This window comes from Microbacterium sp. AK031 (genome assembly GCF_024807145.1).
In the GTDB taxonomy this organism is placed as follows: Bacteria; Actinomycetota; Actinomycetes; order Actinomycetales; family Microbacteriaceae; genus Microbacterium.
In genome coordinates this window covers 1-56,115 of record NZ_JANUCA010000002.1, presented here as the reverse complement: position 1 = coordinate 56,115, position 56,115 = coordinate 1, and the positions used below count along the sequence as shown (strand labels likewise).

The 56,115-nt window shown below is 66.4% G+C and carries 60 protein-coding genes, 1 tRNA gene and 1 pseudogene (1 of these 62 only partly in view); 56 read left to right on the top strand and 6 right to left on the bottom strand.

The genetic code is table 11. The annotated features are described in order from the left end of the window. The 28 genes from rpsC to HDC95_RS05455 form a co-directional block, all read left to right on the top strand. Positions 1-218, top strand: the 3' portion of a protein-coding gene (gene rpsC, locus HDC95_RS05590) for a 30S ribosomal protein S3 (RefSeq protein ID WP_259062288.1). Its footprint begins 532 nt before the window's first position; the window shows 218 of its 750 coding nt (coding positions 533-750); the start codon falls outside the window, past its left edge; its stop codon occupies positions 216-218. After that, positions 218-637 carry a 50S ribosomal protein L16 gene (gene rplP / locus HDC95_RS05585; protein ID WP_033106059.1) on the top strand — a complete coding sequence of 140 codons (420 nt, stop codon included), beginning with the start codon at positions 218-220 and terminating at the stop codon, positions 635-637. The genes rpsC and rplP overlap by 1 nt, the downstream gene beginning before the upstream one ends. Next, positions 637-954, top strand: a complete 318-nt coding sequence (rpmC, locus tag HDC95_RS05580; RefSeq protein ID WP_033106060.1) for a 50S ribosomal protein L29 — start codon at positions 637-639, stop codon at positions 952-954. Before rplP ends, rpmC begins: the two co-directional genes overlap by 1 nt. After that, complete coding sequence (gene rpsQ, locus HDC95_RS05575) at positions 954-1,262, top strand: 30S ribosomal protein S17 (RefSeq protein ID WP_036324786.1); 309 nt, start codon at positions 954-956, stop codon at positions 1,260-1,262. Before rpmC ends, rpsQ begins: the two co-directional genes overlap by 1 nt. A gap of 26 nt (positions 1,263-1,288) precedes the next feature. Further along, on the top strand, positions 1,289-1,657 hold the full coding sequence (gene rplN, locus HDC95_RS05570) for a 50S ribosomal protein L14 (RefSeq protein ID WP_033106061.1): 369 nt from the start codon (positions 1,289-1,291) through the stop codon (positions 1,655-1,657). 2 nt (positions 1,658-1,659) lie between these two features. Then, a complete protein-coding gene (rplX, locus tag HDC95_RS05565; protein WP_259062285.1) occupies positions 1,660-2,019 on the top strand; it encodes a 50S ribosomal protein L24 in 360 nt (119 codons plus the stop codon). Then, positions 2,019-2,609: a 50S ribosomal protein L5 gene (gene rplE, locus HDC95_RS05560; protein WP_259062284.1), complete on the top strand. Its 591-nt coding sequence runs from the start codon at positions 2,019-2,021 to the stop codon at positions 2,607-2,609. The genes rplX and rplE overlap by 1 nt, the downstream gene beginning before the upstream one ends. 124 nt (positions 2,610-2,733) lie before the next feature. Continuing rightward, positions 2,734-3,132, top strand: coding sequence for a 30S ribosomal protein S8 (rpsH, locus tag HDC95_RS05555; RefSeq protein ID WP_259062283.1), 399 nt, complete (start codon positions 2,734-2,736; stop codon positions 3,130-3,132). A gap of 6 nt (positions 3,133-3,138) precedes the next feature. Beyond that, positions 3,139-3,675 carry a 50S ribosomal protein L6 gene (rplF, locus tag HDC95_RS05550; protein WP_259062282.1) on the top strand — a complete coding sequence of 179 codons (537 nt, stop codon included), beginning with the start codon at positions 3,139-3,141 and terminating at the stop codon, positions 3,673-3,675. A 2-nt stretch (positions 3,676-3,677) separates the two neighbouring features. Further along, entirely contained in the window at positions 3,678-4,037 is a 360-nt protein-coding gene (rplR, locus tag HDC95_RS05545) for a 50S ribosomal protein L18 (RefSeq protein WP_033106066.1), read from the top strand. A gap of 20 nt (positions 4,038-4,057) precedes the next feature. After that, positions 4,058-4,750, top strand: a complete 693-nt coding sequence (rpsE, locus tag HDC95_RS05540; protein ID WP_305687107.1) for a 30S ribosomal protein S5 — start codon at positions 4,058-4,060, stop codon at positions 4,748-4,750. After that, a complete protein-coding gene (gene rpmD, locus HDC95_RS05535) occupies positions 4,750-4,935 on the top strand; it encodes a 50S ribosomal protein L30 (protein WP_259062281.1) in 186 nt (61 codons plus the stop codon). Before rpsE ends, rpmD begins: the two co-directional genes overlap by 1 nt. After that, positions 4,935-5,576 (top strand): 50S ribosomal protein L15, encoded by a 642-nt coding sequence (rplO, locus tag HDC95_RS05530; RefSeq protein WP_259062280.1) that lies wholly within the window; start codon positions 4,935-4,937, stop codon positions 5,574-5,576. The genes rpmD and rplO overlap by 1 nt, the downstream gene beginning before the upstream one ends. Positions 5,577-5,679: 103 nt before the next feature. Then, complete coding sequence (gene secY / locus HDC95_RS05525; RefSeq protein WP_259062278.1) at positions 5,680-7,002, top strand: preprotein translocase subunit SecY; 1,323 nt, start codon at positions 5,680-5,682, stop codon at positions 7,000-7,002. After that, a complete protein-coding gene (locus tag HDC95_RS05520) occupies positions 6,999-7,595 on the top strand; it encodes an adenylate kinase (protein WP_259062276.1) in 597 nt (198 codons plus the stop codon). The genes secY and HDC95_RS05520 overlap by 4 nt, the downstream gene beginning before the upstream one ends. A gap of 14 nt (positions 7,596-7,609) precedes the next feature. Continuing rightward, complete coding sequence (map, locus tag HDC95_RS05515) at positions 7,610-8,458, top strand: type I methionyl aminopeptidase (RefSeq protein WP_259062275.1); 849 nt, start codon at positions 7,610-7,612, stop codon at positions 8,456-8,458. A 905-nt stretch (positions 8,459-9,363) separates the two neighbouring features. Further along, complete coding sequence (locus tag HDC95_RS05510; RefSeq protein ID WP_259062274.1) at positions 9,364-10,023, top strand: DsbA family protein; 660 nt, start codon at positions 9,364-9,366, stop codon at positions 10,021-10,023. Between the two features lie 171 nt (positions 10,024-10,194). Beyond that, complete coding sequence (gene infA / locus HDC95_RS05505) at positions 10,195-10,416, top strand: translation initiation factor IF-1 (protein WP_017201569.1); 222 nt, start codon at positions 10,195-10,197, stop codon at positions 10,414-10,416. Between the two features lie 59 nt (positions 10,417-10,475). Further along, the gene (gene rpmJ / locus HDC95_RS05500; RefSeq protein ID WP_033106073.1) at positions 10,476-10,592 is read left to right on the top strand and encodes a 50S ribosomal protein L36; all 117 of its coding nucleotides are present in this window, start codon (positions 10,476-10,478) and stop codon (positions 10,590-10,592) included. Positions 10,593-10,723: 131 nt separating this feature from the next. After that, positions 10,724-11,098, top strand: coding sequence for a 30S ribosomal protein S13 (gene rpsM, locus HDC95_RS05495; RefSeq protein ID WP_259062272.1), 375 nt, complete (start codon positions 10,724-10,726; stop codon positions 11,096-11,098). A 30-nt stretch (positions 11,099-11,128) separates the two neighbouring features. Beyond that, complete coding sequence (gene rpsK, locus HDC95_RS05490; protein ID WP_033106075.1) at positions 11,129-11,527, top strand: 30S ribosomal protein S11; 399 nt, start codon at positions 11,129-11,131, stop codon at positions 11,525-11,527. A gap of 145 nt (positions 11,528-11,672) precedes the next feature. Further along, positions 11,673-12,662, top strand: coding sequence for a DNA-directed RNA polymerase subunit alpha (locus HDC95_RS05485; protein WP_033106076.1), 990 nt, complete (start codon positions 11,673-11,675; stop codon positions 12,660-12,662). Positions 12,663-12,696: 34 nt separating this feature from the next. Continuing rightward, positions 12,697-13,410: a 50S ribosomal protein L17 gene (gene rplQ / locus HDC95_RS05480; protein ID WP_259062270.1), complete on the top strand. Its 714-nt coding sequence runs from the start codon at positions 12,697-12,699 to the stop codon at positions 13,408-13,410. A gap of 146 nt (positions 13,411-13,556) precedes the next feature. Then, positions 13,557-14,369, top strand: a complete 813-nt coding sequence (locus HDC95_RS05475; protein ID WP_396652672.1) for a sulfite exporter TauE/SafE family protein — start codon at positions 13,557-13,559, stop codon at positions 14,367-14,369. Positions 14,370-14,429: 60 nt separating this feature from the next. Next, positions 14,430-14,897 carry a MaoC family dehydratase N-terminal domain-containing protein gene (locus HDC95_RS05470; protein ID WP_259062269.1) on the top strand — a complete coding sequence of 156 codons (468 nt, stop codon included), beginning with the start codon at positions 14,430-14,432 and terminating at the stop codon, positions 14,895-14,897. Beyond that, positions 14,894-15,301: a MaoC/PaaZ C-terminal domain-containing protein gene (locus HDC95_RS05465; RefSeq protein ID WP_259062268.1), complete on the top strand. Its 408-nt coding sequence runs from the start codon at positions 14,894-14,896 to the stop codon at positions 15,299-15,301. The genes HDC95_RS05470 and HDC95_RS05465 overlap by 4 nt, the downstream gene beginning before the upstream one ends. Before the next feature lie 15 nt (positions 15,302-15,316). Then, on the top strand, positions 15,317-16,462 hold the full coding sequence (locus HDC95_RS05460; protein WP_259062267.1) for a UDP-N-acetylmuramate dehydrogenase: 1,146 nt from the start codon (positions 15,317-15,319) through the stop codon (positions 16,460-16,462). Between the two features lie 24 nt (positions 16,463-16,486). Beyond that, a complete protein-coding gene (locus HDC95_RS05455; protein ID WP_259062266.1) occupies positions 16,487-16,882 on the top strand; it encodes a VOC family protein in 396 nt (131 codons plus the stop codon). 21 nt (positions 16,883-16,903) lie between these two features. Here the strand turns inward: HDC95_RS05455 and HDC95_RS05450 are convergent, their stop codons facing one another. Together HDC95_RS05450 and HDC95_RS05445 are read right to left on the bottom strand one after the other, a co-directional pair. After that, entirely contained in the window at positions 16,904-18,103 is a 1,200-nt protein-coding gene (locus tag HDC95_RS05450; protein ID WP_259062265.1) for a pyridoxal phosphate-dependent aminotransferase, read from the bottom strand. Between the two features lie 67 nt (positions 18,104-18,170). After that, the gene (locus tag HDC95_RS05445) at positions 18,171-18,572 is read right to left on the bottom strand and encodes a hypothetical protein (RefSeq protein WP_259062264.1); all 402 of its coding nucleotides are present in this window, start codon (positions 18,570-18,572) and stop codon (positions 18,171-18,173) included. A gap of 128 nt (positions 18,573-18,700) precedes the next feature. Here HDC95_RS05445 and HDC95_RS05440 point away from each other — a divergent pair, with 128 nt between their 5' ends. Continuing rightward, positions 18,701-20,410, top strand: a complete 1,710-nt coding sequence (locus HDC95_RS05440) for an acyl-CoA dehydrogenase (protein ID WP_259062263.1) — start codon at positions 18,701-18,703, stop codon at positions 20,408-20,410. 51 nt (positions 20,411-20,461) lie between these two features. Here the strand turns inward: HDC95_RS05440 and aceB are convergent, their stop codons facing one another. After that, on the bottom strand, positions 20,462-22,117 hold the full coding sequence (aceB, locus tag HDC95_RS05435; RefSeq protein WP_259062262.1) for a malate synthase A: 1,656 nt from the start codon (positions 22,115-22,117) through the stop codon (positions 20,462-20,464). Between the two features lie 34 nt (positions 22,118-22,151). Then, positions 22,152-23,465 carry an isocitrate lyase gene (gene aceA, locus HDC95_RS05430; RefSeq protein WP_259062261.1) on the bottom strand — a complete coding sequence of 438 codons (1,314 nt, stop codon included), beginning with the start codon at positions 23,463-23,465 and terminating at the stop codon, positions 22,152-22,154. Positions 23,466-23,601: 136 nt separating this feature from the next. Here aceA and HDC95_RS05425 point away from each other — a divergent pair, with 136 nt between their 5' ends. Together HDC95_RS05425 and HDC95_RS05420 are read left to right on the top strand one after the other, a co-directional pair. After that, entirely contained in the window at positions 23,602-25,053 is a 1,452-nt protein-coding gene (locus tag HDC95_RS05425) for a helix-turn-helix domain-containing protein (RefSeq protein WP_259062260.1), read from the top strand. A 32-nt stretch (positions 25,054-25,085) separates the two neighbouring features. Next, positions 25,086-25,919: a hypothetical protein gene (locus HDC95_RS05420; protein WP_259062259.1), complete on the top strand. Its 834-nt coding sequence runs from the start codon at positions 25,086-25,088 to the stop codon at positions 25,917-25,919. Between the two features lie 4 nt (positions 25,920-25,923). Here the strand turns inward: HDC95_RS05420 and HDC95_RS05415 are convergent, their stop codons facing one another. Beyond that, complete coding sequence (locus HDC95_RS05415; RefSeq protein ID WP_259062258.1) at positions 25,924-27,432, bottom strand: PucR family transcriptional regulator; 1,509 nt, start codon at positions 27,430-27,432, stop codon at positions 25,924-25,926. 94 nt (positions 27,433-27,526) lie between these two features. Between HDC95_RS05415 and gabT the strand changes: the two genes are divergently transcribed. From gabT to poxB, 11 genes and pseudogenes are all read left to right on the top strand, one after another. Next, positions 27,527-28,888: a 4-aminobutyrate--2-oxoglutarate transaminase gene (gabT, locus tag HDC95_RS05410; RefSeq protein ID WP_259062257.1), complete on the top strand. Its 1,362-nt coding sequence runs from the start codon at positions 27,527-27,529 to the stop codon at positions 28,886-28,888. A 78-nt stretch (positions 28,889-28,966) separates the two neighbouring features. Beyond that, positions 28,967-30,334: pseudogene (locus HDC95_RS05405) on the top strand (flavin monoamine oxidase family protein); the annotation flags it as partial. Next, positions 30,331-31,227 carry a universal stress protein gene (locus HDC95_RS05400; protein ID WP_259062256.1) on the top strand — a complete coding sequence of 299 codons (897 nt, stop codon included), beginning with the start codon at positions 30,331-30,333 and terminating at the stop codon, positions 31,225-31,227. The pseudogene HDC95_RS05405 and the gene HDC95_RS05400, both read left to right, overlap by 4 nt. Beyond that, the gene (locus HDC95_RS05395) at positions 31,224-32,780 is read left to right on the top strand and encodes an APC family permease (protein WP_259062255.1); all 1,557 of its coding nucleotides are present in this window, start codon (positions 31,224-31,226) and stop codon (positions 32,778-32,780) included. Before HDC95_RS05400 ends, HDC95_RS05395 begins: the two co-directional genes overlap by 4 nt. A gap of 32 nt (positions 32,781-32,812) precedes the next feature. Beyond that, entirely contained in the window at positions 32,813-34,279 is a 1,467-nt protein-coding gene (locus tag HDC95_RS05390) for an NAD-dependent succinate-semialdehyde dehydrogenase (protein WP_259062253.1), read from the top strand. 11 nt (positions 34,280-34,290) lie between these two features. Next, complete coding sequence (locus tag HDC95_RS05385; RefSeq protein WP_259062252.1) at positions 34,291-35,655, top strand: NAD-dependent succinate-semialdehyde dehydrogenase; 1,365 nt, start codon at positions 34,291-34,293, stop codon at positions 35,653-35,655. Positions 35,656-35,699: 44 nt separating this feature from the next. After that, positions 35,700-36,407, top strand: coding sequence for a FadR/GntR family transcriptional regulator (locus HDC95_RS05380; protein ID WP_259062251.1), 708 nt, complete (start codon positions 35,700-35,702; stop codon positions 36,405-36,407). Positions 36,408-36,522: 115 nt separating this feature from the next. Further along, positions 36,523-37,926, top strand: a complete 1,404-nt coding sequence (locus HDC95_RS05375) for a four-carbon acid sugar kinase family protein (protein ID WP_259062250.1) — start codon at positions 36,523-36,525, stop codon at positions 37,924-37,926. Positions 37,927-37,955: 29 nt separating this feature from the next. Then, positions 37,956-38,846 carry an NAD(P)-dependent oxidoreductase gene (locus HDC95_RS05370; RefSeq protein ID WP_259062249.1) on the top strand — a complete coding sequence of 297 codons (891 nt, stop codon included), beginning with the start codon at positions 37,956-37,958 and terminating at the stop codon, positions 38,844-38,846. Positions 38,847-38,900: 54 nt separating this feature from the next. Next, entirely contained in the window at positions 38,901-40,325 is a 1,425-nt protein-coding gene (locus HDC95_RS05365) for a GntP family transporter (protein ID WP_259062248.1), read from the top strand. An 87-nt stretch (positions 40,326-40,412) separates the two neighbouring features. Beyond that, positions 40,413-42,137: a ubiquinone-dependent pyruvate dehydrogenase gene (gene poxB, locus HDC95_RS05360; RefSeq protein ID WP_259062247.1), complete on the top strand. Its 1,725-nt coding sequence runs from the start codon at positions 40,413-40,415 to the stop codon at positions 42,135-42,137. 21 nt (positions 42,138-42,158) lie between these two features. Here the strand turns inward: poxB and HDC95_RS05355 are convergent, their stop codons facing one another. After that, on the bottom strand, positions 42,159-43,196 hold the full coding sequence (locus HDC95_RS05355) for an NAD(P)-dependent alcohol dehydrogenase (RefSeq protein WP_259062246.1): 1,038 nt from the start codon (positions 43,194-43,196) through the stop codon (positions 42,159-42,161). 161 nt (positions 43,197-43,357) lie between these two features. On the opposite strand from HDC95_RS05355, the gene HDC95_RS05350 reads away from it, so the two are divergent. From HDC95_RS05350 to rplA, 14 genes are all read left to right on the top strand, one after another. Further along, a complete protein-coding gene (locus HDC95_RS05350) occupies positions 43,358-44,392 on the top strand; it encodes a zinc-dependent alcohol dehydrogenase family protein (protein WP_259062245.1) in 1,035 nt (344 codons plus the stop codon). After that, complete coding sequence (locus HDC95_RS05345; RefSeq protein WP_259062244.1) at positions 44,389-45,057, top strand: DUF2291 domain-containing protein; 669 nt, start codon at positions 44,389-44,391, stop codon at positions 45,055-45,057. Before HDC95_RS05350 ends, HDC95_RS05345 begins: the two co-directional genes overlap by 4 nt. Continuing rightward, positions 45,054-46,577, top strand: coding sequence for a sugar ABC transporter ATP-binding protein (locus HDC95_RS05340; RefSeq protein ID WP_259062243.1), 1,524 nt, complete (start codon positions 45,054-45,056; stop codon positions 46,575-46,577). Before HDC95_RS05345 ends, HDC95_RS05340 begins: the two co-directional genes overlap by 4 nt. 30 nt (positions 46,578-46,607) lie before the next feature. Continuing rightward, on the top strand, positions 46,608-47,729 hold the full coding sequence (locus HDC95_RS05335; RefSeq protein WP_259062242.1) for an ABC transporter permease: 1,122 nt from the start codon (positions 46,608-46,610) through the stop codon (positions 47,727-47,729). A gap of 55 nt (positions 47,730-47,784) precedes the next feature. Further along, positions 47,785-48,786, top strand: a complete 1,002-nt coding sequence (locus tag HDC95_RS05330) for a D-ribose ABC transporter substrate-binding protein (protein ID WP_259062241.1) — start codon at positions 47,785-47,787, stop codon at positions 48,784-48,786. 104 nt (positions 48,787-48,890) lie between these two features. Next, positions 48,891-50,651, top strand: a complete 1,761-nt coding sequence (locus HDC95_RS05325; protein ID WP_259062240.1) for a dihydroxyacetone kinase family protein — start codon at positions 48,891-48,893, stop codon at positions 50,649-50,651. Continuing rightward, a complete protein-coding gene (locus HDC95_RS05320) occupies positions 50,648-51,121 on the top strand; it encodes a ribose-5-phosphate isomerase (RefSeq protein WP_259062239.1) in 474 nt (157 codons plus the stop codon). Before HDC95_RS05325 ends, HDC95_RS05320 begins: the two co-directional genes overlap by 4 nt. Further along, positions 51,114-51,908, top strand: coding sequence for a triose-phosphate isomerase family protein (locus tag HDC95_RS05315; protein WP_259062238.1), 795 nt, complete (start codon positions 51,114-51,116; stop codon positions 51,906-51,908). Before HDC95_RS05320 ends, HDC95_RS05315 begins: the two co-directional genes overlap by 8 nt. Positions 51,909-51,924: 16 nt before the next feature. Beyond that, the gene (locus tag HDC95_RS05310) at positions 51,925-52,743 is read left to right on the top strand and encodes a DeoR/GlpR family DNA-binding transcription regulator (RefSeq protein ID WP_259062236.1); all 819 of its coding nucleotides are present in this window, start codon (positions 51,925-51,927) and stop codon (positions 52,741-52,743) included. A gap of 149 nt (positions 52,744-52,892) precedes the next feature. After that, positions 52,893-52,965, top strand: a tRNA-Trp gene (locus HDC95_RS05305). A gap of 40 nt (positions 52,966-53,005) precedes the next feature. Then, complete coding sequence (gene secE, locus HDC95_RS05300) at positions 53,006-53,269, top strand: preprotein translocase subunit SecE (protein WP_259062235.1); 264 nt, start codon at positions 53,006-53,008, stop codon at positions 53,267-53,269. 45 nt (positions 53,270-53,314) lie between these two features. Then, positions 53,315-54,352, top strand: coding sequence for a transcription termination/antitermination protein NusG (gene nusG, locus HDC95_RS05295; RefSeq protein ID WP_259062234.1), 1,038 nt, complete (start codon positions 53,315-53,317; stop codon positions 54,350-54,352). A gap of 184 nt (positions 54,353-54,536) precedes the next feature. Continuing rightward, on the top strand, positions 54,537-54,968 hold the full coding sequence (gene rplK, locus HDC95_RS05290) for a 50S ribosomal protein L11 (RefSeq protein WP_175985292.1): 432 nt from the start codon (positions 54,537-54,539) through the stop codon (positions 54,966-54,968). An 8-nt stretch (positions 54,969-54,976) separates the two neighbouring features. Then, a complete protein-coding gene (rplA, locus tag HDC95_RS05285) occupies positions 54,977-55,666 on the top strand; it encodes a 50S ribosomal protein L1 (RefSeq protein WP_259062826.1) in 690 nt (229 codons plus the stop codon). Positions 55,667-56,115 lie beyond the last annotated feature (449 nt).

Genomic DNA, 56,115 nt, shown 5'->3' with positions numbered 1-56,115 from the left:
CGCTGCACACGCTGCGCGCGAACATCGACTACGGCTTCTACGAGGCACGGACCACCTTCGGCCGCATCGGCGTGAAGGTCTGGATCTACAAGGGTGATCTCACCGCCAAGGAGCTTGCTCGCGAGCAGGCCAACCAGAAGCCTTCGCGTGACCGTGGCGGCGACCGTCGTCGTGGCCCGCGCAGCGAGGCACCTGTTGCAGAAGGAGCGTCGGCATAATGCTCATCCCCCGTAAGGTCAAGTTCCGCAAGCAGCACCACCCGGGTCGCACCGGGCACGCTACCGGCGGCACGAAGGTCTCCTTCGGCGAGTACGGCATCCAGGCCCTCACGCCCGCTTACGTGACCAACCGTCAGATCGAGGCAGCTCGTATCGCGATGACGCGTCACATCAAGCGCGGCGGAAAGGTGTGGATCAACATCTACCCGGACCGTCCGCTCACCAAGAAGCCTGCCGAGACCCGCATGGGTTCCGGTAAGGGTTCGCCTGAGTGGTGGGTCTCCAATGTCAAGCCGGGTCGCGTCCTCTTCGAGGTCGCAGGCGTCAGCGAGGAACTCGCTCGCGAAGCCCTGACCCGAGCCATTCACAAGCTGCCTCTCAAGGCACGCATCATCAAGCGCGAGGAGGGCGACGCGTAATGGCGATCGGCACCAAGGAGCTCGCTCCGGCAGAGCTCGACACGTTCGAAGACCAGCGCCTCGTCGAGGAGCTGCGTAAGGCCAAGGAGGAGCTGTTCAACCTCCGTTTCCAGTCGGCCACCGGCCAGCTGGAGAGCCACGGCCGCATCCGCGCCGTCAAGCGCGACATCGCGCGCCTGTACACCGTGATCCGTGAGCGAGAGCTGGGCATCCGTGCGACGCCTGCTCCCGTCGAGGCTCCGGCCAAGAAGGCGTCCAAGTCGAAGGCGAAGAAGTCCGAGGATGCCTCGGCTGACGCCGAAGGGAAGGCTGAGTAATGGCCACCAAGAAGGAAGCGGAAGCTCCCGTCTCGCACGATGTGCGCGACGAGAATGCTCGCGGTTACCGCAAGACGCAGCGTGGATACGTCGTCAGCGACAAGATGGACAAGACCATCGTCGTCGAGGTCGAAGACCGCGTGAAGCACCCTCTCTACGGCAAGGTCATCCGCCGTACCGAGAAGCGCAAGGTGCACGACGAGACCAACTCGGCGGGCATCGGCGACCTGGTAGTCATCAGCGAGACCCGTCCGCTCAGCGCCACCAAGCGCTGGCGTCTGGTCGAAATCGTCGAGAAGGCCAAGTAAGCCTCCGGCTTACTTAAGGAGTAATAGTGATTCAGCAGGAATCCCGCCTCAAGGTCGCCGACAACACCGGCGCGAAGGAGCTGCTCACGATCCGCGTTCTCGGTGGCTCACGCCGCCGTTACGCAGGTCTGGGTGACACCATCGTCGCCACGGTCAAGGACGCGATCCCGGGCGGCAACGTCAAGAAGGGTGATGTCGTCAAGGCGGTCATCGTCCGTACCAAGAAGGAAGTCCGTCGTCCGGACGGCTCCTACATCAAGTTCGACGAGAACGCCGCCGTCATCCTGAAGACCGACGGGGAGCCCCGCGGCACCCGTATCTTCGGACCGGTCGGTCGTGAGCTTCGCGACAAGAAGTTCATGAAGATCGTCTCGCTCGCGCCGGAGGTTATCTGATCATGGCGAAAATCAAGAAGGGCGACCTGGTTCAGGTCATCTCGGGCGCCAAGCCCGAGCGCGGCGGCGACCGCGGTAAGCAGGGCAAGGTCCTCGAGATCTTCGCCGAGCGCAACCGCGTCATCGTCGAAGGCGTGAACTACGTCACCAAGCACACCCGCGTCGGCCAGACGCAGCGTGGCACCAAGACGGGCGGTCTCGAGACCATCGAGGCGCCCATCCATATCTCGAACGTCGCGGTAGTCGATCCCGAGACCAAGAAGCCGACTCGCGTCGGTCACCGGGTCGAGGAGCAGACCAAGGACGGCGTCAAGCGCACCGTCCGCGTGCGTTACGCGAAGAAGAGCGGTAAGGACCTCTGATGAGCACCGACACTGCCGCGCAGGCTGGCAAGATCCAGCCGCGCCTGAAGCAGAAGTACAAGGCTGAGATCCAGCAGAAGCTGCAGGACGAGTTCGGCTACAAGAACGTGATGCAGATCCCCGGCCTCGTCAAGGTCGTCGTCAACACCGGCGTCGGTGAAGCGGCTCGCGACAGCAAGGTGATCGATGGTGCGGTCGAGGACCTCACCAAGATCACCGGCCAGAAGCCGATCGTCACGAAGGCCCGCAAGTCCATCGCGCAGTTCAAGCTGCGTGAAGGTCAGGCCATCGGCGCACACGTCACCCTCCGCGGTGACCGTGCGTGGGAGTTCATCGACCGCCTCGTCTCGCTGGCACTGCCCCGCATCCGCGACTTCCGCGGACTGTCGGGCAAGCAGTTCGACGGCAACGGCAACTACACGTTCGGTCTCCAGGAGCAGAGCGTGTTCCACGAGATCGATCAGGACAAGATCGACCGCGTCCGTGGCTTCGACATCACTGTCGTCACCACGGCGAAGACGGATGACGAGGGTCGTGCGCTGCTGCGTCACCTCGGATTCCCGTTCGCGGCCGACGACGCCAAGGCGTGATGCTCAGGACCCCTGCCCTGTCGGGCGGGGGTCCGGCATGCGCATACAATTGAAGATTGCGAATCATAGAAGGTCGTCTGTCGTGTAACGGCAGCCGAAACCTCATGAACAAAGGAAAACACCCATGACAATGACAGACCCGGTCGCAGACATGCTGACCCGTCTGCGCAACGCGAACTCGGCACACCACGACTCCGTGTCCCTGCCGTCGAGCAAGCTCAAGACGCACATCGCCGACATCCTTCAGCAGGAGGGCTACATCTCCGGCTGGGAGGTCACTGACGCACGCGTCGGCCAGAACCTCACTCTCACGCTGAAGTACGGCCCCAACCGGGAGCGTTCGATCGCGGGCATCAAGCGCGTGTCGAAGCCTGGCCTCCGCGTCTACGCGAAGTCCACGGAGCTCCCCACGGTCCTCGGCGGCCTCGGCGTGGCCATCCTGTCCACTTCCTCCGGTCTTCTCACTGACCGTCAGGCTGAGCAGAAGGGCGTGGGCGGAGAAGTTCTCGCCTACGTGTGGTAATTCGAAATGTCGCGTATTGGACGACTTCCCATCTCGATCCCCTCGGACGTCACCATTTCGGTCGACGGTCGTGCGGTCGCGGTGAAGGGCCCCAAGGGTGAACTCACCCTGAACGTGGCCAGCCCCATCGAGGTCGCGGTCGAGGACAACCAGGTGGTTGTCACCCGTCCCGACGACGAGCGCGAGTCCCGGTCGCTTCACGGCCTGACCCGCACGCTCATCAACAACAACATCATCGGCGTGACCCAGGGCTACACCAAGGGTCTTGAGGTCGTCGGCACCGGTTACCGCGTGCAGCAGAAGGGCAGCTCGGTCGAGTTCGCCCTCGGCTTCTCGCACCCCGTGCTGGTCGACCCGCCCGCCGGAATCACTTTCACGGTCGAAGGCAACAACAAAGTCACCGTGAGTGGTATCGACAAGCAGGCTGTCGGTGAGGCAGCTGCCAACATCCGCAAGATCCGCAAGCCCGAGCCGTACAAGGGCAAGGGCGTGCGCTACGCCGGCGAGATCGTGCGTCGCAAGGCCGGAAAGAGTGGTAAGTAACCATGGCTCTCAAGTCAAAGTCTGACGCCCGCGCGCGTCGTCACGCACGCCTTCGCAAGAAGGTCGTCGGCACCGAGGCGCGTCCGCGTCTGGTCGTCAACCGTTCGGCTCGCCACGTCTTCGTCCAGCTGGTCGATGACAGCAAGGGCATCACGGTTGCATCTGCATCCACGCTCGAGACCGAGCTGCGCTCGTTCGAGGGCGACAAGACCGCCAAGGCCCGCAAGGTCGGCGAGCTCCTCGCTGAGCGCGCGAAGGCCGCCGGCTTCTCCGAGGTCGTCTTCGACCGCGGCGGCAACCGTTACGCAGGCCGCGTCGCGGCCATCGCCGACGGCGCCCGTGAAGGGGGGCTGGCACTGTGAGTGACAACAAGGAGAACGAAGTGACCGAAACGGCTGCTGCCGCTCCCGAGACGGCTGCTGTCGTCTCCGAGACGGCTGCCGGCACGACTCAGGCAGAGCCCGCGCGCGAAGGTCGCCGCGGCGGCCGTGACCGCAACCAGGGTGGCCGTGACCGCAATTCGCGCGATCGTGGCGACAACCAGTTCCTGGAGCGCGTCGTCACCATCAACCGCGTCTCGAAGGTCGTGAAGGGTGGACGCCGGTTCAGCTTCACCGCTCTCGTGGTCGTCGGCGACGGCAACGGTCTGGTCGGTGTCGGCTACGGCAAGGCCCGCGAGGTGCCCCTGGCCATCTCCAAGGGCGTCGAAGAGGCCAAGCGCAACTTCTTCCGCGTGCCGCGCGTCGGAACCACGGTTCCGCACCCGGTGCAGGGCGAAGCCGCTGCCGGTGTCGTGCTGCTGCGTCCGGCTGCCGCCGGTACCGGTGTCATCGCAGGTGGACCGGTTCGCGCCGTCCTCGAGTGCGCCGGCATCCACGATGTCCTCTCGAAGTCGCTCGGCTCGTCGAACACGATCAACATCGTGCACGCGACCGTCGCAGCTCTCAAGAGCCTCGAAGAGCCTCGTGCAGTCGCGGCTCGCCGTGGCCTCGATTACGACGCGGTCGTTCCGGACATCATCATCCGCAACGAGGCAAAGGCCGCCGCTGCGGCCGCAGCGAAAGTAGGTTCCTGATGGCTGCTCGTCTGAAGGTGACCCAGATCAAGTCCAAGGTGAGCGAGAAGCAGTACCAGCGTGACACGCTGCGAAGCCTCGGTCTGAAGCGGATCGGCGACAGCACCGTCCGCCCTGACGACGCGCAGACGCGCGGCTACGTCAAGACCGTCGCACACCTCGTCAAGGTTGAGGAGATCGACTAATGGCTGAGAAGAACGACGCCGTCGAGGCTGAGAAGGCCCCGAAGAAGGCTGCCGCTCCCAAGGCTGCGGCTGAGAAGAAGCCCGCTGCGAAGAAGGCGCCTGCAAAGGCTGCTGCCGACGCGAAGGCGCCCAAGGCTGAGGCTTCTGCCAAGAAGCCTGCCGCAAAGAAGGCTGCGCCGAAGGCGGATGCTCCGGCATCCCGTCCCGGTGTGCTCAAGGTTCACCACCTGCGTCCCGTCCCCGGCGCCAACACCGCGAAGACTCGTGTCGGTCGCGGTGAAGGCTCCAAGGGCAAGACCGCCGGTCGAGGCACCAAGGGCACCAAGGCCCGCAACACCGTTCGCGTCGGATTCGAGGGTGGGCAGATGCCTCTGCACATGCGCACCCCGAAGCTGCGTGGGTTCAAGAACCCGTTCCGCGTCGAGTACCAGGTCGTGAACCTGGAGAAGCTCGCGGAACTGTATCCCTCCGGCGGCGATGTCACCGTGGGCGACCTGGTCGCCAAGGGCGCGGTTCGCAAGAACGAGAAGGTCAAGGTTCTCGGGAACGGCGACATCGCCGTGAAGCTCACCGTCTCGGTCGACAAGGTCTCGGGTTCTGCCGAGCAGAAGATCGTGGCTGCGGGCGGATCCGTCAAGTAACCACTGCGCAAGAGGGGTCGGAGATTCTCCGGCCCCTCTCGTGCGTTACCCTGGTCTTTCAGCCTTTCCTCCGCGGAACGGCAACCTTTCAGGAGGAACGCCCTTGTTTAGCGCTATCGCGCGGATCTTCCGCACGCCCGACCTGCGTCGGAAGATCGGTTTCACACTGGCGATCATCGCCATCTATCGGCTCGGATCCCATGTGCCGGCTCCGTTCGTGCATTTCCCGAACGTAGAGGAGTGTCTGCGTCTGAACGCGGGCACTGAGGGCCTGCTGAGCCTCGTCAACCTGTTCTCCGGCGGTGCTCTGCTGCAGCTGTCGATCTTCGCGCTCGGGGTCATGCCGTACATCACCGCGACGATCATCACCCAGCTCCTGCGCGTGGTCATCCCGCACTTCGAAGCGCTGCACAAGGAGGGGCAGGCCGGCCAGGCCCGACTGACCCAGTACACGCGTTACCTCACGATCGCCCTCGCTCTGCTGCAGTCGACGACTCTCGTCACCGTGGCACGCAGCGGCCAGCTGTTCGGTACCACCGACATCGCCGCATGCCAGCAGCTACTGACGAACGACGTCTGGTGGGCACAGCTGCTCATCGTCATCTCGATGACTGCGGGTTGCGGTCTGATCATGTGGTTCGCCGAGCTCGTCACAGAGCGCGGCATCGGCAACGGCATGTCACTGCTGATCTTCACCTCGATCGCTGCGACGTTCCCGTCGGCCATGTGGGCCATCTTCGAGTCCAACGGCCTCGAGGTGTTCCTGCTCGTCCTCGCCGTCGGCGTCGTGGTCACCGGACTCGTCGTCTTCGTCGAACAATCGCAGCGACGAATCCCGGTGCAGTACGCCAAGCGCATGGTCGGTCGACGCACCTACGGCGGAACGAACACCTACATTCCGATCAAGGTGAACATGGCGGGCGTGATCCCGATCATCTTCGCTTCTTCGCTGCTGTACATCCCGATGCTCATCGCGCAGTTCAACACCCCGCAGGACGGCTCAGAGCCTGCGGCCTGGGTCGTCTGGGTCTCGCAGAACTTCACCACGGGTGACCAGCCGCTCTACATGGCGGTGTACTTCCTGCTGATCATCGGCTTCACCTACTTCTACGTCGCGATCACGTTCAACCCGGTCGAGGTCGCCGACAACATGAAGAAGTACGGCGGGTTCATCCCGGGCATCCGCGCCGGTCGTCCCACCGCCGAGTACCTGGACTTCGTGCTCACCCGCATCACGTTCCCCGGGTCGATCTACCTCGGCCTGATCGCGCTCATCCCGCTGATCGCTCTGGCCACTGTGGGCGCCAACCAGAACTTCCCGTTCGGCGGCGCCTCGATCCTCATCATCGTGGGCGTGGGGCTGGAGACCGTCAAGCAGATCGACGCACAACTCCAGCAGCGCCATTACGAAGGGCTTCTCCGTTGACAGCATCCGCTCGACTACTCATCGTCGGCCCGCAGGGCTCCGGCAAAGGCACGCAGGGCGTGCGCGTCGCCGAGGCGTTCGGCATCCCCGTGGTCTCGACCGGCGACATCTTCCGCGCGAACATCAAGGGCGGCACAGCCCTCGGCGCGCAGGTCAGCGAGATCACCGCTCGCGGTGACCTCGTGCCGGATGAGCTGACGAGTGAGATCGTGCGTGATCGCCTCTCGCAGGAAGATGCCGCAGATGGCTTCCTCCTCGACGGATACCCGCGCAACGCCGTTCAGGTCGGCCACCTCGATGAGTTCCTCGGCGGACGCGGCGAGGCTCTCGACGCCGTCGTCCTGCTCGATGTCCCTCGCGAGGAGAGCATCGAGCGACTCCGTCTCCGCTCCTCCGAGCAGGGGCGGGCGGATGACACGGCAGAGGGCATCGCGCATCGCCTGGACATCTACGAGAAAGAGACAGCCCCGATCCTCGACGTGTACGGCGAGCGTGGCATCGTCGACCGGATCGACGGTGTCGGTTCGCTCGACGAGATCACCGAGCGCATCTTCGCTGCGCTGGCCGCGCGCGGCCTCTTCGTCGCAGCCTGATCGTCGCTTACGACATGTTCCGCCGCTCCATCTACAAGACGCCTGCCCAGCTGCAGTCGATGATCGAGCCCGGCCTCATCACGGCGGCGGCACTCGATGCCGTGCGGCCGTTGATCCGCGCCGGTGTCACGACTCTCGAGCTCGACACGATCGCCAATCGCACGATCCGCGCCCGTGGTGCAGAGTCGAACTTCCAGCTCGTCCGCGGATATCACCACACCATCTGCGTGTCGGTGAATCAGGAGGTCGTGCACGGGATCCCCGGAGACCACGTGCTGCAACCCGGCGACATCGTCTCGGTCGACTGCGGAGCGCAGTTCAAGGGGTGGAACGGCGACAGCGCCATCACAGTGGTCGTGCCGGACGAGGCCCGACCCTCCCTTGTCGCCATGCGCGAAGAGCTCTCGCGCGTGACCGAAGGGTCGATGTGGGCAGGGATCGCAGCGATGGCATCCGCCGACTACATCGGCGATATCGGCGCGGCCATCCAGGAGTACATCGAAGCTCAGGGCGTCTCGGAGGTGTCGGGGGAGACCTACGGCATCCTCCGCGAGTACGTCGGCCATGGCATCGGACGCAAGATGCACGAGGCGCCGAGCGTGTTCAACTACCGCACGCCGGACCCGGGCCCCGAGGTCAAGCCCGGCCTGGTGCTCGCGATCGAGCCCATGGTCACCGCTGGTGGTGAGGCGACGTTCATCGAGGACGACGACTGGACGGTCTCGACCGTCGATGGCACCGACGGCTCCCACTGGGAGCACAGTGTGGCACGCCACGAAGACGGCATCTGGGTGCTGACGGTCCCCGACGGCGGCGCTGCCGGCCTCGCGCCCTTCGGCATCGTTCCCACGCCCCCGGCGTAGCCTGCGCCGCGCGCCCGCCCGCCCGATTTCGCCGAGACCGAGCTTGCAGCACGAGACTGAGCCAACCTGGAGCAGTTTTGTACCAGAGGCTCGGTTTCGCGGCGATCGGCCGGACTGCACCAACGCGTGGGTGGGGGAGTTCTCCTTTCGCCCTGCCCGACCGTGCGCAGCCGGTTTCCCCGTTGCCGATATACGCGCGACGAGGCGCGCATCCTGGGAATCCGGCTGTACGCTGCGCGTACGCAAAGGCGTGTACGTGGACAAGAAGCAGTACGCCGCATTGCCGGACCGGCAGCGGTACGCCCTGCGCGTGCATGCTTTCTTACGGACGCATCCGGAGGCGATACTCTGCCTCGAGTCGGCGGGGGTGCTGCAACGTGAATTCCACTACGAGGAACATCTGATCGCACCGACTTCCATTTCCCATCCTGCGGTGCCATCGGCGAGGCCGACGGGTGGGGTGAGTACGCGCTTGAGGACCCGGAGGAGGCGTCGAAGCGGCTCCGAAACGAGAAGCGTCGAGAGGACAGGCTGCGCCGCCACCGACATCCATTCGCCCGATGGGAGCTGAGTGACGCGTGGAAGGTGACTCCATTGTGCGAAGCGCTCGACGGCGCTCGCGTTCCGCGCGTGGGTCCTCCCCAACCCGGTCTGCTCGCAACGCTCAAGAGCCGTCCGCGCGCGAAGCCCTGGCGCTGACCCGTCCCGATATGCCGCGAGACCGAGTCAGTCGCACGCGACGGGCACGTGCCAGCTCGGTGTCGTGCGACAAAGTCGGTCTCAGCGGCGACGGCGGCGTGGAATGGCGTTCACAACGGGTGCATAGACTTTGCAGGGACGATAGACGCGTCCCCCACAGCATTTTTCCGCGCCCGTGGCGTCCAGCACCAGGAGAACGAACAGCAATGGCAGCAGCAAAGAGCAACACCAATTGGTTCGCGGTCGGCATCTCGATCGCGGTCGTCGTCGTTCTCGTCGCGCTCGGGGGCCTCGTGGTCTTCCTCAACAACCAGGCTTCCGACCCTGGAACGGCGCCGCAGAGCGCGATCGTCAACGAGGAGACCGGTGCCATCACGTTCGGCGAGGGTGAGACGCAAGTCGACACGTTCGTAGATTTCATGTGCCCCATCTGCGGTGACTTCGAAGACGCCTACGGCGAGCAGCTGCAGACCGCTGCCGCGAACGACGAGATCACGCTGAACCTGCACCCGATCTCGATCCTCGATCGCTACTCCCAGAACACCGAGTACTCCTCTCGGGCCGCAGCCTCGGTCTACTGCGTAGCCGCAGAGGCCCCCGACTCGGCACTGGACTACTTCAACCTGCTGTTCGAGAACCAGCCGGCGGAGAACACCGCAGGCCTCACGGACGACGAGCTCGCGGCGCTCGCAGACCAGGTCGGAGCTGGATCCGCAGCCGACTGCATCGCCGACGGCACCTACATGCGCTTCGTCGCCTCCCAGACGAACGAGCACGATATCCAGGGCACCCCGACCGTCGAGGTCGACGGCGAGCGGATCGAGAACTCGGAGATCGCCTCGCGCTTCGCGACGATCCTCGGCTGACCCCGGAGGCACCCGGGGCCCCCGTCCACGGGCTCAAGTTGCCGGATGGCATCCGGACGGATAAGATAGACCGTTGGTGCCTTGCGCTGTGCTTCGGCATGTCCGTCCTGCGCGGCACCACATCATCCATCCAACGCAGATCGACCGGTCTGCAGAAGCGTCAGCGAGGCTATGGCTAAGAAAGACGGTGTCATCGAGATCGAGGGCGTGATCTCCGAGGCTCTGCCCAACGCGATGTTCCGCGTTGAGCTCAGCAACGGGCACAAGGTCCTTGCAACGATCTCCGGAAAGATGCGGCAGAACTACATCCGCATCATCCCTGAGGACCGTGTGGTCGTGGAGCTCAGCCCCTACGACCTGACCCGCGGCCGTATCGTCTACCGCTACCGCTGATCGGTCGAGAAGTAACGGCGCGCCAGCAGGCACGCACGAAGACAGCGAACAGGAACACAATGAAGGTCAACCCCAGCGTCAAGCCCATGTGCGATCACTGCAAGGTGATTCGCCGTCACGGCCGCGTCATGGTCATCTGCAAGAGCAACCCGCGCCACAAGCAGCGCCAGGGCTGATCACTCTTCAGGTCTGACCCACAACTGAATACACAGGCAGGATCAAGAACTCACGCATGTGAGGGACACCTCGGGACAGAGGCCCGGGTCCACATTCTGCTCCACACCTCTACACATCCCAGGAGAACCGCATGGCACGTCTTGCCGGCGTTGACATCCCGCGCGACAAGCGCGTGGTGATCGCCCTTACCTACATCTACGGCATCGGCCGTACCCGCTCCGTCGAGATCCTCAAGGCGACCGAGATCGACGAGTCGGTCCGCGTCAAGGACCTCAGCGATGAGCAGCTGATCACCCTTCGCGACCACATCGAAAGCGGCTACAAGGTGGAGGGTGACCTGCGCCGCGAGGTCACCGCCGACATCCGCCGCAAGGTCGAGATCGGCTCCTACGAGGGCATCCGCCACCGTCGTGGCCTGCCCGTCCGTGGTCAGCGCACCAAGACCAACGCCCGTACCCGCAAGGGCCCGAAGCGCACCGTCGCCGGCAAGAAGAAGGCCCGCTAAGCAGCGGCCAGGGAATAGGAGAACACTTTCATGGCTGCACCCAAGGCCGCCGCGCGCAAGCCGCGCCGCAAGGAAAAGAAGAACATCGCGCTGGGCCAGGCCCACATCAAGTCGACGTTCAACAACACGATCGTTTCGATCACCGACCCGTCCGGCGCTGTCATCAGCTGGGCATCGTCCGGTGGAGTGGGCTTCAAGGGTTCGCGCAAGTCGACGCCGTACGCCGCAGGCATGGCTGCCGAGTCGGCAGCCCGCCAGGCGCAGGAGCACGGCGTCAAGAAGGTCGACGTCTTCGTGAAGGGTCCGGGCTCCGGCCGCGAGACCGCGATCCGCTCGCTGACGGCCGCCGGCCTCGAGGTCGGCTCGATCCAGGACGTCACCCCGCAGGCGCACAACGGATGCCGTCCGCCGAAGCGCCGTCGCGTCTGACCCCGGCTGCCGAGTCGCCCGCCTGAGGGCGGGCGACTCACCGCCCTCCCGCGACGAGTTCGTGCGCGGGGCTCAGACTTTCACAACTCAAGACCTCACCCCACCACATGTCATATAGCGGGCATGTGATCGAAAGGAACACAGAGTGCTCATTGCACAGCGTCCCACACTGACCGAGGAAAAGATCGCCGAGGACCGCAGCCGATTCATCATCGAGCCGCTCGAGCCCGGCTTCGGCTACACCATCGGCAACGCGCTGCGTCGCAGCCTGCTCTCGTCGATCCCCGGCGCTGCTGTCACCAGCATCCGCCTCGACGGTGTGCTGCACGAGTTCAGCACCATCCCTGGCGTGAAGGAGGATGTCACCGAGATCATCCTCAACATCAAGCAGCTCGTCGTCTCCTCGGAGCGCGACGAGCCGATCACCGCCTACCTGCGCAAGACCGGTGCCGGCGAAGTGACCGCTGCTGACATCTCGGCTCCGGCCGGTGTCGAGGTGCACAACCCCGAGCTCGTCATCGCAACGCTCAACGACACCGCGAAGTTCGAGCTCGAGCTCACGATCGAGCGCGGCCGCGGCTACGTGTCGGCGACCCAGAACCGCAACGAGTACGCCGAGGCCGGGCAGATCCCCGTCGACTCGATCTACTCGCCGGTTCTCAAGGTCAGCTACCGCGTCGAGGCGACTCGCGCCGGTGAGCGCACCGACTTCGACAAGCTGATCCTCGACGTCGAGACGAAGAACAGCATGCTCCCGCGCGACGCCGTCGCATCGGCTGCGAAGACCCTGACCGAGCTGTTCGGTCTGGCCCGCGAGCTGAACGTCGAGGCTGAGGGCATCGAGATCGGCCCGGCACCTGTGGAGCCCGTGCTCTCCAGCGAGCTGTCGATGCCGATCGAAGACCTCGACCTGTCGGTCCGCTCGTACAACTGCCTCAAGCGCGAGGGCATCAACACGGTGTCCGAGCTCGTGGCACTGTCCGAGACCCAGCTCATGAACATCCGCAACTTCGGCCAGAAGTCGGTCGACGAGGTGCGCGACAAGCTCATCTCGCTCGGTCTGTCGCTCAAGGATTCGGTGCCCGGTTTCGACGGCGCCCACTTCTACGGCGCAGGCGAAGACGAGTCCTTCTGACCTTCCCGAAATTCTGACCAGGAGTTAGATCAATATGCCTAAGCCCACCAAGGGTCCCCGCCTCGGAGGCGGCCCCGCCCACGAGCGCCTGCTGCTTGCCAACCTCGCGGCGGCTCTCTACACCCACAAGTCGATCAAGACGACCGAGACCAAGGCCAAGCGCCTTCGTCCGCTCGCTGAGCGCCTGATCACGTTCGCCAAGCGCGGTGACCTGCACGCCCGTCGCCGGGTGCTGTCGATCATCGGTGACAAGCAGGTCGTTCACACCCTCTTCACCGAGATCGCACCGCTGGTCGCTGACCGTGAGGGCGGCTACACCCGCATCACGAAGGTCGGAAACCGCAAGGGCGACAACGCTCCCATGGCCGTGATCGAGCTCGTCCTCGAGCCCGTCACCCCGAAGAAGAAGGCGACGGCCAAGGCTGCGCCGAAGGCCGAGAAGGCTCCGAAGGCCGAAGAGGCCCCGAAGGCCGATGCTGCTGCTGACGCCGGTGCCGAGTCGCAGGAAGAGGGCGAAGCTGCTGAGACTGCTGCGGCCGCTGCACTCGTCGACGGTGGCTTCGGTGCCGACTCCGCCGCTCCGAACGAGGACGGCTCCGCACCCGAGGGCTTCGACATCAAGGGCAACAAGGACTCGATGAAGTTCCACCGTCCCGACGGTCAGTGGTACGACGCGACAGTCGCCGAGGTCTGGTTCCGCACCGCCGAAGCCGCTGAGGCTGCCGGGTTCGCCGAGGCCGGCAAGTAACACGCCGCATCCGGAGTTCTTCCGCCGAGAAGGCCCGCCATCCCGATACAGGGACGGCGGGCCTTCTTGCGTCTGCGACGATGCCGGATGCCGGATGCCGGATGCCGGATGCCGGATGCCGACGGCGTGCGCGATAGGCTTACTTGGTGCCAGGAACCTCTGAAGAACTCGCCCCGAGGATCCGCGGCCCCCGCGCGTATCTGATCTTCGTCCTCATCGGTCTCGTCGCGGGTCTCCTGTCCGGTCTCTTCGGCGTCGGCGGGGGGACGGTCATCGTTCCGCTGCTCGTGCTGCTTCTGAGCTTCGACCAGCGACTCGCCGCCGGCACCTCACTCGCCGCGATCGTTCCGACAGCGAGCGTCGGCGTGATCTCGTACGCGGCATCCGGGGCCGTTGCGTGGATTCCCGCGATCATCCTCGCCGCCGGCGCCGTGATCGGTGCCCAGGTCGGCACGCGTCTGCTGCCGCGGATCTCGCAGAGCGCGCTGCGCTGGGGCTTCGTGGGCTTCCTCGTAGTGGTGATCGTCAGCCTGTTCCTTGTGATCCCCTCACGCGCTGCCGAGTTCGAACTCGGATGGCTGAACGGAGCGGGACTCGCGCTCGTCGGGGTGCTCACCGGGATCATCGCGGGCCTGATCGGTGTGGGCGGCGGAGTGATCGTGGTTCCCGTGCTGATGCTGGTCTTCGGCACGAGCGATCTCGAGGCGAAGGGAACCTCGCTGCTGATGATGATCCCCACCGCGATCTCCGGCACGATCGGCAACCTCCGTCACCGCAACGTGGATCTTCTCGCGGCCGGTCTCATCGGCGTGGCTGCGTGTACCACGACCGCCCTGGGCGCATGGCTCGCGACGTTGATCGACCCGTTCCTCGGCAACATGCTGTTCGCGGCATACCTCGTGGTCATCGCTGTGCAGATGGCGATCAAGGCAATCCGATCGCGCAGGAGCCGCGGATAGCGCCGGGAACTCCGCCCTCGCAGCCAGAGGTGCGTGAGCTGCGGCCGGTAGGATCGAGGGGTGGCTGTGAACAATGAACTGCTGGGGCGCGAGTTCCCAGAGACCCCGCCCTATCTGGTCGGTCGTGAGAAGGTGCGCGAATTCGCACGCGCCGTCTTCGCCGACGCCCCGCTGCACACCGAGGTCGACGCCGCACGCGCTCTCGGATACACCGATGTCGTGGCTCCGCCCACTTTCGCGATGGTCATCCAGGACCAGACTCTGCAGCAGCTGCTGAACGAACCCGACTCCGGGATCGTCCTCGCGCGCACCATCCACGCAGAGCAGCGCTTCGCATACACGCGGCCGATCGTCGCCGGCGACGAGTTGTCAGCACGGCTCAAAGTCACCGGCATCCGCATGATGGCCGGAAACGCGATGATCACCAGCGAGGCAGAGATCACGGATGCCGCAGGCGCGCACGTCGTCACGGCGACGAGCGTGTTGCTGGTCGCTTCCGATGACGCCGCGGGGGAGGAAGAGGCATGAGCGACACGACCTACAGCGTCGGAGATGTCATCGCCGAGCGCACAGTGCACCTCACCCGCGAATCGCTGGTCCGTTACGCCGGCGCCTCCGGCGACTTCAACCCGATCCACTACCGGGACGACGTCGCGGCAGCCGTCGGACTTCCCGGCGTGCTCGCGCACGGCATGCTGACGATGGGACTCGCCTCGTCCGTGGTCGTCGCCGCTCTCGGGGATTCGTCGAAGATCACCGACTACGGCGTGCGCTTCACGCGGCCGGTCGTGGTGGATCCGGAGGCCGGTGCAGACGTCTCGGTACTCGCCAAGGTCGGAGCGGTGGACGAGCAGTCGGTGCGCATCGACCTCACGGTGAAGCACGCGGACGCGACCGTCCTCGTCAAGGCGCAGCTGCGCGTCGCGCTCTGAGCCCGCTGCATACCCATGGCTGAGATCACACCGATACCGCTCGCGCAGCTGACGACATTGCGCACCGGCGCCGCACCGGAGCGGATGCTGGACGCCACGAGCACCCCCGACCTCGTCGATGCCCTGCGCGACACGTGGGCGCGCGGGGACGATTGGTTCGTGCTCGGCGGTGGCTCGAACCTCTTCGCCGGCGACGAGCCCTTCGCCGGCACCGTCATCCGTGTGCTGGCCTCGGGCATCGAACGACTTCCTTCTCCGCACCAGGGCCGGGCGCGGGTGCGAGTGCAGGCCGGACACGACTGGGACGCGCTGGTCGCGTACACGGTCGAGCACGGGCTCGCTGGGATCGAGGCGATGAGCGGCATACCGGGAACGGTCGGCGCGGCGCCGGTGCAGAACGTCGGCGCGTACGGGCAGGAGATTCAATCGACGCTTGTCGAGGTCGAGCTGATCGATGAGTCGACCGGCGAGGTGTCGACGGTGCCGGCATCCGAGTTGGGACTCGGCTTCCGCACGTCCGTTCTCAAGCACCACTACGGCGGGGTGCCGTTGCGGCGCGCCGTGATCCTCTCCGTCACGCTGGACCTCGCAGACGTCGGCTCCGCGGGGCGCGTCGTGCGCGGCGAGCAGCTGCGACGTGCGCTCGGACTGATCGGCGCTGCCGCCGAAGAAGAGGTGCCCCTCGCCTGGGTGCGCGAGCAGATCCTGCGGATCCGTGCGGAGAAGGGGATGCTGTTGGATCCCGATGATCCGGACACCTCGAGCGCCGGTTCGTTCTTCCAGAACGCGATCGTGCCGGAGCCGGTGGCTCTGCAGTTGCCACCTGAGTGCCCCAGATGGCCGGTCACGCCCGACCTGGATGCGGTCACCGTGATCCCGCTGGGCGCATACGACGGTTTCATCGCGCCGACCCCGACCGTGCGCAGCGACGTCAAGGTGAGCGCAGCCTGGCTGATCGAGAATGCCGGCATCTCCAAGGGATTCCGATTGCCGCGCTCACGCGCGGGCGTGTCGACCAAGCATGCCCTGGCGCTGACGAACAGGGGAGGGGCGACCGCTGCCGAGTTGGCCGAACTCGCCCGATTCATCCAGGCGCGGGTGCAGGCGGAGTTCGGTCTGCTGCTGCAACCCGAGCCTGTGCTGATCGACGTCGAGTTGTAGCAGGCGCGCGCTACACTCGCTCGCATGAGTGGACTCGTTCCGTATCTGTTCTTCCCCGGCAACGCGCGCGAAGCGCTGACCTTCTACAACGACGTGTTCGGCGGCGAGCTGGCTCTGTTCACCTACGAGCAGTTCAGCCGCGCCGACGGCCCCGGTGACGCGATCGCGCACGGCATGGTCTCGGGGAGCGTGCAACTGTTCGGCGCTGACGCCGGTCCCGATCAGGATGCCGTGCACATCGTCGGCGCGACGTTCTCGCTCCTCGGTGCCGCAGAGCCGGCGGTGCTGCATCGATGGTTCGACCGGCTGTCAGAGAGCGGCACGAATGTCGACCCGCTCCAGAAGCGGCCGTGGGGCGACTTCGACGGTCAGGTGACCGATCGCCACGGCATCCGCTGGCTCATCGGATATCAGGAGTAGCAGACCGCCACGGTCGACGAGTTACGCGAAGAGGCGCTGCAGACGCTGCACGCCCTCCAGCAGCTGCTCGTCGCCCAGCGCGTACGAGAGGCGCAGGTAACCGGACGGGCCGAACGCCTCACCGGGCACGACGGCGACCTCGGCCTGATCCAGGATCAGATCCGCGAGCTCCAGCGAAGTCGTCGGGGTCACGCCTCCCCACGTGCGGCCGAGCAGACCCTGCACGTCCGGATACACGTAGAAAGCGCCGAGCGGGTTCGGCACCCGCACGCCGTCGATCTTCGACAGTTCGGCCACGATCAGGCGGCGACGGCGGTCGAACGCCTCGCGGAACTGCTCAGACTCGGTCTGCGGCCCGGTGAGCGCGGCGATCGCTCCGCGCTGGGCGACGTTGTTCACGTTGCTGCTCAGATGCGACTGCAGGTTGCCGGCGACCTTGATGGCGTCGGAGGGGCCGACCATCCACCCCACGCGCCAGCCGGTCATCGCATAGGTCTTCGCGACGCCGTTGACGAGGATCGTCTGCCCCGCGGCATCCGGAACCGCCTCCACGATCGACGTCGCCTTGACGCCCTCGTAGGTGAGGTTCTGATAGATCTCGTCGGAGATGATCCAGATGCCGTGCTCGACGGCCCATTCGCCGATCGCCTTCGTCTCCTCTGCGGTGTACACGGCGCCGGTGGGGTTCGACGGGGAGACGAACACGAGCGCCGTTGTGCGCTCCGTGCGTGCGGCCTCGAGCTGTTCGACGGTGACCTTGTAATCCTGGTCCGCGCCGGCGAAGACCTCGACCGGGATGCCGTCGGCGAGAGCGATCGCCTCGGGGTATGTGGTCCAGTAGGGGGCGGGCAGCAGGACCTCATCGCCCGGATTGACGACGGTCTGGAACGCCTGATAGACGGACTGCTTGCCGCCGTTCGTGACGATCACCTGACTCGGTGAGACTTCGAGGCCCGAATCGCGCAGCGTCTTGGCGGCGATGGCCTCGCGCAGTGCCGGCAGGCCAGCCGCAGGGGTGTATCGGTAGTTCGCCGGGTCGGCGAGTGCCTCGGCGGCAGCATCCACCACGAACTGCGGGGTGGCGAAATCGGGCTCGCCCGCCGCATACGAGATGACCGGCTTGCCCTCTGCTTTCAGTGCCTTGGCCTTGGCATCCACCTTGAGTGTGGCGGACTCGGCGATCGCGGACAGTTTGCGGGAGAGGGGAGCGCGTTCGGTCACACCTCAGATCGTACTCGGATGCGTCCACCGGCGTCAGAGCCGCCCTCTCTCTTCTGAGATCGCGATCTCAGAAGACGGACAGGAACACCATCAGCAAGGGTGGCGTGACGAACATGACGACGAGCGCGGCGATGCACGCGACGGCGGAGCAGAGGGCGACCACGGCGGCCATCATGGGGAGCCGTCTCGGGAGCTGATCGACGGATGGCGACCCTTTCGCCGCCTCGGGCATCGTGCCGACGACGAGCACTGCCGCCCCCGCGGCGACCGGGGTCCACAACAGCGAGTGCGCGATGAGGCCGGCGAGCGGGGTCAGCCCGATCGTCCCATCGGTGAGGAACGTCGAGGGGTGCTCGAGGAAGAGTACGAGGTTCGCGACGAGGACCACCGCGCAGGCGCCGCTGATCACGAGGGATGCGATGCGCCGTATTCGCGCTTCGATGCGGCGCCGAGCGGTAAGGGGCGACATGACCGTGAGCGTAACGATCATGCCGGCGGCGTCGCTCACGTTATCCACAGGCATCGGACGCTCACTCCTGGATGTGGGACTCAGTGTCAGCTAGGATGAATCGGAGTTTCTCACGTCAGGAGTCGTCGATGACCGCCAACATCCCCTACGTCCCGCCCGTCGCGGACTATGCCTTCCTCTATGGTGAGGCGTTCGGCCGCGACATCGTCGCCACGGCATCGGACGGCGCACTCACGGCCGAAGACGCGGCCCTGATCATCGCCGGCGCCGGTGAGTTCGCCGCAGAGGTCCTCGCCCCGCTCGATGCCAGCGGTGACAGTACCGGCGCCCAGCTGCGAGACGGCCGGGTGCACCTGCCCGACGGCTTCGCCGAGGCGTACCAGGCGCTCGTCGAGGCGGGCTGGGTCACCGCGACCGCGCCCGCATCCGCCGGCGGCGACGGGCTCCCCGCGTCCGTCGGAGCAGGCCTCGGTGAGATCTGGAACGCCTCGAACGCGGCGTTCGCGCTGTGCTGGATGCTGAGCTCGGGTGCCATCCACGCGCTCGATGCCGCGGCATCCGAAGAGCTCCGCGAAACCTACCTGACCAAGCTCGTCAGCGGCGAGTGGACCGGCACCATGAACCTCACCGAACCGGATGCCGGCACCGACCTCGGCGCGATCCGTACGACGGCGACGGCGAGGGACGACGGCTCATGGTCGATCAGCGGCCAGAAGATCTTCATCACCTGGGGTGACCACGACGTCGCGGAGAACATCGTGCATCTCGTGCTCGCTCGAACTCCGGGTGCGCCGGAAGGCGCCAAGGGGCTTTCGCTGTTCGTCGCTCCCCGCACTCTCGTGAACGCCGACGGGTCGCTGGGAGAGCGCAACCGGGTCGAGACCGTCGCGATCGAGCACAAGCTCGGCATCCACGCCAGCCCGACCTGCGTACTCTCGTATGAAGACGCCACCGGCTACCTCGTGGGAGAGCTGCACGGCGGGCTCGCCAGCATGTTCGTGATGATGAACTCCGCCCGCGTCGGAATGGGCCATCAGGCCACCGGCATCTCCGACCGCGCCCACCAGGGTGCCGCGTCATACGGGGCAGGCCGGCTGCAGGGGCGTGTGCTCGACCGGCCGGCAGGCGCATCGATCGCCGAGCATCCCGACGTGCGCCGCATCCTCGGCTCTATGTCGAGCCAGGTGTTCGCCATGCGTGCCCTTTCGGTGTTCGTCGGCGACCTGTTCGACCGTTCCGACAACGGCGAAGACGTGCTTCGCCTGGCCGAACTGTTCGTCCCGATTCTCAAAGGATGGGCGAGCGAGGAGGCGCTTCGGGTGACGTCCGACGGCATCCAGGTCTACGGCGGAATGGGCTTCATCGAGGAGACCGGCGCCGCGCAGCACTACCGCGATGCCCGCATCGTCCCGATCTACGAGGGCACCACAGCAGCCCAGGCGAACGACCTCATCGGACGTAAGGTGCTGCGTGACCGGGGCGCGACGGTGGCCGAGCTGTTCTCCGAGATCGAGCAGACTACCGCGGTGCTGAAGGATGCACCGCTCGCGGAGCGCCTCAGCCGTGCTCTGGATGCGGCGCGCCGCGCGACCGATGCGGTGCTCGGGTTCGCAGACTCCCCGCGCGATGCGTATGCCGTCGGAGTTCCGTATCTCATGCTGCTCGGCACCCTGGCAGGCGGATGGATGCACGCGCTCGTGGTCGTCGCCGTCGCCGCTCACGAGACGCCGACGGAGACGGATGCCGCGCGGCTCACGGACGCCGGTTTCTACGCTGCCCACCACCTGCCGCGCGTGCACGCGCTCGCCGAGACGGTGGTCGCGGGCGAGATCGTCTGAGTACGACGAAGGGTCGGATGCCGCAGCATCCGACCCTTCGTGTGCCCGCAGTCAGTCCGTCTCGACCAGGAACTTCGAGTAGGCAGAGGTGGTGAGGAACGCGGGGAACTCCGCGCCCAGAGACACCTCGCGGAACAGCTCGGCGGCGTCGTCGAAACGGTCGCCTGCGGAGCGGGTGGCCTGGGCCAGCACCTCGGTGATCAGACCCTCGATGTACTCCGGGGTGATCCGGGTGCCGTCCTCGGTGGAGCGATCCTGGTGGATCCACTGCCACACCTGCGAACGCGAGATCTCCGCCGTCGCGGCATCCTCCATCAGGTTGTCGATCGCGACGGCGCCGAGCCCGCGCAGCCACGCCTCGATGTAGCGGATCGCCACTGAGACGTTATCGCGCACACCCTTGCTCGTGATCGGGCGCCCGATGCGCAGATCCAACAGATCCTCGGCGCGTACGCTCACGTCGTCACGCTGACGTTCGAGCTGGTTCGCGCGTCCGTCGAGCACCGCGTCGAACTCGGCCTGCGCAGTCGGGATCAGGTCCGGGTGCGCGACCCATGTGCCGTCGAAGCCGTCAGCGGCCTCGCGCTTCTTGTCGGCGGCGACCTTCTCGAGCGCCGTGGCCGTCGCCTCGGGGTCGCGGCGGTTCGGGATCGATGCGCTCATCCCGCCGATCGCGAAGGCACTGCGCTTGTGGCACGTCTTCACGAGCAACTCGGTGTAGGCGCGCATGAACGGCACCGTCATCGTGACCTCGCTGCGATCCGGCAACACGAAGCGTGCGCCGCGACCGCGGTAGTTCTTGATGATCGAGAAGATGTAGTCCCAGCGTCCGGCGTTGAGCCCTGCGCAGTGATCGCGCAGCTCGAACAGGATCTCCTCCATCTCGAACGCCGCAGGCAGCGTCTCGATGAGCACGGTCGCGCGGATCGTGCCGTGCTCGATTCCGATGTAGTCCTCGCTGAAGGTGAACACGTCGTCCCACAGCTTGGCCTCTTCGCTGGACTCCAGCTTGGCGATGTAGAAGTACGGGCCGCGGCCGGAATCGATCAGCGCCTTCGCGTTGTGCAGGAAGTACAGTCCGAAGTCGACCAAGGACGCGGATGCCGCCATGCTGCGCCCCGTGCGGTCGATGAACGTCAGGTGCTTCTCGGTGAGGTGCCAGCCGCGCGGTCGCATCACGATCGTCGGCGTCCGCTCGGCGGTGACCTGGTAAGTCTTGCCCGCCTCATTGGTGAAACTCAGCTCGCCGCGGATGGCGTCGCGCAGCGACAGCTGACCGCCGATCACGTTCGCCCAGGTAGGGCTCGTGGCATCCTCCTGGTCGGCCAGCCACACCTTCGCACCGGAGTTCAGCGCGTTGATCGTCATCTTCGCGTCGGTCGGTCCGGTGATCTCCACCCGACGGTCTTCGAGCCCTGGGCCTGCCCCGGCGACGCGCCAGTCCGCATCGTCACGGATATGGCGGGTGTCATCGCGGAAACGCGGGTCGTGGCCGTTGCCGATCTCGAAGCGGCGACGCATGCGATCGGCGAGCCGATCGTGTCGCCGGTTCGCGAAGCGGTGGTGCAGCTCGCTGAGGAACGCGATCGCCTCTGGTGTGAGGATCTCGTCGAACCGGTCGCGCAGCGGTCCGGTGACGTGCAGGGCAGGGCCCTGCTGAACGGTCTGGGTCGGAGCGGTGGTCGGTGGGGCGGTGGGAGTGGTCATGGCGATCTCCTTACAAGTCAGTGCAGCGCACGAGTCAATGGAACTGGGCGGCTTCGGTGGAGCCTGCGAGGGCGAGCGTGGCGCTTTCGGGGTTGAGCGCCGTGGAGATGACGTCGAAGTAGCCGGTGCCCGCCTCGCGCTGGTGCTTGGTGGCGGTGTAGCCGTCTGCCTCTGCGGCGAACTCGGCTTCCTGCAGCTCGACGTACGCGCTCATGGCGCGATCGGCGTAGCCGCGGGCGAGATCGAACATCGAGTAGTTCAGAGCGTGGAAGCCGGCCAGCGTGATGAACTGGAACTTGTACCCGAGGCTTGCGAGCTCCTGCTGGAACGTCGCGATCTCGGCATCCGACAGCTTGCTCTTCCAGTTGAAGCTCGGCGAGCAGTTGTAGGCGAGGAGCTTGCCGGGGAACTCGGCGTGCACTGCCGTGGCGAACTCACGGGCGAGCTCGATGTCCGGTTCGCCGGTCTCGACCCAGATCAGGTCGGCGTACGGTGCGAACGCGAGTCCGCGACTGATCACCGAGTCGATGCCGGGGCGGATGCGATAGAACCCCTCGCTGGTGCGCTCGCCGGTCGTGAACACCTGATCGCGCTCGTCGACGTCGCTGGTGAGCAGGTCGGCGGCGAGAGCATCCGTACGAGCGATGATGACCGTCGGGACGCCGGCGACATCAGCCGCGAGACGCGCCGCGTTCAGGGTGCGGATGTGCTGCTGAGTGGGCACGAGCACCTTGCCGCCGAGATGGCCGCACTTCTTCTCACTGGCCAGCTGGTCCTCCCAGTGGATGCCGGCGGCGCCCGACTGGATGAGCGACGACGCCAGCTCGTATGCATTGAGCGGACCGCCGAAGCCGGCTTCGGCATCCGCGACGATCGGGGCCAGCCAGTCCTGCGTGGTGTCGCCCTCGGCGTGCTCGAGCTGGTCCTGGCGGATCAACGCGTTGTTGATGCGGCGGACGACCGCCGGGACGGAGTTCGCGGGGTAGAGCGACTGGTCCGGGTAGGTCTGGCCGGCGAGGTTGCCGTCGGCGGCGACCTGCCAGCCGGAGAGGTAGATCGCCTTCAGACCAGCACGCACCTGCTGTACCGCCTGGCCACCGGTGTAGGCGCCGAGAGCGCGCACGTAGTCCTCGGTGTGCAGGAGGTTCCAGAGGTTCTCCGCACCGCGGTGCGCGAGTGTGGATTCTTCACGGACCGAGCCGCGGATCCGGATGACGTCCTCTGCCGTGTATGTGCGCTCGACGCCGTCCCAGCGGGGGTCGGTGTCCCAGATCTCCTGAAGCTCGGCCGCGGTCTGCGTCTGGTCTCCGGCTCGCAGACCGGCGGGGCGAGGTGCGATGTTCGTCATGGCGTCTCCTTCGTTGGATGTCCCGGTCGCTGACACCGGGTGCTTGACACCACTCTGAGTGAAGTTTCGCCCCTGGACTGAACAATTCAGGTGTGAAGATTGGCTGAATTTCTGCAAACGTGACACAATCGCCCGGATGAGCACCGTTGACGCCGCAGAAGACACCGACGCCTTGACGATCGGCCGCCGCATCCGACAACTCCGCACAGCGCGGGGGATGACGCTCGAAGACCTCGCGACGGCCGTCGAGCGTGCACCCAGTCAGCTCTCCATGATCGAGACGGGCAAGCGCGAGCCGAAGCTCACGCTGCTGCAGGCGATCGGCCGGGCACTCGGCACGGGCATCGAGGCTCTGCTCGAGGGCGAGCCGCTCGATGAGCGCAGTGCGGTAGAGGTCGCGCTCGAGCGCGCGATGAAGGGACAGACGTTCCAAGCGCTCGGCATCGATCCGTTCCGCATCGCCAAGAGCGTTCCGACGGATGCGCTGAAGGCGATGCTCGCCCTGCACGGCGAGATCGATCGCCTCAAGGATGAGCGTGCGGCGACTCCCGAGGAAGCACGCCGGGCCAACGTCGAGCTTCGCCATCTCATGCGAAGGCAGGACAACCATTTCGCAGACCTCGAGGCGAAGGCATCCGAGATCCTCGAGGCGGTCGGCCATCCCGGCGGTCCGCTGACTCAGCGCACAGCATCCGAGATCGCCGCTTATCTCGGTTTCACGCTGCACTACGCGCCCGACCTGCCGCAGACCACGCGCAGCGTCGCCGATCTCGCGAACGGCCGGCTGTACCTCTCGAGCAGCGTGCCGGCGAAGGGCGACGCCCGCACTGCGGTGCTGCAGGCTCTGTCGAGCCGGATGCTGGGGCACTCCGAGCCGCGCAGTTACGCGGAGTTCCTGCGGCAGCGGGTCGAGACGAACTACCTCACCGGCGCGTTGCTCATTCCTGAAGCGCACGTCGTGCCGGCTCTGAAGGCGGCGAAGGATCGTCGGGCGATCTCGATCGAAGATCTACGCGATGCGTACTCGGTGTCCTACGAGACCGCGGCGCACCGCTTCACGAATCTCGCCACGCGTCACCTCGACATTCCGGTGCACTTCCTGAAAGTGCACGAGTCGGGCACGATCACGAAGGCGTATGAGAACGACGACGTGAACTTCCCGACAGATCGGCTCGGCGCGATCGAGGGGCAGATGTGCTGCCGCCGGTGGACGAGCCGGGTCGTGTTCGACGAGGACGACCGCTTCAACCCGTACTACCAGTACACCGACACGGGCAATGGAACTTACTGGTGCACAGCGCGAGTGGAGGCATCCAGCGAGGGGCTGCACTCGGTCAGCGTCGGCGTGCGCTTCGACGACACGAAGTGGTTCGTCGGGCGGGACACTCCCCACCGCGGCGTCTCGAAGCACTCGGTCGAGGCGTGCTGCCGACGTGCACCCGCCGACCTGGAGGAGCGCTGGCGCGAGCAGTCATGGCCGAACGTCAAGACCCCGCGCACACTGCTCGCGACGCTGCCGACGGGGTCGTTCCCTGGTGTGGACACCACGGACGTGTACGAGTTCCTCGAGGCGCACGCCCCGCGCTAACCTTGCGGAGACGTGACTTCGGGAGGGGTGCCATGTCTGACACTGCTGCGGTCTCGGAGGACTCGCGCATCTGGAAGGACGAATTCCGGTCGCTCCTCAGCGGCGTGAATCTCGTCGTGCTGATCCCCGCGATCGCGGCCGGCGTATGGGGCGTCTTCGATTCGATGACGGATGCCGACGGTGATCGCTTCTGGGGAAACTTCACCGTCGCGGCTCCCGGCATCTACGCCGGCTGGTGCATGCTCGAAGTCGCGTGGAAGCGGCTCGCCTCTGTGGCGACGGTGCTCGTGCGCCTCGTCTCATCGTGCATCGTCGCACCCGCGTTCGTAGCTCTGCCGGTGGCGGTCATTCAGGCGATCGCCGTCGCCTTTCCCAGTGCGCGGCAGGCGATCGCCGATGCCGAGGCGGCGAACAGCGGCTTTCACTACTGGTGGAGCGAGGGGGTGGCCTCCCAGCTGTTCCTGGTGCCGCTGAGCGGCTACGTCATCGGCATGTGCGTCCCGCTCGGAGTCGCGCTGATCGTCACGTTGCCCGTCATCTCGATCAGGGCGCCGCACATCGCCGGCGCCGGATCTCATCTCGAGAAGGTAGCGACGGGGCAGCGCGACTCGACCACGGCGTACGTGTTCTGCGGCCTCGGGGCCACGGTCCTCGGCATCATCCTCTGGGTGTTCGGCGAAGGCGGAAGCATCGCGGAGTTCCCCGACGACCTCGGCCGCTTCATGCAGGCGATGTCGAACGGCTACTTCTATTGGGATGACGCAATGTGGCTGCTCGGCGTCGTCTTCGTCGTCGTCGGTGTGGCGCTGATGGGCTGGGGGTGCGTCCGTGTGCTGTTCGCGCGCGGCCGCACCGCGCGCGGCTGAGGTGTCAGTCGCGCGCCGTCTGCAGTGCAGCCCAGAGCTCGGCGCGGGCGGGGAACGAGCTCAGATCGAGGTTCAGCATCCCCGCCGCGTGCGCGATCCTCGATCGCAGGGTGTGGCGGTGGATTCCGAGCGCGGCGGCCGCCTGCTCGTAGCGCGCGTCGTGCTCGAGCCAGACCCGCAGCGAGTGCTCCAGTTCGGCGTGCGCCCGGATCGGCGCGAGCCGCGACTCGGCGACCAGCCGAGCCTCATCAGTCGCGAAAGCGGTGAGGATGCTGGCCGCCACGGTGTCGACGTAGCGCACGGCGCCCGGATCGCTGTGCCTGAGGGCGACGACAGCCTGGGCGTGCGCCCTCGAGAAAGCCCCGTACCCCTCCGGTTCAGAGATCCCGAGACGGATGCCGAATCGACGCGCCACTTCATCGAACAGGCCCTCGTCCTCTGCTGACACGCATATCGTCAGCCCGTCGTCCGACGACGCGGCGAATACCGCTGTCCCGTGCTCGGCCTGTCTGCGATCCCACCACTCGGCGATCGCATCCGCCGGAGCATCGGCATCCGCGACGGCGACGACCACCGGGGGTGCCGGCAGCGAGCCGAGCACGTGACGGGCGAGCGTCGGATCGTCGAGGAGCAGCGAGGCGAGCACCTGTGAACGCAGCCGCCGGCGACCGCGTTCGAGCTGGTCGTTCTGCTCCAGAGCGAGTCCGGCCATCGCTATCACCGATGTCACTACCGCGCGCGCCTCCGGATCGAGCGAGGCTGTACCGACGGCGATCACACCACGCAGATGACCGCTGCGGCCCAGGGTGAAGAGCGTGAACGATTCCGCACCGAGCGTCAGCGACTGTCCGGCCTGACCGCCCCTTGCGATCAGCTCCGTGGCGCGGGCGGAGAGGTCGGCGACATCGTGAGCGGGTAGCCGACCGTGCGGATGCTCGTGCACGAGCGCTCCGGTCGCATCGAACATCCCCACCCACTGCTCCAGTCGGCGCGCCAGCTCGGACAGCGTGGATTCCAGGCCCCGAGGCCTCAGCGCAGCGCGCGCGAGCGCCCGCTGCGTCTCCAGCGCCCACGTGCGCCTGGCATACGCCTGCGCCGCGATCGCCTCTGAGTGCGCGCGGGCGACGGCGATGAAGGGCGTGTCGTACGGCACCTCGAAAAGGGGGATGCCCGCGGCGGCGCACGCGCCGACCAGCTGATCCGGGATGCCGGAGATCTTCTCGCCGGGACCGAAGCCGATGCCGGTGCCGAACCCGAGCCCGACGATGCCTCGGGCGGCGAGGCGACCGATGTACGCGTCGATGCCGGTGTCATCCTTGTCGGCGAGCTGCGACCCGGTAGTGAGCAGGGCGAGGTCATCCGCGAGGAACGGTGTCGGATCGGTGAGATCGGAGGAATGCACCCAGCGCAGCGGCCGATCGAGTGCGCCTTCACGCAATGCGTCTTCGCCGGAGACGAGTCGCAAGCCCAGATCAGGGCGTCGCAGCAGCGCGCGCAGCGTCGGCTGATCCATGAGCTTCTCCGTTGTACGAGTGGGTGAACTGTCACTCGGAATTGTACAGATGGGCGAGTGCGGAGAGGTGTCGCGGCGGCATACGCTCACGAACATGGCACTTCTCGATGCAGCGACCGAAGAACGAATCCAGGGCGGCCCCGGTCTCCCGCAGCAGCGGCGACTCATCACGGAGCTCCCCGGACCCCGGTCGGCGGCGATCCTCGCCCGCAAGGCCGAAGCGGTTCCGGCCGGCGTCGGACACACCGTTCCGGTCGCCGCCGTGGCCGCCGGCGGCGGCGTCGTGGTGGATGCCGACGGTAACTCGCTCATCGACCTCGGCAGCGGCATCGCCGTGACCACGGTCGGCAACGTGCATCCGAAGATCGCCGCCGCCGTCGCGGCACAGGCGGCGCAGTTCACCCACACCTGCTTCATGATCTCGCCGTACGAGTCGTACATCGAGGTCGCAGAGGCGCTCAACCGGCTCACCCCCGGCGACTTCGCCAAGAAGAGCGCGCTGTTCAACTCCGGAGCAGAAGCCGTCGAGAACGCGATCAAGATCGCCCGCAAGCACACCGGCCGCTCGGCTGTCGTCGCCTTCGACCACGGCTATCACGGCCGCACCAACCTCACGATGGCGCTCACGGCCAAGTCGATGCCCTACAAGAGCGGCTTCGGTCCGTTCGCCCCCGAGGTGTACCGCGCGCCGATGTCGTACCCGTTCCGCGACGGGCTCACCGGACCGGATGCCGCCGCCCGCGCGATCTCGCAGATCGAGAAGCAGATCGGCGCCGACAACCTCGCCGCCATCATCATCGAGCCCATCCAGGGCGAGGGCGGCTTCATCGTTCCCGCAGAAGGGTTCCTGCCCGCACTCGCCGACTGGTGCCGAGCGAACGGCGTCGTCTTCATCGCGGACGAAGTCCAGACCGGCTTCGCCCGCACCGGGCACATGTTCGCCAGCGAGATCTTCGGCGTCGTCCCCGACCTCATCACCACCGCCAAGGGGATCGCCGGCGGTCTTCCGCTCGCAGCAGTCACCGGCCGGGCCGAGATCATGGACGCCTCGCACTCAGGAGGACTCGGCGGCACCTACGGCGGCAACCCGATCGCGTGCGCCGCGGCACTCGCCGCGATCGACGTCTTCGAGAACGACGGCGTGATCGAACGGGCTCAGCAGATCGGATCGATCCTCACCGCGCGACTGCGCGCTCTGCAGGCGCAGGATCCGCGAATCGGCGACGTGCGCGGTCACGGCGCGATGATCGCCGCCGAGTTCGTCGACCCGGAGACGAACGCCCCGGATACCGCACTCACCGCCGCCGTCGCGAAGGCGGCCATCGCGCAAGGCGTCATCGTGCTCACGTGCGGAACATACGGCAACGTCATCCGCTTCCTCCCGCCCCTCTCCATCGGCGACGATCTGCTGGGCGAGGGCCTCGACGTCGTCGCGGAGGCGCTCGCCGCCGCATAGAACGTCCGGTCGCGATCCGTATCGGGGGATTTCGGGTCGCGACCGGCGCTTGTCACACAGTCCGTATCAACGACGAAGGAGAAGCTGTTGACTGAGATCACACGGGACGTGCTCATCGTGGGAGCCGGAGCGGCCGGACTCACTGCCGCCAACGACCTGCGCAAGGCGGGTCTCTCCGTCGCCGTGCTCGAGGCGCGTGATCGCGTCGGCGGGCGGCTGTGGACCGACGTCATCGACGGCGCGATGCTCGAGATCGGCGGCCAGTGGGTCTCGCCCGATCAGGATGCGCTGAAGGAGGCGATCGAGGACCTCGGCCTCTCCACGTACAGTCGATACCGCGAGGGGGAGAGCGTCTACATCGGGCCGTCGGGCGAGCTCACCCGCTTCACCGGCGACATCTTCCCCGTCGCACCCGAGACCGAGAAGATCATGGTCGAGCTGATCGAGAAGCTCGACCAGATGGTCGCAGGCATCGACCCGGATCGTCCGTGGGCGCACCCCGATGCGGAGGCGCTCGACGAGATCTCGTTCGAACAGTGGCTCGCCGTGCAGACCGATGATCAGGAAGCGCGCGACAACATCGCCCTCTTCATCGCCGGCGCCATGCTCACCAAGCCCGCCCACGCCTTCTCCACTCTGCAGGCGCTGCTGATGGCAGCATCCGCCGGCAGTTTCTCGAACCTCGTCGATGCGGACTTCATCCTCGACGAACGCATCATCGGGGGACTCCAGCAGGTGCCGCTGCTGCTCGCCGAGCGTCTCGGCGACGACGTGCTGCTGAATCAGCCGGTTCGGACGCTGAAATGGGGCGACGCCGGGGTGACGGCAACGACGGACGAGGTGACGGTCAGGGCGCGCTTCGCGATCCTCGCCCACGCGCCGGTGCTCTACAACCGCATCTCGTTCATTCCGCCGATGCCGCGCAGACAGCACCAGCTACACCAGCACCTCTCGATGGGGTTCGTCATCAAGGTGCACGCCGTCTACGATCGCCCGTTCTGGCGCGAGCAGGGTCTCAGCGGTACCGCGTTCAGCCCGTACGAGGTCGCCCACGAGGCATACGACAACACCAACCACGGCGATGAGCGCGGCACGCTCGTCGGGTTCGTCTCGGACACGCACGCCGACGGCGTCTTCGAGCTCAGCGCCGAAAAGCGCAAGGAGCGCATCCTCGAGTCCCTCTCGCACTACTACGGACCCGAGACGAAGAACCCGGTCGTGTACTACGAGAGCGACTGGGGGAGTGAGGAATGGACGCGCGGTGCATACGCCGCCAGCTTCGACCTCGGCGGCCTGCACCGCTACGGCAAGGATCTCCGCACTCCCGTCGGCCCGATCCACTTCGCGTGCAGCGATCTCGCCGGGGCCGGATATCAGCACGTCGACGGCGCCATCCGGATGGGGCACCTGGTCGCCGCTGACATCGTGGAAGCGAGCCGCTCATGAGCGGGGCGATCGTCGTCGGGTACACCGCGACGGATGCCGGAGCCGATGCCGCGGCTCTGGGTGCGTTCCTGGCTCGGAGCCTCGGTGCTCGTCTGCATCTGGTCATCGTGCTGCCTTCCGAGGGGACGCGCAGCGCGGTCGTTCCGCCCGAGCGCGCCTACGAAGACGTCATCCGCGCACAGGGCAAGAGATGGCTCGCCGAGGCCATGGCGCACCTCCCGCAGGAGATCACTCGCAGCGGACACGTCCGCCTAGGAGAATCCTTCGCCGAGGGGCTGATCGCCGCTGGCGAGGAGTTCGGTGCCAGGTTGATCGTCGTCGGCGCCGCAGAAGGAACGGGCTTCGGCCGGCACCGCCTCGGAGGTGTCGCATCCGCGCTCGTGCACTCCTCGCCGATCCCGGTCGCCCTCGCTCCGGCGGGAACCGCGCAGCAGGCCGGTGGCGTCGTTCCGCGGATCACTGCAGCGCTCGGGACGCGCGCCGGCGCCGATGTCCTGCTCGATGAGGCCGTCGCGATGACGACCGACAGCGGCACGTCGTTGCGACTCGTGTCGCTGGTGCCGTTCGACGTTCCGCCAGGACTCGACACCGGCGCGATCCGCGTCGCAGGCGGAGATCATGCCGACGACGTGCTGGCCGCCGCGAAGGCTGCTCTGCCGCAGAACGTCGAAGTTTCGGCCGAGCAGGCACCGGGAGACAGCGTCGAGGATGCCGTGGCGCACCTGTCCTGGCTGCCGGGTGAGGTGATCCTCGTCGGCTCGAGCCGTCTCGCGCAGCCGCGCAGGCTCTTCCTCGGGTCCACCGCGGCGAAGATGCTGCGCGCGCTTCCCGTTCCCATGATCGTCGTGCCACGCACCCGCACGGGTGCCAAGGTCGAAGGAGACCTCGCATGAGCACCACACCTCCCACCACCGCCTCAGCGCCCGAGCCCGCACCCGTCACCGGAGGGCTCTCGCAGAAGGGGCTGAGCGCCGGGACCGTCGGCCTGATCGGCGCCGTCGTAATCGGCATCTCTTGCATCGCGCCGGCCTATACACTCACCGCGGCACTCGGCCCGACGGTGTCCGAGGTCGGATTCCAGGTCCCGGCCATCATCCTGATCGGCTTCATACCCATGCTCCTGGTCGCCTTCGGCTACCGCGAGCTCAACCGTTCGATGCCGGACTCCGGCACGTCGTTCACCTGGGCCGCGCGCGCATTCGGACCGTGGGTGGGATGGATGGCGGGCTGGGGACTGATCGCGGCGACCATCCTGGTGCTCTCGAATCTCGCCGGCATCGCGGTGGAGTTCCTGTTCCTGCTGATAGATCAGATCGCAGGGAGTCCAGGCTCGATCGCCGAACTCGCGTTCAACCCGTTCATCAACGTCGTCGTCTGCCTGCTGTTCATGCTCGGAGCCACGCTCGTGTCCTACCGCGACATGCAGACCACGCAGAAGCTGCAGTGCTACCTCGTCGGCTTCCAGATGCTCGTGCTGCTGATCTTCTCGATCACCGCGTTCGTGCAGGTCGCGCAGGGCAACGCCTTCGATGCGAGTCCGGTCGAGCTGAGCTGGTTCAACCCGTTCGCGGTCGGATCCGTCGGCGCGATCGTCGCCGGTCTCTCGCTGTCGATTTTCATCTTCTGGGGGTGGGATGTCACGCTCACGATGAATGAGGAGACGAAGAACCCCGAGAAGACGCCAGGACGGGCAGCGACCCTCACCGTCATCACCATCGTCGTCCTCTACCTGCTGCTGTCGATCGCTCTGCTGTCCTTCGCCGGCATCGGCACCGGCGCACTGGGACTCGGCAACGAAGACATCCAGAGCAACGTGTTCTTCTACCTGTCAGGTCCCATCCTCGGACCTCTGGCGTTCCTGGTGTCGCTCGCCGTGCTCACGAGTTCGGCGTCGTCGCTGCAGTCGACGTTCGTCTCCCCGGCGCGCACCCTGCTCGCGATGGGGCACTACGGCGCCCTGCCTTCGCAGTTCGCGAGGGTCAGCCCTCGGTTCTTCACGCCCGGCTACGCGACGATCATCGCCGCTGTCGTTGCGTCCGCCTTCTACGCCGTCATGCGCTTCATCAGCGAGGACGTGCTGTGGGACACCATCACCGCCCTGGGCATGATGATCTGCTTCTACTACGGCATCACCGCGTTCGCCTGCGTCTGGTACTTCCGCAAGCAGTGGTTCGACTCGGCGCGCACGTTCTTCTTCACGCTGCTGTTCCCACTGGTGGGCGGCATCATCCTGGCCGCGCTGTTCGTGATGACGCTGGTCGACAGCATGAACCCCGACTACGGCAGCGGATCCAACATCGCAGGTGTCGGTCTGGTATTCATCCTCGGCGTCACCGTGATCGTCCTCGGCATCATCATCATGATCTGGCAGGCGATCAAGCGGCCGGCCTTTTTCCGAGGCGAGACGCTGGCCATGGACGCCCCGTCCAGCCTGCGCCGCCGCTGACGCCCTTCATCCCCGCACAGAAAGAGAGCACGATGACAACTGCACCTGATGAGAAAGCCCTTCTGGACCGCGTTCCCTCTGGACTCTTCATCGGCGGTCAGTGGGTGGATGCAGACGGTGGGCGCACGTTCGATGTGCGCGACCCCGCGACGGGCGTCGTGATCCACTCCATCGCCGATGCGACGCCGGAAGACGGCATCCGTGCCCTCGACGCCGCCGTCGAGGCGCAGGAATCCTGGGCCTCGACTCCCGCGCGCACGCGCAGCGACATCCTTCGCCGAGCCTTCGATCTCGTGCAGGAGCACAAGGAAGACCTGGCGCTGCTGATGACCCTCGAGATGGGCAAGCCTCTCGCAGAGTCGCGCGGCGAGGTCGTGTACGGCGGCGAGTTCCTGCGGTGGTTCAGCGAAGAAGCCGTTCGCATCTCCGGCCGGTACGGTTCGAACCCCGAGGGCACCGGACGAATGGTCGTCTCGCAGCGTCCGGTCGGGCCCTCGTTCTTCATCACGCCGTGGAACTTCCCGTTCGCGATGGCGACGCGCAAGATCGCGCCGGCGCTGGCCGCAGGTTGCACCGTGGTGATCAAGCCGCCGGCGCTCACACCCCTGACGACGATGTTCTTCGTCACGCTGCTGGAGGAGGCAGGACTCCCCGCCGGCGTCGTGAACGTCGTCCAGACATCGTCCTCGTCCAAGCTCTCGGCGCCCATCATCGCCGATCCCCGGCTGCGCAAGCTGTCGTTCACCGGATCGACCGAGGTCGGTCGCAAGCTCATCGCGCAGGCCGCAGAGGGTGTGCTGCGCGTGTCGATGGAGCTCGGCGGCAACGCCCCGTTCGTCGTCTTCGATGACGCCGACCTCGACAAGGCGGTCGACGGCGCCATGATGGCGAAGTTCCGCAACATCGGGCAGGCGTGCACAGCGGCGAACCGCTTCATCGTGCACGCGGACGTGGCCGAGGAGTTCGCCCGTCGCGTGACGGAACGCGTCCGGGCGATGAAGATCGGACGCGGAACCGAGGACGGCGTAACGATCGGGCCGCTCATCGACGCGGATGCCGTGTCGAAGGCCGGCGAACTCGTCGACGACGCGGTGGGTCGCGGTGCGAAGCTGCTCGCCGGCGGGCACGCGATCGACGGAGACGGCACGTTCTTCGAGCCGACCGTGATCACCGAGGTGGCAGCGGGCAGCGACATCCTCCGAGAGGAGATCTTCGGACCCGTGCTCGCGATCGCCACGTTCACCGACGAGACCGAGGGTGTGCGCCTCGCGAACGACACCGAGTACGGGCTCGTGTCGTACGTCTTCACCGAGGATCTCGCCAGAGGGCACCGGATGATCGACGCGCTCGAGACCGGCATGATGGGCCTCAACGTGGGCGTCGTCTCGAACGCCGCAGCCCCGTTCGGCGGTGTCAAGCAATCCGGCATCGGCCGGGAGGGCGGACTCGAGGGCATCCACGAGTACCTGTCCACGAAGTACACGCTGATCCCGAACTGAGAGGACCGATCATGACCGACTACGCCGTCGTCAACCCCGCCACGGGTGAGACGCTCAGCACATATGACACCTTCACGGACGCGCAGATCGATCAGGCGATCACCGCAGCGGCCGAAGCGCACAGGGGATGGTCGCGCTCCTCGACGGTCGCCGAGCGGGCGGCGCTGATCCGGCGTGCCGCAGAGTTGCACAGGGAGCGCCGCGAGGAGCTCGCCGACATCTTCGTGCGTGAGATGGGAAAGCCCCGTGAAGCCGCACTCGGCGAGGTCGACTTCGCGGCCGACATCGCGGAGTACTACGCGGATCAGGCGGAGTCGATCATGGCGGACCAGCCCATCGCGATCCTGGGGGAGGGATCGGCGATCATCCGCCGCGAGTCGCTGGGGCCGCTGCTGGGCATCATGCCGTGGAACTTCCCCGCGTACCAGATCGTGAGGTTCGCAGCCCCAAACCTCATCGTCGGCAACACGATCCTTCTCAAACCGGCGCCCCAGTGCCCCGAGTCGTCGAGCGCGATCGCCGAGATCTATCGCGAGGCGGGGTTCCCGGCCGGTGCGTACCAGAACGTGCTCGCCACGAACGAGCAGATCGCCGACATCATCGCCGATCCGCGTGTGCAGGGTGTCTCGCTCACCGGCTCCGAGCGCGCAGGCGCTGCGGTCGCGGAGATCGCAGGACGCAACCTCAAGAAGGTCGCGCTGGAGCTCGGGGGATCCGACCCCTTCATCGTGCTGTCCACTGACGACATGGACGCCACGGTGCAGGCCGGTGTCGACGCGCGTCTGGACAACAACGGCCAGGCCTGCAACGGTGCGAAGCGCTTCATCATCGTGGACGACCTGTACGACGAGTTCGTGGAGAAGTTCGTGGCGCGCATGTCGATCGTGCCGGCGACCGATCCGATGCAGGACGACACCGTGCTCGGCCCGCTCGCGTCGCTCGCGGCGGCGGAGCATCTTCAGGAGCAGGTGGACGGTGCGGTGGAGCAGGGCGCGACGCTGCTCACGGGCGGGACCAGAGACGGTGCCTTCTTCGCCCCGACCGTGCTCGCGGACGTGACGCCGGAGATGGCCGTCTATCGGGAGGAGCTCTTCGGCCCGGCCGCCGTCGTGTATCGCGTGTCGGACGAGGAAGCGGCGGTGGAACGTGCGAACGACACCACCTATGGGCTCGGCTCCTACCTCTTCACCACCGATCCCGAGCAGGCAGAGCGGGTCGCGGATCGGATCGAGGCGGGCATGGTCTATGTGAACCTCGTGCTCGCCGACAGCCCGGAACTGCCGTTCGGCGGCGTCAAGCGCAGCGGTACCTCGCGGGAGCTCGGTCACCTGGCCGCCGACGAATTCGTGAACAAGAAGCTCATCCGCACCGCCTGACCAACGGAGGTCGTCGAAGCGCGCGCCGCGCTACCGTTGAACGCATGAAGGTCGAACGAGTCTCCCGTACGCAATCCGTCGTGGACGGGCTGCTCGACGAGATCATCGCTGGGCGGCTCGTCGCGGGCGAGACGCTTCCTGCCGAGGCCGATCTGGCGACGCTGCTCGGCGTCTCGCGGCTCACACTGCGTGAGGGGGTACGGCTGCTGCAGGCGCAGGGTGTCATCGTCCCGGTGCCGGGCAGTCGGCACCGGATCGCCCCCGTCGAAGAATGGACCGGCCTCGAGGCCGTGGTGCGACTCGCCCGCAGCGGAGGGGCGCGGCGACGGTCATCGCTTGATCTGATCGACATGCGTGTGATGTTCGAGACCGGCGCGGCCGAGCTCGCCGCCCCGCGCTGCACAGACGAGCACATCGCGCAGCTCGAGTCGATGCTCGCGCTGATGCGAGCGGCGCATGACAATGGCGACGTCCCCGGATTCGTGGATGCCGATCTCACCTTCCACGATGTGATCTTCGCGGCGGCGGACAACCGCATCCTCGTCGCGTCCGTGCGCCCGCTCACCACGATGCTGCAGGACTCGCGCACCGAGACGAGCTCGGTGCGCGACATCCGCGAGCACGCGATCGCCGAGCATGCCGCAGTGCTCGAGGCGATGCGCACTCGTTCTGCGGATGCCGCGAGAGAGGCGATGGCGAGTCACATGCGCCAGACCCGCGACGATCTGCTGCACTACGTGCTGGGCGAGTAGAACCGACGATTTTGCAGAGCGTTGAACAGGGCGTACCCTCGTTATCTGATATCGGATAACGGATCCGAACAACCGGCACGCACCTCGCAAAACACCCCTGAACGAAGGAGTTCCTGTGCACATCGATGCGCTCCTCGCCCCTCTGCCGGCACCGGTCGCCATCGACGCCGCCGAGGTTCGCGCGGCTCTCGACCCGCGTGGAGTGCTCGTGGTGCTGGACGACGATCCCACCGGAACGCAGTCCGTCTCGGGTCTTCCGGTGCTCACACGCTGGGAGCACGAAGACCTCGCCGGGGCATTCGCGACCGGGGCGCCGGCCGTCTACGTGCTGACGAACACCCGGTCGCTCGACGAGGACGCCGCCGCTGCGCGCAATCGCGAGGTCGTCGCGGTGGCGCTGGTCGCGGCATCCGAGGCGGATCGTCGGGTGACGTTCGTCTCGCGGAGCGATTCAACGCTCCGCGGACATTTCCCGCTCGAGACCGATGTGCTCACCCAGGAGATCGTCGCGCACGGCGGGGCGGCTCCCGAGCTCGTCCTGATCGTCCCCGCCTTCCCCGATGCCGGTCGCATCACCGTCGACTCGGTGCACTACTGGGTCACGGACGCCGAGGCGACACCTGTGGGCGAGACGCCGTTCGCACAAGACGCCACGTTCGGGTTCGCCTCGTCCGATCTGCGCGACTGGGTCGCCGAGAAGACAGGAGGGCGCGTCGCGGCCGACGACGTGGCTGCGCTCACGATCGACATCATCCGCTCGGGCGTCGATGCCGTGGCATCCTTCCTCCACCGTGTGCCCACCGGCTCGGTCGTCGTGGTCGACGTCGTGGACGAGACCGACATGCGCGTGGTCGCACTGGCACTTCACCGCATGCGCGATCGCGAGGTGCTGCTGCGTGTCGGCCCGCCGTACGTACGTGCGCACATCGGGCAGGACATCGCCGAGCCCGTCGCCGCAGCCGACATCCCCTTCGCCTACGACCGAGGCGGACTCGTCGTCGTCGGCAGTCACGTGCCGCTCACGACGCAGCAGCTCGCCGAGCTTCGCCGGCAGCGACCGGACACCGTCACGATCGAACTCGACGTGCGTCAGCTGATCGACGATCGCCGCGAGGCGCATCTCGACGCCCAGGCGGATGCCGTCGCAGCGGCGCTCGCGACCGGTTCGGTCATCGTGCACACCACGCGCGAGCTCGTCACCGGCGCAGACGGCGATGAGAGCCTCGACATCGCGCGGAAGGTCTCCAGCGGAGTCGTCGAGCTGGTGCGCCGTGTGCTCGCGATCGCGCCGCCCCGGTTCGTGATCGCGAAGGGCGGCATCACCTCGAGCGACGTCGCGAGTGAGGCGCTCGAGATCCGCCGTGCCACTGTGCTCGGGCCGATGCTTCCCGGCATCGTCTCACTGTGGCAGCCCGAGACCGGCCCCGCAGTCGGCATCCCCTACATCGTCTTCGCCGGCAACGTCGGCGACACGGATTCGCTGGCCCGCGTCGTCGCGACGCTCGCCGACGCCAACTGAAAGGAACAGAGATGATGAAAGGAACAGAGATGACCTCCGCTGTCGCCGTCATCGGCCTGGGAGCCATGGGCCTCCCGATGGCCACCCGACTCGCCGAACGCTTCGAGGTTCGCGGCTTCGACATCGCCGCAGAGCGCGTCGCGCTGGGCGCCGGGAAGGGTGTCACGCCGGCAGGCTCCGCCGCGGATGCCGTCGCCGATGCGCAGGCCGTCCTCGTGGCGGTACGCACCGGAGCACAGCTGAACGACCTGCTATTCGGCGAGACCGGACTCGCATCGCACCTGGCTGACGGAGCCGTCGTCATCCTCACCAGCACGGTCGGCACAGACGGCATCGCCGACATCGCCGCACGACTCGCCGAGCACGGCGCTCAGCTCGTGGACGCCCCGCTGTCGGGAGGACCGGTGCGCGCCGGCGAGGGCGACCTGCTGATCGTCGTCGGAGCGACACCGGCGGCGCTCGAGGTCGCACGGCCCGTGCTCGACCAACTCGCCTCCACGCTGTCGATCGTGGGGGACAAGCCCGGCGACGGCCAAGCGCTGAAGACCGTGAACCAGCTGCTGTGCGGTGTGCACATCGCCGCCGCGGCAGAGGCGCTCGCGCTCGCCGACTCCCTCGGCCTCGACCGCGAGAAGACCCTTGAGGCGCTCACTGCGGGCGCCGCGAACTCCTTCATGCTCGGCAACCGCGGTCCGCGCGCGCTGCAGGCATACGACGAGGACGGCGCCGAGGTGCTCAGCCGCCTGGACATCTTCGTCAAGGACATGGGCATCGTCGGCGATGCGGCCCGCGCCGCGCACCTGTCGACTCCGGTCGCGAACGCCGCCGAGCAGCTGTTCCTGCTCGGCGAGGCCCAGGGCCTCGGCGCACACGACGACTCCGCGGTGATCCGCGTGATCGCCCCTGAACGACGTTCCTGAACACATCCCCATCCCGGCGCCGCACGCGCCACCAGAACTGAAAGAAGAGATCCAGTGACGCTCCCTCTTCCCGCGCTGATCGCGATCGGAATCGCAGGCCTCGCCCTGTTGCTCCTCCTGATCATCCGCTTCAAGATGCAGGCCTTCTACGCCCTGATCCTCGTCTCGATCGTCGTCGGCCTCGCCGCCGGCCTTCCGATGACGAACATCACGGCGGACGACGGCACCGTCGAACGGCTCGGCATCATCCAGGCGATCATCGCCGGTGTCGGCGGAACCCTCGGTTCCGTCGCAGTGCTCGTCGCTCTCGGCTCGATGCTCGGCAAGATCATCGAGCTCTCCGGTGGCGCAGAGTCGCTCGCCGGCCGGTTCACCAAGTGGCTCGGTCCGAAGCGGGTGGGCATCGCTCTTGTGATCGCCGCGGCCATCCTCGCGATACCGGTGTTCTTCGACGCAGGATTCATCATCCTCGTGCCGATCATCTTCGCATTCTCGAAGGTGGCAGGGCTCAACCCGATCAAGTTCGGCCTCCCGGTCGCCGGCATCATGCTCGCGGTGCACGTCGCCGTTCCGCCGCATCCCGGCATCGTCGGCGGCGCGACGATCCTCGGCGCCGACATCGGCTGGGTCACGATCTTCGCGCTGCTGGTGTCGATTCCACTGGCGGCCCTGGCGTTCTGGGTCGGCAAGCTGATCAACCGCCGCGAGTTCGCGATGATCGAGGCGACCAAGGAGATGTTCGACAGCTTCGGCAACGACCAGCCCTCCGCGAACGCGGGGCTGCGCGATGGCGAGAAGGCTCCCAGCGCCTTCACGGTGCTCGGACTCATCCTGCTGCCCCTCGTGCTCATCATGCTCGGCACGGCCGTCGCCCCGATGTTCGACGCCGGCAGCTTCTGGAACAGCTTCCTGTCGATGATCGGCCAGCCGATCTTCGCGCTCATGGCCGCGATCGCGGCGGCGATGTTCTTCCTCGGCGTACGTCGCGGATGGTCGGCGTCCAAGCTCGGCGAGGTCATGGAGTCGGCGCTGCCCGCCGCGGCCGTCATCATCCTCGTCACCGGTGCCGGTGGGGCCTTCGGCAAGATCCTCACCGAGACCGGCATCGGCGGAGCCGTCGCCGCAGTTCTCGCCGGGTCCGGCATGCCGCTGCTGCTCGCCGCGTTCCTCATCTCGCTCATCATGCGCGCCGCGCAGGGCTCGGCCACGGTCGCCATCACGACGACGGCCGGCCTGCTGCTGCCGTCGGTCGCCGTGCTCGGCCTCGACACGATCCACGTCGCGCTCGTCGCCGTCGCGATCGGATATGGTGCCCTGGGTCTCAGTCACGTCAACGACTCCGGGTTCTGGGTCGTCACGCGCTACCTCGGTCTGTCGGTGAAGGATGGCCTGCGCACCTGGACACCGCTGACCACCGTCCTTGGTGTCGCCGGGTTCCTGCTCACCTCGATCCTGTACGCCGCGATCCCGATCAGCTGACGATGATCGAGTGCGAGGCCCGCGGAATCCCGAAACGGATGCCGAGGGCCTCGCCCTGATGCCGTCGGGCTGGCGTAGCGTGGACGCATGGCCACCGTCGCTGAGAACATCGTCCATACACTTCGCGCCAATCACATCGACCGGGTCTACGGCATCCCGGGCGATTCCCTCAACGGATTCACCGATGCGCTGCGCAAGGACGGCACGATCCGCTGGCTGCATGTGCGGCATGAGGAATCGGCCGCGTTCGCGGCGGCTGCGGATGCCGCGCTCACCGGCGACCTCGCCGTCGTCGCCGGTTCCTGCGGACCAGGCAACCTGCACCTGATCAACGGTCTGTTCGACGCCAACCGCTCCCGCGTGCCTGTGCTCGCGATCGCCGCGCACATCCCGACCAGCGAGATCGGCACCGGATACTTCCAGGAGACCCATCCGCAGGAGCTGTTCCGCGAGTGCGGCGTCTACGTCGAGTACGTCGCCGATCCCGTGCAGATGCCGCGCATCCTCGAGATCGCCATGCGCGAGGCCATCGAGAAGCGCGGGGTGGCCGTGATCGTGATCCCGGGCGAGGTCGCACTCGCCGAGGTCCCCGTCGATCGCGCCGTCGTCATCGAGCGCGCCCATCCAGTGATCGTCCCGAACCCCGGCGAGCTGGAGAGAGCAGCGCAGCTGCTGAACGCGGCCACCAGGGTGACGATCCTCGCCGGTGCCGGCGTCGCGGGAGCCCATGACGAGGTCGTCGCGCTCGCCGACCGCCTCGGCGCACCCATCGTGCACGCCCTGCGCGGCAAGGAGTTCATCGAATACGACAACCCTTTCGATGTCGGAATGACCGGATTGCTGGGTTTCGCCTCCGGCTATCGGGCGATGGAATCTGCAGACACCCTGCTGGTGCTGGGCTCCGACTTCCCGTACCCGCAGTTCTATCCGGAGGACGCCACCACGATCCAGGTCGACATCCGCGGATCACAGCTCGGCAAACGGCATCCGCTCGATCTCGGCCTCGTCGGCGACGTCAAAGCGACGGCCGAGGCGCTTCTGCCGCGAATCGCGGAGAAGCCGGATCGCTCGCATCTCGATGATGCCGTCGCGCACTACCGGAAGACGCGGGCGAAGCTCGATGAGCTCGCGGTCCCTGCCAAGGGAAAGAACCCCATCCACCCGCAGTATCTCGCGCGCCTCGTCGATGAGGCGGCGAGCGATGACGCGATCTTCACCGCCGATGTCGGATCGCCGACGGTGTGGGCGGCGCGCTACCTCACCATGAACGGCCGACGTCGCCTGATCGGCTCGTTCACCCACGGGTCGATGGCCAACGCCCTCATGCACGGCATCGGCGCGCAGACCGCGCAGCCGGAGCGGCAGGTCGTGGCGTTGGCCGGGGACGGAGGGCTCGCGATGATGCTGGGCGAGCTCATCACGCTCACACAGAACCGGCTGCCGGTGAAGACGATCGTCGTCAACAACTCTTCGCTCAACTTCGTCGAACTCGAGATGAAGGCAGCGGGCTTCGTCACCTACGCGACCGACCTCGAGAATCCGAACTTCGCGGCCGTCGCCGAGGCGCTGGGCATCTTCGCACGGCGCGTGGAGCGCAGCGAAGACCTCCCGGATGCCGTGCGCGAGGTTCTCGCTCACGATGGGCCGGCACTGCTCGACGTCGTCACAGAGCGACAGGAGCTCTCGATGCCCCCTGCGATCACCGCGGAGCAGGTCAAGGGCTTCGCACTCTACGCCATCCGCACGGTCATGTCAGGGCGCGGAGACGAGCTGCTGGATCTTGCGAGGGCGAACTGGCGTCAGCTCTTCTGATCCCCGCCGCACTGAGGCGGCTCAGCGGGTCGGCTCGACGACCGACTTGATCGTGGTCGGGTCCGAGGTGGACGACAGTGCCGCTTCGACCTCGCCGAGCGCGAAGGTGCCGGTGACCATGCTGTCCAGGTCGACCTGCCCGCTGGCGACGAGGGCGATCGCTGTCGGCCACGTGTTGGCGTAGCGGAAGATCCCCGTGAGCCAGAGCTCCTTGTTCTGGATCTGGGTCACCGGCAGCTCGAGGTTCGGCAGCCCCATGCCTACGAGGACCGCGCGCCCTCCGGAGCGGAGGCTCTCGATGCCGCTCTGCACGGCTCGGGCGGCGCCGGAGGCGTCGATGAACGAATCGACACCGGCATCGCGGATCGTTTCGGCATCGGCGACCGGGTCGAGGGCGACGGTCGCGCCGAACCTCAGCGCGGCCTCGCGCCGGGGCGCGCTGAGATCGGAGATGAGGATCTCCGATGCGCCTGACACTCTCGCGATCTGCGCGATCGCGAGGCCGACGGGGCCCGCGCCGGTGATGAGCACCCGGTCGCCGGGGCCGAACGCCGCGCGACGACCGGTGGCGATCGCGACGGACAGCGGCTCGAGAAGCGCGGCGGCCCAGTCGCTCACCTGATCGGGGATCGAATGCGCGAAGTGACTCTGGATTGTCACGTACTCCTGGAAGGCGCCGTCGGTGCCGGGGACAGCGAAGAACTGCATGTGCGGATCGAGGTTGTAGTCGCCGCGCAGGGTCTCGGCCGAGGTCGTGGACGGATGCTGCGGCTCGATGGAGACGCGCTGGCCGATGCGCGACGAGCTGACGTCCCGGCCCACATCGACGACGACGCCGGCGGATTCGTGACCCAGCACCAGCGGCTCCGTCACCTGCCAGTCGCCCAGTCGCCCCTCCTGATAGAAGTGCACATCCGATCCGCACACCCCGACGGCGGTGATCCGCACCAGAACCTCGTCGGGGGCGGGCTCGGGGACGGCGCGTTCCTGTAGCTCGATCCGGCGAGCGGCGGTCAGCACGCTGGCTCGCATCGCGAGAGGCACGTTCGCATCAGACATCTTCGGCTCCTTCGAACTCCGGGCACTCCTCAAGGGAGATCTCCATGAGATCATACAGCGTGCTGTGGTGTATATAACTCAGTTGTGTTATAAATACACAGATAGATATCACGGGAAACCGTGCAGAGCGTTCAGAGCCGAGCAGCGGAATGGAAGCAGAGATGCGCGCAGTTGTATTCACATCCGAGGGTGAACTTGCCCTCGAAGAGCGGGCGCAGCCCACGCCCGGTCGCAAGGAGATCCTGATCAAGACCGCGGCGGTCGGGATCTGCGGAACCGACACGCACGTGCTCGACGGCGAGTTCGAAGGAACCGTCTTCCCGCTCGTGCCCGGTCATGAGGCGACCGGCACGATCGTTGCGCTCGGTGAGGGCGTCAATGACGGGGTGTTCGACTTCAAGGTCGGCGACCACGTCGCGATCAACCCGTCCACCACGTGCGGTGAGTGCGAGTTCTGCCTGAACGGCCACCAGAACCTCTGCCGGTTCTGGAACGGGCTCGGCGTCGTCGCGTCCGACGGCGCATCCCAGGAGTACTTCACCGCCCCCGCCAGCAACGTCTTCGCGCTGAAGCCGGAGACCGACATCTACGAGGCCGCGCTCATCGAGCCGCTGGCCTGCGCGATCCGCGGCTGGGATGTGCTGCCACGTCGGATGGGCGATCACGTGCTCGTCTACGGCGCGGGAACCATGGGGCTCCTGATGGCGCAGCTGGCGACGCGCGCCGGTGCGGCCACCGTGACCATCGTCGACCTGAACGAAGCGCGACTCGTCACCGCCGAGGAGTGCGGCATCGAACTCCGATACACCTCTGCAGACGACGCCGACCGCGAGAAGTGGGACGTGGTCATCGACTGCACCGGCAACATCCGTGCGATCGAAGACGCCCTGACGCGCGTGAAGCCGGCCGGATTCTTCCAGGACTTCGGTGTGGCCCCCGCCGACCGGACAGCGCAGTTCTCGCCGTTCCGCGTCTACCGTGACGAGATCTCGATCGTCGGCACCATGGCGGTGCTCAACTCGTTCGGCCGTGCTGTCGAGATGTTCGAGGCCGGCGCCATCAACGCGAAGGCGATGATCAGCCACTCATATGTGCTGGAGGACTACGAGCAGGCGCTTGAGCAGTTCCGAAAAGGCGAGGGGCGCAAGCTCCAGATCCGCCCGCACGACTCCGAGTCCCGGGTGCTGATCCCGTGAGCGCTCCAGCGACCGCACCCGTGCGGAAGAAGACGCGCCCAGGTCTGTCGAAGACCGCGAAGCGCGGCGTGTGGATCGGCGTCATCGTCGTCATCGTCGCCCTGATGTTCGTCGGGACCAGGTTCGTCCCGAGCGACTCCCCGCTGCTGCAGTCCGCGCAGAAGTTCGATCCGGCGACATTCGGCGCCGAGAACTTCCCTGTCGTGCAGGAGGAGATCCTCGATCGCGCGGTGGATGCGGACGTCCTGGCTGAGGCCATCGCCGCTGACCCGGCGGCGGCAGCCGAGGAATACGGGGTCGAGAGCTCGGGCGGCACCGTGTTCAGCACCACCTTCACCGGCGTCGTGGGGGAGGGCCAGTCCGGCATCTATGAGATTCAGGTCGAGGGCCTGCCGGACGACATGCTGATCCGGGTGCAGACAGGGCCGGCGATCACCGGAACCGAGCTGCGCGACGCGACGGGCGAGATCACGTTCGGGCAGTTCACGAACCAGATCGAATACCAGAACGCTGCGGCTGCGCTGAACGAGGAGCTCAAGGCGCAGGTGCTCTCCGAGCTCGACGCCGCAGCACTTCCCGGCGCGACGGTGACCGTGACCGGAGCATTCACGCTCGTGAATCCCGCAGGATGGCTCGTGACCCCCGTCGAACTGGACCTGGAATGAACGCCGCCACGGACGACGTGCTGCTCGAGGCACGCGACATCGTGAAGACCTACGGCGGTACGCGGGCACTGAAGGGCGTGAACTTCGAGATACGCAAGGGCACCGTCACCACGCTGTTCGGGGAGAACGGCGCGGGGAAGTCGACCCTGATGAAGATCCTCTCCGGCGTCGAGCAGCCCACATCGGGCGAGATCATCCTCGAAGGCGAGTCGGTGTCGTTCCACAACACCAGCGACGCCAGGGATCGGGGCATCTCGATCATCCACCAGGAGCTCAGCCTCGCGCCGAATCTCTCGGTGCGCGACAACATCTTCCTCGGGCGCGAGATCACCGGCGCCTTCGGGGTGGACTACGCAGAGGAGACCCGTCAGACCAGGGCGCTGCTGCAGGAGATGCAGCTGCCGATCGAGCCGGACACCATGGTCGCCGATCTTCGCGTAGGCCAGCAGCAGATCATCGAGATCGCCCGCGCGCTCTCGGTGGACTCCCGCATCCTCATCATGGATGAGCCGACGTCGGCGCTCGCGGCCGCAGAGGTCCAGGTGCTGTTCGGCATCATCCATGAGCTGACCGCACGCGGGGTCGCCATCGTCTACATCTCGCACCATCTGGAGGAGGCCCTCGAGGTCACCGACCACGCAGTCGTCCTCCGGGACGGGACGATGACCGCTCGCGGAGAGCGCGCCGACATCGACCTGGACTGGATCGTCCGCAACATGGTCGGCGACAACTTCGACCTCGGCAGCCCGCCCTCCGGCTACGAATTCGGCGACGTCGCCCTCAGCATCCAGGATCTGCGCGTGCTCGACCCGGAGAACCCGGAGCGTGCGATCGTCGACGGCCTCAGCCTGGATGTCCGCAAGGGCGAGATCGTCTGCCTGTACGGGCTGATGGGCGCCGGGCGCACCGAGCTGCTCGAGGCCATCGCCGGTCGCGGTGACGTCGCCGCCGGCCGCATCGTCCTCGGTGACAGAGAGCTGAGCAATCAGACGATCTCCGAGCGCATCGAGTACGGCATCGGCCTCGTGCCTGAGGACCGCCAGCGCGACGGACTGGTGCAGACGATGAGCGTGGGGCAGAACCTCACACTCTCGAGTCTGAAGGACTGCGTCGTGAACGGACTGCTCAGCAGGCGCTCCGAAGGCGGCCTCGCCCGTCGGTTGATCGGCGAGGTGACCGTGAAGACTCCGGGAGCCGACGTTCCGATCGGCTCGCTCTCCGGCGGCAACCAGCAGAAGGTCGTCATCGGAAAGGTGCTCGCGACGAATCCGGATGTGATGCTCCTCGACGAACCGAGCCGCGGTATCGACGTCGGAGCGAAGGGCGAGGTCTTCCGACTGCTCGCCTCCTACGCCAAGGAGGGGCTCGCGGTCGTCTACTCGACCTCCGAAGTGGGCGAGTGCCTCAGCATCGCCCACCGCATCATCGTCATGCGCCGCGGCCGTATCTCGGCAGAGTTCGGAGCCGATGCGACGAAGGAAATGATCATGGCCGCTTCCGGCGAGGCTGTCGCCGCCTGACCGCGCGACCGAGAAACGAATCGGAAAACAATGATGTCTACAACGACCACACTCATCCAGCAGAGGAAGCAGTTCTCCTTCACGAAGCTGCTCATCAGCGCGCGTGCGTTCCTCGCGCTGATCCTCATCATCGTGGTGTTCTCCTTCCTCTCACCCAACTACCTCACCGTCGACAACGTGCTGATCATGGCCTCGCACGTCGCGATCTATGCGCTCCTCGGCATGGGGATGCTCATGGTGATCCTCAACGGAGGCATCGACCTCTCCGTGGGCTCGACTCTCGGGTTCTCCGCCGTGATCGCAGGATTCCTGCTCCAGGGCGTGCCGATCCAGATCTTCGGTCTGGTCCTGTTCCCGAGCCTGCCCGTCGTGGTGCTGCTCTCCTGCGGCGTCGGTGCGCTGGTGGGTCTGGTCAACGGCATCCTCGTCGCCAGATTCAATGTCGCGCCCTTCGTCGCCACTCTGGGGATGCTGTACGTCGTGCGCGGACTCGCGCTGCTGATGACCAACGGACTGACCGTCAACGACCTCGCCGGCGACCCCGAGCTCGGCAACACCGGGTTCAGCTGGCTCGGCTTCAATCGCATCCTCGGCATTCCGATCGGCGTCATCATCATGGGCGTCGTGGCCATCGTCCTCGGCATCGTCCTATCGCGTACCACCTTCGGCCGCTGGCTGTACGCATCCGGTGGGAACGAGCGGGCGGCAGAGCTGTCGGGTGTGCCGGTGAAGACCGTCAAGGTGTCTGTGTACGTGATCTCCGGAGTGTGCGCCGCGATCGCCGGACTCATCCTCGCCTCCACGCTGACCAGCGCGAGCCCGAACGCGGGCAACACCTACGAGCTGACGGCGATCGCGGCCGTGGTCATCGGCGGCGCCTCGCTGATGGGCGGTCGCGGCACGATCGGCGGCACGCTCCTCGGGGCGTTCGTGATCGGCTTCCTCTCGGACGGCCTCGTGATCGTCGGGGTGTCGGCCTACTGGCAGATGGTCTTCATCGGAGCGGTCATCGTCGTCGCCGTGCTGTTGAACAGCCTGCAGTACGGTCGCAGGCCCCGCGCAGCATCCGCTGCGCCGTCGGGCACCAAGGGCGCATCGCCCACCACAGCGTCGGTTCAGAATGTCGGCCCCGAAGGCGACAGAACTTCTTGACCCGTCAACTCGGCATCGCGCTGTCGCGACCGAGTCACCCATGAAAGGAACAGCAATGATGCGTAAGAAATCACTCCTGGCGCTTGCCGCAGCGGGAGCTCTCATTCTCGGTCTTGCCGGCTGCGCCGCCGGCGGGGACAACTCCGGCGACACGGGTGGCGAAGCCACCGGCGACGCAGGGGGAGAGGGCGGCCTCATCACGATCATCGTGAACGACCCGGCCAACCCGTACTGGAAGACCGAGGGGGACGTCGCGGCCTCGGTCGCCGAAGAACTGGGATACGACACGACGGTCGGCGCCCACAAGGGCGACGCGAACACCGAGAACACGCTGATCGACACCGCCATCTCGAACAACTCCGTGGCGATCATCCTCGACCCGGCGAACGCCGACGGCTCGATCGCTGCGGTCAAGAAGGCGGATGCCGCCGGCATCCCGGTCTTCCTCGTCAACGCGGAGATCAACGAGACGGGCATCGCCAAGGCACAGCTCGTGTCGAACAACGCTCAGGGCGCTGCTCTCGGCGCCCAGGAATGGGTGAAGCAGATGGGTGAGGCCGGCGAGTACGTCGAGCTGTTCGGCGCACCGTCCGACAACAACGCGCAGACTCGCTCGAACGGCTTCACCACGGTCATCAGCCAGTACCCCGAACTGGTGAAGCTCGGCGAAGAGGTCGCCGACTGGGATCGCACCAAGGGTCACGACAAGATGCAGTCGCTCCTGCAGTCCAACCCGTCGCTGACCGGCCTCATCGCCGGAAATGACGAGATGGCTCTCGGCGCGATCGCGGCGCTGAAAGAGGCCGGCAAGCTCGACGGCGTCGTCGTCGGCGGTTTCGACGGTGCGCCGGACGCGGTCTCGGCGATCGAGGCCGGAGAGCTCGCCTACACGGTGCTGCAGCCGGTCGCCGTCTACGCCGAAGAGGCTGTGCGGCTCGCGGACGAGTTCATCCGCACCGGCGAGGCGCCCGAGACCGAGAAGCAGTCCTTCGACTGCATCCTCATCACGGCCGAGAACGTCGACAAGATGACGGCGCCGTTCACCTACTCGGGCTGAATCCGATGATCGGTGGCTGTGCGCTCCGCACAGCCACCTCGGGGCGGGTGCGCCGACTCGGCGCACCCGCCCTCACCACTTCCCCCACCATGACGAGAGAGAACATGAGCTACGTTCTGAACGATCCGGCGACATTCGCCGATGAGTCCGCCGCGGGCTTCGTCGCCGCGCACAGAGGCCTCGTGCGACGCGTTCCCGGAGGTGTGGCGCGCACCAGCGCGACCCCCGACGGACACGTCGCCGTCGTCATCGGCGGCGGATCGGGACACTACCCTGCGTTCGCCGGTCTGATCGGCGAGGGCCTCGCCCATGCGGCGGCGATGGGCAACGTCTTCGCCTCGCCGAGCGCGCAGCAGGTGTACTCGGTCGCCAAGTCGGTGGCCACCGAGGCCGGCGTGCTCTTGTCGTACGGCAATTACGCAGGCGACGCGCTCAACTTCGACATCGCGCAGAGGCGCCTCAACGACGAGGGCATCCCGTGTCGCACGGTGCGCGTCACCGACGACATCTACAGCGCATCACCGGACGAGATGGAGAAGCGTCGCGGCATCGCCGGGGACTTCGCCGTGTTCCGCGCTGCGGGTTGGGCCGCGGCCCAGGGCAGATCGTTGGACGAGGTGTTCGAGATCGCCGATCGCGCGAATCGTCGCACCCGCAGCCTCGGTGTCGCCTTCACCGGCTGCACCCTCCCCGGTGCGGAGGACCCGCTGTTCACTGTGCCGGCCGGGCACATGGGCGTCGGCATGGGGATACACGGGGAGCCCGGCATCGATGTGCGTCCACTTCCCACGGCCACCGAGCTCGCGAAGCTGTTCGTGGACGGCCTGCTCGGTGAGATCCCGGAGTCGGTCGGCGCTTCCGACGGGGCGCGGGTCGGCGTGATCGTCAACGGACTCGGAGCGGTCAAGGGCGAGGAGCTGTTCCTCCTCTACGGGCTGATCGCCGCTCGATTGGAAGCTGCCGGGATCACGGTGGTGGAACCCGAGGTCGGCGAGTACGCGACCAGTTTCGAGATGGCGGGCGTTTCATTGACACTGCTCTGGCTCGACGATGAACTCGAACAGGCCTGGACCTCTTCCGCAGACGCTCCGGCGTACCGGAAGGGAGCCGTCGATCGCACGGCAACCGCACCGGCCGGCGTCGTGCAGGATGCGATCGATCCGCAGCTCGCGCCGGTGACCGCCGCAGGCTCCGAAGAGGCTGCCGCTGCCGGCCTGACCGCGCAACTCGTCATGCGTGCGATCAACGACGTCGTCGAAGCCCATGCAGACGAGCTCGGCAGGCTCGATGCGATCGCCGGCGACGGAGACCATGGCATCGGCATGCAGCGTGGCACCCGCGCGGCTGTGGACGCCGCCGACCGCGCCGCGGCAGCCGGAGCCGGAGCCGGCACGGTGCTCTCGCTGGCCGGAGACGCGTGGGCCGACAAGGCCGGTGGAACCTCAGGAGCGCTGTGGGGAGCCGCGTTGCGCGCAGCCGGTGTCCGCATCGGTGACTCGGCACAGCCGAGCGCGATGGACGTCGCCGAGGCCGTCGCGGCCGGACGCGATGCGATCCAGGACCTCGGCAAGGCCGAGGTGGGGGACAAGACGCTCGTCGATGCTCTCGTCCCGTTCGCCGCAGAGCTCTCGGCAGGTGTCGCCGCCGAGCTGCCGCTCGCTGAAGCGTGGACCTCGGCTGCGTCAGTGGCGACCGCACAGGCAAAGGCGACTTCCGAACTGTTGCCGAGAATGGGGCGTGCTCGCCCGCACATGGAGAAGAGCCTCGGCACCCCCGATCCCGGTGCGATCTCACTCGCGCTGGCGATGACGGCGGCCGCATCGGCGCTCGCCGGGCGCCGATCAGAAGAAGGAGAAGCGAAATGACTCGTACATGGCGTGTGATCGTCGGAGCCGACGAGGCCGGCTACAGCTACAAGGAGACCATCAAGGCGGATCTCGCCAAGGATCCTCGCGTCTCCGAGGTGATCGACCTGGGCGTGGATGCTGACAGTGACACCGCGTACCCCGTCGTGGCCATCGCAGCCGGTGAGAAGATCCGCAGCGGGGAGGCCGATCGAGCCATCCTCATCTGCGGTACCGGACTCGGCGTCGCGATCGCGGCGAACAAAGTCCCCGGCATCCGCGCAGCGACCGCGCACGACAGCTTCAGCGTCGAGCGCAGCATCCTCAGCAACAACGTCCAGATCCTCACGATGGGGCAGCGGGTGATCGGGATCGAACTCGCGCGTCGCCTCGCCCGTGAGTGGCTCGGCTACGAGTTCGACGAATCCTCGGCCTCGGCCCAGAAGGTCGCTGTCATCGAGGGATACGAGAGCACCGGATCCTGTGAGTGATCCTGCTCAGGAGAACGCGGCGCGAAGACCGGTCCTGCTCGGCGTCAGCCTCAAGCTGTACCTCGACATCGACGACAGTGTGGCGTGGGCACGAGAGATCGCCGGCATCGCCGAGGCGCATCCGTCCGTGGCATCCGGCGCCGTTCGCGTGTTCGTGCTGCCGTCCCTTCCGGCGATCGCAGGTGTGATCGACGCGATCGGCGATGCGCCCGTCGCGGTCGGAGGGCAGGATCTGTTCTGGGACGACCGCGGGCCGTACACCGGAGCGGTGAGCGGCGCTGACCTGAGACGACTGGGATGCCGGTATGTGGAAGTGGGGCACGCGGAGCGCCGGCAGGTCTTCGGCGAGGACGCGGCGACGATCCGGCGCAAGTTCACGGCAGCGGTGCGCAACGCGCTGACGCCCGTGCTGTGCGTGGGCGAGATGGTCGAGCAGGCGGCGGATGCTGCGGCAGAGCTGTGCGTCGACCAATTGGAGAACGCCCTGGCTGCCATGGGTGACGAGAGCATCGACGATCTCGTCGTCGCATACGAGCCGGAATGGGCGATCGGTCGAGCCGATCCCGCTGACGCCGGCCATGTCGCATCCGTGACGCGCCGGCTGCGGGAGCATCTCGACGGCCGGACGGACATCGTCTCCAGTTCGGTGATCTACGGCGGAAGCGCGAAGCCCGGGGTGATCTCGGCACTGGATGACGCGGTGGACGGCTTGTTCCTCGGACGGTTCGCTCACGACCCCGATTCGTTCGCGCTGATCCTGGATGAAGCAGCCGCGGTAATACGCTGAGAGCCGGGAGGCCGAGATGTCGAGCAGTGTCATCGATCCACAGTCGCGCGGCGCTCGGCAGCGCACGCGACAGCTGGCGATCAGCGAAGCCGTCATGGCCGAAGGGTCGGTCCGCATCGAGCAACTCGCCGAGCGGTTCGACATCAGCCTCATGACGGTGCACCGCGACCTCGACGAACTCGAGGATCGTGGACTGCTCCGCAAGAGCCGCGGCGTCGCAACGGCGACATCCACGGCGCTGGTGGAGTCGAGTGACGTGTACCGATCGAACAGACAGCTCGCCGAAAAGGAGCTCATCGCGCATGCCGCGCTCGATTTCATCGAGCCGGGGCAGGCGATCATGCTGGATGACTCGACGACGACATTCCACCTCGTGCAGCACCTGCACACGAAGACGCCATTGACGGTGATCACGAACACGCTGACGATCATGAACGAGCTGCGCGGCACGCGCGGAATCGAGATGGTCGGTCTCGGCGGCGAGTACTTCAACTGGTGCTCGGCGTTCATGGGCCGCACGACGGTCAGGGAGATCGCCGAACTGCGCGCTGATCTCTTCGTCATGTCGACATCGGCGATCGTCGACGACATCAGCTTCCATCAACGGCCGGAGACGGTGGACGTCAAACGAGCGATGTTCGAGTCCGCGAGCAGAAGACTGCTGCTCGCGGACAGCACCAAGTTCACCAGGAGGGCGTTGCACGGGATGCTGCCGCTCGCGGACTTCGACGCGGTGATCGTCGACCCCGGCACCGCCGCGGATGACGTGTCCCGGCTGAGGGACAAGAACATCAACGTCATCGTCGCACGGCGAGCCGTCGGCCCACGCGCCTGAGCACGAGATCGCGGCGATGTCGGCTCGCGGGACCGCGGCGGTTCGCCGGTGCGCGTGGCATGCCGTACACTGGACAGGCAGTTGTCTGCATTCTTTTCTCGTGCCTCCGGGTGCAGGAGTGAGGCAGACCCAGGGCCCGTCAGGGCTCTAGGGCGGTAGCTCAATTGGCAGAGCAGCGGTCTCCAAAACCGCAGGTTGCAGGTTCGATTCCTGTCCGCCCTGCGCGTCAGCGCCACGCTGGCACACGAAAGGTACATTCAGGATGGATCAGGACGAACCGCGCGGCGAAGTCGTCGCGGCAGGCGGCGCCGCCAGTGTGAAGAAGCTTGGCTTCTTCGGCCGGATCGCGCTGTTCTTCCGTCAGGTCATCGGCGAGCTGCGCAAGGTCGTCACGCCAACGCGCAAGGAACTGTTCAAGTTCACCGGCGTCGTGCTGGTCTTCGTGGCGATCATGATGGCTATGGTCTACGGCCTGGACACCGCCTTCTCGTGGCTGACGGCTCAGGTCTTCGGGGTACCGCAGTAAGCGTCATCCCCGCGGCTGCGGCCGCAATGATTGGAAAGAAACAACGTGTCTGAACGATATTCCGACGACGCCGACTGGGCGACAGCTGCGGAGCAGTCCAGTGAGGACGACGAGGCGCAGGAGGGCAACGTGCTCTCCGCCGAAGAGCAGTCTTCTTCGGCTGCCGAGCACGTCGCCGTGCACATCGAAAGCGACGCGGAGGATCTGAGTGAAGAAGGCACGGAAGACATCGACATCGACGACCCGGAGGCGGACGCGATCGTGAACGACGCTCTCAACCTGGACGAAGCGGCAGAATCCGAAGCTGCCGCTGAGGTCCTCAACGACGGAGTGGCCGAAGAGGCCGCAGATCTCGAAGCGGCCTCCGCTGAAGAGGTCACACCCTACGACGGCCCTGACGTGAACGGCGACGAGGATGCCGCGACCGAAGAGGCGGCAGACTCAGACGAGAATGCGGAGGAAGACCCCTACGAGGCCTTCCGCATGGACCTGCGCATGATGCCGGGCAAGTGGTACGTCATCCACTCGTACGCCGGCTTCGAGCGCAAGGTGAAGGCCAACATCGAGCAGCGCAAGTCGACGCTCGAGGTCGAGGACGACATCTACCAGGTCGAGGTCCCGATGGAGGACGTCGTCGAGATCAAGAACGGTCAGCGCAAGATGGTCACGCGCGTCCGGATCCCCGGCTACGTGCTCGTGCGCATGGAGCTCAACGAGGACACCTGGTCCGTCGTCCGTCACACCCCCGGTGTCACCGGCTTCGTGGGCAACGCCCACAACCCGACGCCGCTGCGTTTCGAAGAGGCCTTCAACATGCTGAAGGCACTCGTCGAGGTCAAGGACGTCCCGACCGCGAAGAACGTCCAGTCGAAGGGTGGCGTCGCCGTCGCCCGCTCGATCCCGGCCGAGGTCGACTTCGAGGTCGGCGAGACCATCACGATCAAGGAAGGCTCGTTCGCCGGCCTTCCCGGCTCGATCAGCGAGATCAAGCCCGAGAGCGGCAAGCTCACGGTGCTCGTCTCCCTCTTCGAGCGTGAGACCCCGGTCGAGCTGTCGTTCGACCAGGTCACAAAGATGTCGTGAGCTGACACCACTCGCTTTCCCAGAACGCCCCGTTCGGCTCCGGCCGGCGGGGCGTTCTGCATGCGGTAGACTTGCGTGGTTTGTGTGGCGCTTCAGCGCGCATGCGAACAGCACCACAGCTCGGAGATGCCGGGTTCGTGGGAGATCGGATGCTGCGGCATCCGCTCGATGAGAGGAAAAGACAATGGCACCAAAGAAGAAGGTGACCGGCCTGATCAAGCTCCAGATCAACGCCGGCGCCGCCAACCCGGCACCGCCGATCGGCCCCGCGCTCGGTCAGCACGGTGTGAACATCATGGAGTTCTGCAAGGCGTACAACGCCGCGACCGAGTCGCAGCGCGGCAACGTCATCCCCGTGGAGATCACCGTCTACGAGGACCGCAGCTTCACGTTCATCCTGAAGACCCCGCCGGCCGCAGAGCTCATCAAGAAGGCTGCCGGTGTGCAGAAGGCGTCGGCCACGCCGCACACCGTCAAGGTCGGCAAGATCACCAAGGACCAGGTCCGCCAGATCGCCGAGACCAAGCAGGCCGACCTGAACGCGAATGACATCGAGGCTGCCTCGAAGATCATCGCCGGCACCGCCCGTTCCATGGGCATCACGGTCGAGGGCTGAGGAGAACTATCATGACCAAGTCCAAGGCTTACAACGCTGCCGTCGCGAAGATCGAGGCAGACCGTTTCTACACGCCCACCGAGGCCGTCGCTCTCGCCAGGGAGACCGGCTCGGCGAAGTTCGACTCGACCGTCGAGGTCGCGCTGAAGCTCGCCGTCGACCCGCGCAAGGCTGACCAGATGGTGCGCGGCACCGTCATCCTCCCGCACGGTACGGGCAAGACCGCCCGCGTCATCGTGTTCGCCACCGGCCCCGCGGCCGAGGCTGCGATCGCCGCAGGTGCAGATGAGGTCGGCGGCGCCGAGCTCATCGAGAAGGTCGCCGCAGGCTGGACCGACTTCGATTCGGCCGTCTCGACCCCTGAGCTCATGGGACAGGTCGGTCGACTCGGCAAGGTGCTCGGCCCCCGTGGTCTCATGCCGAACCCGAAGACCGGCACTGTGACCCCGAACACGGCCAAGGCCGTCGAGGAGATCAAGGGCGGAAAGATCGAGTTCCGTGTCGACAAGCACGCGAACGTCCACTTCGTCGTGGGTAAGGCCTCGTTCACCGCTGAGCAGCTCGATGAGAACATCGGCGCTGCGCTCGAGGAGATCGTCCGCCTGAAGCCGTCGAGTGCAAAGGGCCGCTACATCCAGAAGGGTGCAGTGTCGACGACGTTCGGTCCTGGCATCCCGCTGGACGTCAACGCCATCTGAGCATGACAACGAAGGGCCCCTGTCGTCGTGACAGGGGCCCTTCGTCGCGTCTTCGGCATGCAGCCCGCGAAGCGGCGCATCCCGCCCGTGGCCGGGACACGCCCGGGGGACGGGCAGGATTTGCCGCATCCCTGGATCCCGCGTAAGTTATTACTTGTTCGCCCCACAGGGAAGCGGAAAGGCCAAGTGCCTCACCCCCCTCAAGCGGAAGAACAACTCCCGAATTCCTTCTCTCACTTGAGAGTATGGGCGCTTGCGTCTAGGATAGAGAGTCCCACCTCGTGGAACGCAGTCATCGGCTGTGCACCGGATCTGAGATCCGGAAGCGCCGATTTGACAGGCGCAGCGAAGCGGGTAAGATTGAGAAGTTGCCCTTCGGGCCTGGTTGTGATGACTGGGTCGGGGGAGCGTCCGATCCTTGAGAACTCAACAGCGTGCACTTGTCAAAT

Excerpts from the sequence above, each read along its gene's own strand:
- poxB (WP_259062247.1), top strand. The coding sequence starts at position 40,413 with ATGGCCACCGTCGCTGAGAACATCGTCCATACACTTCGCGCCAATCAC.
- aceB (WP_259062262.1), bottom strand. The coding sequence starts at position 22,117 with ATGACCACTCCCACCGCCCCACCGACCACCGCTCCGACCCAGACCGTT.
- HDC95_RS05325 (WP_259062240.1), top strand. The coding sequence starts at position 48,891 with ATGAGCTACGTTCTGAACGATCCGGCGACATTCGCCGATGAGTCCGCC.
- HDC95_RS05400 (WP_259062256.1), top strand. The coding sequence starts at position 30,331 with ATGAGCGGGGCGATCGTCGTCGGGTACACCGCGACGGATGCCGGAGCC.
- rpmD (WP_259062281.1), top strand. The coding sequence starts at position 4,750 with ATGGCTGCTCGTCTGAAGGTGACCCAGATCAAGTCCAAGGTGAGCGAG.
- rpsQ (WP_036324786.1), top strand. The coding sequence starts at position 954 with ATGGCCACCAAGAAGGAAGCGGAAGCTCCCGTCTCGCACGATGTGCGC.
- rplK (WP_175985292.1), top strand. The coding sequence starts at position 54,537 with ATGGCACCAAAGAAGAAGGTGACCGGCCTGATCAAGCTCCAGATCAAC.
- rplE (WP_259062284.1), top strand. The coding sequence starts at position 2,019 with ATGAGCACCGACACTGCCGCGCAGGCTGGCAAGATCCAGCCGCGCCTG.
- HDC95_RS05335 (WP_259062242.1), top strand. The coding sequence starts at position 46,608 with ATGATGTCTACAACGACCACACTCATCCAGCAGAGGAAGCAGTTCTCC.
- rplX (WP_259062285.1), top strand. The coding sequence starts at position 1,660 with ATGGCGAAAATCAAGAAGGGCGACCTGGTTCAGGTCATCTCGGGCGCC.
- HDC95_RS05390 (WP_259062253.1), top strand. The coding sequence starts at position 32,813 with ATGACAACTGCACCTGATGAGAAAGCCCTTCTGGACCGCGTTCCCTCT.
- HDC95_RS05445 (WP_259062264.1), bottom strand. The coding sequence starts at position 18,572 with ATGTCGCCCCTTACCGCTCGGCGCCGCATCGAAGCGCGAATACGGCGC.
- aceA (WP_259062261.1), bottom strand. The coding sequence starts at position 23,465 with ATGACGAACATCGCACCTCGCCCCGCCGGTCTGCGAGCCGGAGACCAG.
- map (WP_259062275.1), top strand. The coding sequence starts at position 7,610 with ATGTTCCGCCGCTCCATCTACAAGACGCCTGCCCAGCTGCAGTCGATG.
- HDC95_RS05425 (WP_259062260.1), top strand. The coding sequence starts at position 23,602 with ATGAGCACCGTTGACGCCGCAGAAGACACCGACGCCTTGACGATCGGC.
- infA (WP_017201569.1), top strand. The coding sequence starts at position 10,195 with ATGGCTAAGAAAGACGGTGTCATCGAGATCGAGGGCGTGATCTCCGAG.
- rplF (WP_259062282.1), top strand. The coding sequence starts at position 3,139 with ATGTCGCGTATTGGACGACTTCCCATCTCGATCCCCTCGGACGTCACC.
- HDC95_RS05340 (WP_259062243.1), top strand. The coding sequence starts at position 45,054 with ATGAACGCCGCCACGGACGACGTGCTGCTCGAGGCACGCGACATCGTG.
- HDC95_RS05320 (WP_259062239.1), top strand. The coding sequence starts at position 50,648 with ATGACTCGTACATGGCGTGTGATCGTCGGAGCCGACGAGGCCGGCTAC.
- rpsM (WP_259062272.1), top strand. The coding sequence starts at position 10,724 with ATGGCACGTCTTGCCGGCGTTGACATCCCGCGCGACAAGCGCGTGGTG.
- HDC95_RS05370 (WP_259062249.1), top strand. The coding sequence starts at position 37,956 with ATGACCTCCGCTGTCGCCGTCATCGGCCTGGGAGCCATGGGCCTCCCG.
- HDC95_RS05355 (WP_259062246.1), bottom strand. The coding sequence starts at position 43,196 with ATGTCTGATGCGAACGTGCCTCTCGCGATGCGAGCCAGCGTGCTGACC.
- rplP (WP_033106059.1), top strand. The coding sequence starts at position 218 with ATGCTCATCCCCCGTAAGGTCAAGTTCCGCAAGCAGCACCACCCGGGT.
- rplR (WP_033106066.1), top strand. The coding sequence starts at position 3,678 with ATGGCTCTCAAGTCAAAGTCTGACGCCCGCGCGCGTCGTCACGCACGC.
- HDC95_RS05310 (WP_259062236.1), top strand. The coding sequence starts at position 51,925 with ATGTCGAGCAGTGTCATCGATCCACAGTCGCGCGGCGCTCGGCAGCGC.
- rplQ (WP_259062270.1), top strand. The coding sequence starts at position 12,697 with ATGCCTAAGCCCACCAAGGGTCCCCGCCTCGGAGGCGGCCCCGCCCAC.
- HDC95_RS05510 (WP_259062274.1), top strand. The coding sequence starts at position 9,364 with ATGGCAGCAGCAAAGAGCAACACCAATTGGTTCGCGGTCGGCATCTCG.
- gabT (WP_259062257.1), top strand. The coding sequence starts at position 27,527 with ATGGCACTTCTCGATGCAGCGACCGAAGAACGAATCCAGGGCGGCCCC.
- HDC95_RS05440 (WP_259062263.1), top strand. The coding sequence starts at position 18,701 with ATGACCGCCAACATCCCCTACGTCCCGCCCGTCGCGGACTATGCCTTC.
- rpsK (WP_033106075.1), top strand. The coding sequence starts at position 11,129 with ATGGCTGCACCCAAGGCCGCCGCGCGCAAGCCGCGCCGCAAGGAAAAG.
- secE (WP_259062235.1), top strand. The coding sequence starts at position 53,006 with ATGGATCAGGACGAACCGCGCGGCGAAGTCGTCGCGGCAGGCGGCGCC.
- rpmC (WP_033106060.1), top strand. The coding sequence starts at position 637 with ATGGCGATCGGCACCAAGGAGCTCGCTCCGGCAGAGCTCGACACGTTC.
- HDC95_RS05330 (WP_259062241.1), top strand. The coding sequence starts at position 47,785 with ATGATGCGTAAGAAATCACTCCTGGCGCTTGCCGCAGCGGGAGCTCTC.
- HDC95_RS05380 (WP_259062251.1), top strand. The coding sequence starts at position 35,700 with ATGAAGGTCGAACGAGTCTCCCGTACGCAATCCGTCGTGGACGGGCTG.
- HDC95_RS05455 (WP_259062266.1), top strand. The coding sequence starts at position 16,487 with ATGAGTGGACTCGTTCCGTATCTGTTCTTCCCCGGCAACGCGCGCGAA.
- rplO (WP_259062280.1), top strand. The coding sequence starts at position 4,935 with ATGGCTGAGAAGAACGACGCCGTCGAGGCTGAGAAGGCCCCGAAGAAG.
- HDC95_RS05460 (WP_259062267.1), top strand. The coding sequence starts at position 15,317 with ATGGCTGAGATCACACCGATACCGCTCGCGCAGCTGACGACATTGCGC.
- HDC95_RS05395 (WP_259062255.1), top strand. The coding sequence starts at position 31,224 with ATGAGCACCACACCTCCCACCACCGCCTCAGCGCCCGAGCCCGCACCC.
- HDC95_RS05420 (WP_259062259.1), top strand. The coding sequence starts at position 25,086 with ATGTCTGACACTGCTGCGGTCTCGGAGGACTCGCGCATCTGGAAGGAC.
- HDC95_RS05350 (WP_259062245.1), top strand. The coding sequence starts at position 43,358 with ATGCGCGCAGTTGTATTCACATCCGAGGGTGAACTTGCCCTCGAAGAG.
- rpsH (WP_259062283.1), top strand. The coding sequence starts at position 2,734 with ATGACAATGACAGACCCGGTCGCAGACATGCTGACCCGTCTGCGCAAC.
- HDC95_RS05465 (WP_259062268.1), top strand. The coding sequence starts at position 14,894 with ATGAGCGACACGACCTACAGCGTCGGAGATGTCATCGCCGAGCGCACA.
- rpmJ (WP_033106073.1), top strand. The coding sequence starts at position 10,476 with ATGAAGGTCAACCCCAGCGTCAAGCCCATGTGCGATCACTGCAAGGTG.
- HDC95_RS05415 (WP_259062258.1), bottom strand. The coding sequence starts at position 27,432 with ATGGATCAGCCGACGCTGCGCGCGCTGCTGCGACGCCCTGATCTGGGC.
- HDC95_RS05385 (WP_259062252.1), top strand. The coding sequence starts at position 34,291 with ATGACCGACTACGCCGTCGTCAACCCCGCCACGGGTGAGACGCTCAGC.